The organism is Niastella soli (assembly GCF_017742245.1).
Taxonomy (GTDB): Bacteria; Bacteroidota; Bacteroidia; order Chitinophagales; family Chitinophagaceae; genus Niastella; species Niastella soli.
This window is the reverse complement of record NZ_JAGHKO010000002.1, coordinates 1-57671: the sequence shown is the minus strand read 5'-3', so window position 1 is coordinate 57671 and position 57671 is coordinate 1. Positions and strand designations below refer to the sequence as shown.

Here is a 57671-nt window from a genome sequence, read left to right as displayed (position 1 = left end):
TGAAACTATTTAGGTTCGTTCAAAATAAAACTTCTAATAAATGACTCGCTTTGCCATCACAAGCCTGTTGCTGTTTGCTTTTTGTGTACATGCATTTTCACAATCTTCTTTAAAAAAGGTCAATAAAGGACAATCCATTACTGTTATAGCTTATTATGCTGGTCATGCCGAGCAGGTGGATAGTTTTGCTATAGAAAAGCTGACCCATATCATATTTAGCTTTTGCCATTTAAAAGGCAATCAACTGGTGGTTGACAATGCCCGCGACAGTTTGACCATACAAAAGCTGGTAGCGGCAAAAAGCAGGAATCCCCAGTTAAAGGTCTTGTTGTCACTGGGCGGGTGGGGTGGTTGTGAAACCTGCTCCCAGGTATTTGGTGATGAAAAGGCCCGCAATGAGTTCTCTCAATCGGTAAAGAACCTGCTTGATTATTTTAAAGCTGACGGCATTGACCTGGATTGGGAGTACCCTGCTATTTCAGGTTATCCCGGTCACCGGTTTGTACCTGAGGATAAACCTGGTTTTACCCAATTGGTGATGCAATTACGGAAGGCTATTGGTAAAAAACAGGAGATCAGTTTTGCTGCCGGCGGATTTTCTACTTTCCTCGAACAATCAATTGAATGGAAAAAAGTGATGCAGGTGTGTGACCGGGTAAACTTAATGACCTACGACCTCACCAATGGCTTTAGTACCGTTACCGGCCATCATACACCCTTGTATTCTACTCCGCAGCAAAAGGAATCAACCGATAATGCTGTTCATTATCTTGATTCAATAGGTATTCCCCGCAATAAGTTGGTTATTGGCGCTGCCTTTTATGCCCGGATCTTTGAAAATGTTGACAGTGTAAATTACGGACTGTACCAGTCCTGTAAATTCAAACGTGGTGTGCCATTTAAGGCATTCCCAACACAATTGTCGGCCGACAGCGGGTTTGTGTATCATTGGGACCCGGTTGCCAATGCACCCTGGATGTATAATGCAGCGCAAAAGCTGTTTGTAACATACGATGATAAAAAGTCTATGCAGCTGAAAACGGCTTATGCAAAAGATAAAAAGCTCAATGGGATCATGTTCTGGCAATTGGGGGAGGACACGTTTAGCGGAGGGTTGCTTGATGCTATTTATGCTGAGAAAACAAAGGGCATTAGGCAATAGGCCCTCCTACGCCATGGCTTCGGCGGGCGAGGCAGGCGCCTTCCTGCGCCAAGGCTTCGGTGGGCGAGGCAGACGGCCCTCCTGCGCCAAGGCTTCGGCGGGCGAGGCAGACGGCAAATCCGGCCGTCGCTCTGCTCAGGACTCTTAAACTAAGGTTTGAACTCGGAACGCTGAGCTTGAAACTATGAACTAAGAACTCGTTTTCCTAACTCGATCACTTCGCAATCTCTCATATTCTTATCATCAATAACAAATCTGATCAGGGTCCGAACCTTATGCCAGCCCTGGTTCCCTGCAGCGCCGGGGTTCATATGCAGGCATTGCAGTTTGTCGTCGAACATCACTTTCAGAATATGGGAGTGCCCGCAAATAAACAACTGTGGGGGATTGGCGGTCAGTTCATTTTTTACGGTCGTATTGTATTTGGGCGGATAGCCACCGATGTGGATCATATACACATTAACGCCTTCGCAGGTAAAGCGTAATTTCTCAGGGTATACAGAGCGAATATCCAGGCCATCAATATTGCCGTATACTCCTTTTAAAGGTTTAAACGCGGCCAGTTTATTAGCCAGATCAATATTCCCGAAATCACCGGCATGCCAGATCTCATCGCAGTTGTCAAAGTGTTTGAACACCGCGTCATCCAGATAACCATGTGTATCAGAAATCAATCCTATGCGTTTCATAGTAATTACTGTTGGGTAAGGGGGAAACCGGTGCTTTACAACCGGTAACCTGCTTCTTCTTCGGCCAGTTTTTTTATTGTTTCCAGAGTGTCGGCCCAGTTCTTTTCGGCATGGGCAAATAACATCTGGGAAGCAAAATTAGCTTGTGTCAATTGTAACAAAATGCCTTTTTCGTCGGGCGCCAGGGTAAACGTGATCTCGGAATAGTTTTCCGGACTGTCTTCAGTGGCTGAAAATACGCTCCAGTAGTTATAAGATATTTTTTTCCCTGCTTCAAAATGCAACAGCGTGCCTTTGTCTTTTACCTCTTTATCCTTGTACACAAAAGTAAAGGCGATAGGGCTGCCCACTTTCCAGTCGGTGATCATTTGTACGCCGAGCCATTGTTCAATCCACTGGTTTTCGGTTAAAACGCTCCATATCTTTTCAGGGGTAGCCTCGATCTGTCTTTCTTTGGTAAGGATTAAATTCTTTTTCATCTGAATATATTTAGTATTTCGTCTGAGTATTTTAAAAATCCGGGCCGCAAATTACCGGTTTTTCCCTTTTATGCCTGAAATTTCCAAATTGCGTTTTCCACGAGGTATTTACTAACTTTATGCCAACGATTACTGACATGCCATTCTTTCGCAATTTTACCTATTGGATAGATAAAAGGAGTTGGAAATATGTATTTCTGCTCAAAACACTTGAGCTTTCCCTCTAAAAGCTCTATTTCTCCTGAATATTTCCATTGCTGCTTTGCTGTAACGACCAAATTAACGGAAATCAGCAACTCTAAGCATATTAGTACATTAGGATATTATCAAATTGTTTAAGCATGCCATACTATTATAAATTAGGGAACATTCCGCATAAGCGGCATACCCAATTCCGCAAACCGGACGGTTCGTTATATGCAGAACAGTTGTTCTCCACCGAAGGGTTTTCGAATGATTATTCATTGTTATACCATTGCCATCCGCCAACTGCTATTATTAAAACCGAGCCTTCGTATGATGTATCGCCAAAGGTGGCCGAGGAAAAAATGCTGCGTCACCGCAGCTTTGAGGGCTTTAATATAAAACCGGCCAGCGATTATTTGCAAAGCCGCACGCCTGTGTTGGTAAATAACGATTGTCATATTGTGCTGGCTGCCCCACAGAGCGGCATGCAGGATTATTTTTTTAAGAATGCCGATGCCGATGAAATGATCTTTGTACATGAAGGCGAAGGCGTATTGCGCACTATGTATGGGGAATTGCCTTTTGCTTATGGCGATTATCTGGTTGTTCCGCGTGGCACCATTTATCAGATCCAATTTAAAGACCCGAATAACCGGTTGTTCATTGTGGAATCTTTCAGTCCCATCCGATTCCCCAAAAAATACCTGAGCAAGTATGGACAACTGCTGGAGCATTCACCCTTCTGTGAACGGGATATTCGTCCGCCGCAAAACCTGCCCACATTTGATAAGAAGGGTGATTATTTGATCCGCACAAAGAAGCGGGGCATGATGTATAACCTGCATTATGGTCATCATCCGTTTGATATAATTGGCTGGGATGGGTACTGTTATCCGTTTGCGTTCAGTATTCACGATTTTGAACCCATCACTGGCCGGGTGCATCAGCCGCCGCCGGTGCATCAAACATTTGAAGCCAATAACTTTGTAGTTTGTTCATTTTGTCCGCGTCTGTTCGATTATCACCCCAACTCCATCCCGGCGCCGTATAACCACAGTAATATTGATAGCGATGAAGTGTTGTATTATGTAGATGGTGATTTTATGAGCCGTAAAAATGTAACGCGGGGAATGATCACGCTGCATCCTGCGGGTATTCCGCATGGGCCGCATCCCGGTACGGTGGAAAAAAGCATTGGAGCAAAGGAAACCAAAGAACTGGCAGTAATGGTGGATACCTTTCATCCGTTGCAACTGACCCAGGAAGCACTGGGTATTGAAAATGCCAATTACACGATGAGTTGGGCGGAGTAGGGAAATAAATATTTTAATATAAGAAATTAGATATGTAAAAGGAAAGCCCCGACTGTCGGGGCTTTTTCAATATCGTTTCCCATGAAGTTTATTTTAATTTTTACTTCACAGTCAATGTGAAAAGCCTATAAAATTATTTTTTCAGCAAAAGGCTTATCTCTATCCGATTTAAGGTTTATCTTTGTTTTTAACCAAATGGTTAAACCGCGTGACCAAGGAGAATAAGAACGATAAAAGTACTGAGCAAAAGATCCTGGAAGTAGCCAAACAGGTATTTATGGAAAAGGGCATAGATGGGGCCCGGATGCAGGATATTGCCGATAAGGCAGGCATCAACAAGGCCTTACTGCATTATTATTTCCGCAGCAAGGAGAAGTTGTTCGAAATGATCTTTATGGAAGAGGCCCGGAAATTTATGCCTAAAGTCACCTCTATCATGATATCGGAACTTACCTTATTCGAAAAGGTAGAGAAGTTTGTGGGGGAGTACATCGATATCTTGTTACAGAACCCTTTATTACCCATTTTTATTCTGAATGAAATAAACAGAAATCCCAAAGAAGCTATTAAAAAGATCTTTGGCAATCAACGGCCACCGATAGAAAAGGTAGATGAACACATTGCCAAACTGGTAAAGAAGGGGGAAATAAAACCTATTAAAGGGTATGAATTAATGGTGAATATGGTGTCGTTGTGCATATTTCCTTTCCTGGCCCGGCCTATGGTGCAATGGATCACCAAAACATCAGATGAGGAGTTTTTGAAACTGATGGAATTGCGCAAAAAGACCATAGTAAAGTTTGTAATAGACTCAGTTAAAAAATAAATTTTTTTGTCATGCTATTAACTAAATGGTTAAACCTAATGATTAAGCACTGTTTACGTATTACAGTGTTGTTGTTGGCCATTGAGGTGGAGGCGCAGGATAATAACCGGCTCACGTTGGAACAGGCCTATGATCTGGCCAGGCAGAATTATCCGCTGATCAAACAAAAAGACCTGGTACGCCAGACGGCTACCTTAACAATTGAAAATTTAAATAAGGGGTTTCTTCCTCAGTTTACTGTTTCAGGACAGGCTACTGTTCAATCTGATGTAACCAGAGTAGGGGTGAATATTCCCGGTATAAAATTCGATGTGCCGGGGAAAGACCAGTATAAGGTACAGGCCGAATTGAGCCAGATGTTATTTGATGGCGGCAATATAACGGCGCAGAAAAGTGTGCAAACTGCCAATGAGCTGGTTGAAGACCAGAAAGCAGAGGTGGAGTTGTATAAAGTAAAAGACCGGATCAACCAGTTGTACCTGGGCATTTTGCTGGTTGATGAACAGGTAAAGCAGGTTGATTATGTAAAGAGCGATATTCAACTGGGCGTTAAACGGGTGGAAGCGCAGGTGAAGAATGGAACGGCTTTCCGTTCGAGCCAGCTTACACTGGAAGCAGAGTTATTGAAGAACGATCAGCGGGTAATTGAATTAAAGGCTAACCGAAAAAGCCTGGTTGATGTATTGTCGTTATTTATTAACAGGCAACTGCCCGAAAATGTACAGCTGGAACAACCAGTGATCCCTGCTACCCTGGTGAAAGAATCGGTGGTGCGTCCTGAGTTGAAATTATACAGTTATCAAAACGAGTTGCTCAAAGAACAGAACCAGTTGATCAGTGCAAAGAACCGGCCTCGTACCAGTTTGTTTGTACAGGGTGGGTATGGCCGGCCTGCGTTGAATATGCTGAATAATAATTTTGACTGGTTTTATGTAGCCGGGGTACGGTTTAATTGGGGATTGGGAAATTTTTATACATCCAAAAAGGAACGGGAGTTATTACAGGTTAATCAACGGATGGTAAATATACAGCAGGAATTGTTTATGCTTACCACCAATACCCAGCTTAAGCAACAGGAGGCAGAAGTGAATAAATTATCACAGTTGATACAAAGCGATCAACAGATCATTGGAATAAGAGCACAGGTGAAAGAAGCAGCCAATGCGCAACTGGCAAACGGGGTGATCACCGCCAATGATTTTCTAAAAGAAGTAAATGCAGAAGACCAGGCGAAACAAACGCTCATAACACATCAGTTGCAGTTGCTGATGGCGCAGGTCAATGCCCGTACCATTACAGGTAATCAATAATTACAGTTAGTCAGTTTAATAAATAATAGAACATGAACAAACTTGTTGTAACCCTTATAGCAGTGGCGGTGTTATTCACTGCCTGTAACCGTAAGGCCCCAAAATTTGATGCATCCGGTACATTTGAAGTAGATGAAGTGATCGTTTCAGCCGAACAAACCGGGAAATTATTATCGTTCAATGTATACGAAGGCCAGGCCATTCCCAATCAGCAGGTGGTAGGCATTATAGATGCAGAGAACCTGTCGTTACAAAAAGAACAGGTACAGGCCAGTATTGCGGCCCTGCACGATAAAACGGCGGATGTACGCCCCCAGGTAAAATTGTTACAGGAACAACTGAATGTACAGCAATCGCAGTTGAATAACATGCTGCATGAGCGTACCCGTATAGAGAACCTGCTTAAACAGGATGCGGCTACTGGTAAACAACTGGATGATATGAACTCGCAGATTGAAGTGCTGCAACAACAAATGAATGTAACCCGGCAACAGATCAATGTGCAAATGACCAACACAAACACCCAAAACCGTACCGTGCTAAGTGAAAAGAGGCCGCTTGAAAAAAGAGTAGCGCAATTGAGCGATCAGATCAACAAAGCGCAGGTCGTCAATCCCGTTGGTGGCACCGTGCTTACAAAATATGCCGAAGCGGGGGAAGTGACTTCAGCAGGCAAGGCCCTGTACAAGATAGCCAACCTCGATACGCTTACGTTGCGGGCTTATATTACCGGTACACAATTGCCGCAGATAAAGCTGAACCAAACCGTGAAGGTGATGATCGATAGCGGTGCCAATGCTTACCGCGGTTATCCGGGCACCATTACCTGGGTATCAGACAAAGCCGAGTTTACGCCAAAGACCATACAGACGAAGGAAGAACGGGCTAACCTGGTATATGCCATTAAAGTTCGTGTTAAGAATGATGGATACCTTAAGGTCGGGATGTATGGCGAGGTATTGTTTGGAAAATAGTTGATAAGTTGATAGGGTTGATAAGGGGTGCAACTTTTAAAAGGAGACACATATGGTATCAGTAATTGCAAATAACCTGACAAAACAATACGGTAAAAAGAAGGACATCGTATATGCCCTCAAAGGTGTTTCCTTTGAAGTAGAGAAGGGTGAACTATTCGGTATCATTGGTCCCGATGGGGCTGGCAAAACCTCTTTATTTCGCATTCTCACTACCTTATTGTTACCCGATGGGGGAACTGCTTCTGTTGATGGGTTGGATGTAGTAAAGGATTTTAAAGCCATACGCCAGCGGGTAGGGTATATGCCTGGCCGTTTTTCCCTGTATCAGGACCTGACCATTGAAGAGAACCTCGAGTTCTTTGCTACCATCTTCAACACTACCATACAGGAGAATTATGATCTCATAAAAGACATCTATTCGCAAATAGAACCTTTTAAAGACAGAAGGGCGGGGAAGTTGTCGGGCGGGATGAAACAAAAGCTGGCATTGAGTTGTGCCCTTATCCATAAACCCTCCGTGTTGTTTTTGGATGAACCCACCACGGGGGTGGATGCCGTATCACGAAAAGAGTTCTGGGAAATGTTACGCAGTCTTAAAAAGCAGGGGATCACCATTCTTGTATCAACCCCTTATATGGATGAAGCCAGTTTGTGCGACCGCGTTGCCCTGATACAGAATGGCGGGATATTGTCAGTAGATACGCCGGAAGGCGTGATCTCCTCCTATAAACATCCGCTATTAGCCGTAAATGATGGCAATATGCTGCAATTATTGAACCTGTTGCAACAGTATGAGGGCGTATTGGATGCCTATCCATTCGGGGAATATCACCACGTGGTTGTAAAGGAGGGGTATTCGGAATCGTCAATAACTGCTTATTTACAACAGCAACAGTTAGGGCAAGTGGAGGTACATGCTATTCGGGCTGATATAGAGGATTGTTTTATTGCGCTGATGAAAGGAGAGGGGAGGAGTTGATCAGTTGATAGGGGTGGGGTGATAAAGTTGATAACTCACCACTCACAACTGACAACTGCAGCTTAATTATACAAATTGACACTCATGATTACAGATAACACCGCCATTTACGCAGAATCGCTTACCAAACGCTTTGGGGATTTCACTGCCGTAGATGCCATATCGTTTGACGTTAAGAAAGGCGAGATCTTTGGGTTCCTGGGAGCGAATGGCGCAGGTAAAACAACGGCCATGCGCATGTTGTGTGGGTTGTCTATACCCACTTCTGGCAAGGCATCCGTTGCGGGGTTTGATGTATATAAACAAACAGAACAGATAAAACGAAACATTGGGTACATGAGCCAGAAGTTTTCGCTGTATGAAGACCTTACCGTACGGGAAAACATCCGGTTCTATGCCGGCATTTATGGTAAAAGTGATGCCTTTATAAAAGAGAAAACAGCCTTCCTGCTGCGGGAATTGCATCTGGAGGCGGAAGAAAATAAACTGGTAAGATCATTGCCGCTTGGCTGGAAGCAAAAGCTGGCTTTCTCTGTGGCCATATTTCATGAACCGGAAATAGTTTTTCTTGATGAGCCAACTGGCGGGGTTGATCCGGTTACCCGGCGTGAGTTCTGGAATATGATCTATAAAGCCGCCGAATCGGGTATTACCATTTTTGTGACTACACACTATATGGATGAGGCCGAGTATTGTAACCGGGTTTCTATTATGGTTGATGGTAGAATAGATGCTTTGGATACGCCTGGGCAGCTGAAAAAGACATTTAACGTGTCATCTATGGATGAGGTGTTTTTAAAACTGGCAAGACAGGCTAAAAGAAGCGGCGACTAAATACAGTTAGTAAGTTCATAAGTTATTAGAAAGCCCAATAACCTAAGAACCTAATAACTACAACTTAGAACCAAGAATTTACACTAATGAAACAGTTTACTTCATTTGTAAGAAAGGAGTTTCACCATATTCTTCGCGATAAGCGAACGCTGTTTATTTTATTGGGCATGCCCATTATGCAGATCCTCATCTTTGGATTTGCATTGACCAATGAAGTAAAGAATTCTCAGATCGCCATCTTTGATCAGTCGAACGATCTGTCAACGCAGGCGCTTAGCAGTGAACTGGATGCCAGTCGTTATTTTGATATTGTGCAGTATATCCATTCTTACAACGAAATTGAGGCGGCGTTCAAAAAGGGAGATATTAAAATGGCTGTTGTTTTTCCCGCAAACTTTGCCAACGATCTGGACCATTTCAATACGGCACAGGTGCAACTGATAGCCGATGCCTCGGATCCGAACGTAGCCAATACCCTGACCAACTATGCCACGGCCATCATCCTCGATTACCAGGACAGGATCACCAACAACCGCCGCCTGCCTTACACCATTAACACAGAAATGCGGATGTTGTATAACCCGCAGTTAAAAGGCGCTTATAGTTTTGTGCCGGGTGTAATGGCTATGGTGCTGATGCTGGTTTGTACCTTAATGACCGCCATTACCATAGTGCGGGAAAAGGAATTAGGCACTATGGAAATTATGCTGGTGTCACCCATGCAGCCATTCAAGATAGTGGCGGCCAAAGCCGTTCCCTATTTATTGCTATCTATTGTAAATATTACAAGCATCCTGTTGCTGAGTGTGTTTGTGCTGGATGTGCCCATCAATGGCAGTTTGCTGTTATTGATCTTTGAAAGCATATTGTTCACCTTAACCTGTCTGGCGTTTGGTTTGTTGATCTCTACCCGAACCGATTCGCAACAAACTGCCATGTTCATTGCCCTGACGGGTATGTTCCTGCCAACGATCATGCTCAGTGGGTTTATGTTCCCCATAGAGAATATGCCATTGCCATTACGGATCATTTCGAATGTGGTGCCGGCGAAATGGTTTTATTATATCGTAAAAGAGGTGATGATAAAGGGGCTGGGTATAACATCGGTATGGAAGGAAACGCTGATCCTTTTTGGCATGCTGTTACTTCTGCTGGGGTTGAGTATCAGGAATTTCAAAATAAGACTCGCATAAATTATTTATATGAGAACCTTACGTTTTCTACTTCAAAAGGAATTCCGTCAAATATTCCGCGATCCATCTATCATCCGCATCATCTTTATGATGCCTTCCATACAACTGTTGATCCTGCCCTGGGCAGCCGATTATGAAGTAAAGAATATTCAGCTGAGTGTGGTAGATCATGATCATTCACAATATTCGCGGAACCTAGTAAACAAAGTGACTTCCTCCGGTTATTTCCGTTTGCAGGATTATTCCGGGTCCTATACCAATGCCTTGCAGCAGGTAGAACACGACCAAAGTGATCTGGTGCTGGAAATACCGGTCGATTTTGAAAAGAAACTGATCAAAGAAAATGAGTCTACCCTGTTCATGGCCATCAATGCTATCAATGGAGTAAAAGCCAACCTGGGAGGTGCCTATCTGCGAAGCATTATTCAGGATTATAACCGGGAAGTGCGGTTGAAGTGGATCCAACTTCCCCGATATAGTCCGGAGTTGCAGGTTAATGTAACATCCAGTAACTGGTTCAACCCTTCTATGAACTACAAGTATTTTATGGTGCCGGGCATACTGGTGGTACTGGTGACCATGGTTGGGTCTTTTCTGGCATCCCTCAACATTGTACGGGAAAAGGAGATCGGTACCATTGAACAGATCAATGTAACTCCGGTGAAGAAATACCATTTTATACTGGGTAAACTGATCCCGTTCTGGATCCTGGGGCTGTTGATATTGACCATTGGGTTAACCATAGCGCGGGTCGCTTATGGCATTATGCCGCTGGGTAGTTTATTGGTGATCTATACGTTTGCAGCGGTATATCTGTTAGCTGTGCTGGGACTGGGGCTGCTGTTATCAACATACACCAGCAATCAGCAACAGGCTATGCTGTTGTCTTTCTTTTTGATGATGGTATTCATTTTATTAAGCGGGCTGTACACTTCTATAGATAGTATGCCAGCCTGGGCAAGGGCTACTACCAAAATCAATCCCGTTACTTATTTTATTGATGTAATGCGTATGGTGGTGTTGAAGGGGAGCGGCTTAAAAGACATCAGCACGCATATTTATACCGTGTTGGGTTTTGCGGTTGTGTTAAACACCTGGGCAGTGATCAATTACAAAAAACGGTCATGATGTGGTCAACAAAAAAGGGGATGTAGCATAAGTAATCGGGCCTGAGAATGGCTTCAGCCAAGCCCCAAGGGGGGCTTGGCAGGGACTTTACCCGGACTTAACAGGGACTTTATCCTTGTGAGGTCCTTGTGAGGTCCTTGTGAGGTCCCTGTGAGGTCCCTGTGAGGGCATCAAAATTCTGGGTGTAATTGGGTAAATGAAAAGAGGGTATCCCATAATTTGAGACACCCTCTAAAATATTTTAGTGATAGACTTTTAGTTAATCGTATACGAACCGGTGGGGTGAAAATTTGAAGGAAATGTCGTTAGCCGTTTTGTTATAAGTGATGCCCACGTACAATTCGCTGCTTTGTGTAAAGCTTTCGCTTTTTTCGATGGCGCCATTTACGACCACTTTAATGGTATGCTTACCTTCCGTATTGGCAGTGGAAATACTGGTGGCCAAACCCAGCAGATCGTTGGTGGTTACCTGTGTGTTCAGTAATGGTTGATTATCGATCTCCACCTGCACATTATCCTTGTCGAATGTGTTTTGTAGGTCTACCCCCAGGTCATATACCGTTGGGTTGTTCGCTTTGCGGCAAGCTGCAAACAGCAGCAGGACCAGCGAGGTAAACAAAAATGCTTTTTTCATAATATTTGTATTCATGGCTGACTGCACTACGACAACGGGTAAGTTGCTTTCGTTGCATAAGGGTGTAACTAATATGCAAAGGTACAGCAACTTGTGGCATCCAAAAAATATGTTAATGGTATTAAAAGACAGGGTGTAAAAATTAATGTGAGAAATACAATTTTTAATGCTCGCTGAACTGCCGCTGTTTCGGTTACAAATGAGCGAAAATAAGTTGGAGCCTATGCGCCTCGTTACAAATTGAAAGTATTACGGGGCGATCTTCTTTTATGAACAGATACCAATTAAAATATTGAGGGAGAAGGGGAGAAGTGGCTTAAACAAGAACTTTTCTACCCACCGTCTATTTCCTGCTTCATCCCTTCTTTTGCCACCCTCGGTGAAATTTCGGTGAAAAAGGTTAAAAGTGAATGAATATTCATTTATATTTGCACCCGATGCGCACAAGAGATGCCAATAAAGAAAATAGTATCCGCGAAAAAGCGATAGAAATGATCGTAAAGGAGGGGCTTGACGGTTTCAGCATGCAGAAACTGGCCAAGGCTGCCGGCGTCTCGCCAGCTACCTTATACATTTACTATAAGGACCGGGACGATCTGGTGATCAAGATCGCGACGGAGGTCAGTGTCCGGATGATGGATATCAGTTTGCGCGGGCTTCATCCCAAAATGTCGTTTGCTGAGGGCATGTCTATTCAATGGAAGAACCGGTTGGAATTTTATATAAGCTATCCATTGGATGTACAGTTCATTGAGCAGATCCGGTATACGCCGGTTTATGACAACATCAAAAAGACCATCAGAACAACCTTTGGTGATGTGCTGGGCAAATTCATGCATAATGCAATCAATAAAGGAGAGTGTACACCGCTGCCATTTGAAGTATACTGGTCCATTGCTTTTGCGCCCCTCTATCAGCTGATGAAATTCCATGCCCAGGGTGAAACGCCCGCCAGTGACAACTTCAAGATCACCGATAGTACTGTTGAATTAACCCTTCAATTGGTATTGAAGGCGCTCAAACCCTAGTATTTTTTTGTCCACTTAAGTAAATGAATGTTCATTTTTATGAATAACATTAAACCAGCCATGTACGCAAAAACTGCACTTAATGTATTGGTTTTCAAAACCAACCTGGTGTCGGCAAAAGATATTCACCGCATTTCACCCATAATGGGAGATATACCCGGCATTTTGCGGTGGAATGTGGATGAGCATGACATCGACAATGTTTTGCGTATTGAAACGTCCTGGTTATTACCTGACGACATCATTCGGGTTATAACCAATGCGGGGTATTTATGTGAAGAACTGCCAGATTAATTAATTTTTTCAAACCTGATCAAATGAGGTTAACCAAACGAACCAGCGTACCCAAACCATACTTTTCAGGATGGGAATTGTTTGTGATGGTGTTCCTTGCCTTTTTACAAACTTTTACCCTAGACTTGCTAATGTCGCCCCTTGATGTCATTCAAATGGTAAATGAAGAACTGCCTGATTAATTAATTTTTTCAAACCGAATCAAATGAATTCAACCAAACCAGCTAAAGCACCTAAACCATCCTTTTCGGGATATGAGGTGTTTGTAATAGCCATCCTTGCCTTTTTACAATTTACTGTTATCCTTGATTTTATGGTGATGTCGCCCCTGGGTGCCATCCTGATGCCTCAATTAAAAATAAGCCCGTCCCAGTTTGGCTGGGCTGTATCGGTTTACGCCTTCAGCGCCTGTATTTCCGGAATGTTGGCGGCCGGTTTTGCCGATAAATTCGACCGGAAGAAATTGCTTATCTTCTTTTACGTAGGGTTTTTAATTGGGACCGCCTTATGCGCTATGGCCAACACCTACCATTTCCTGCTGGCTGCCCGTATTGTGACCGGATTGTTTGGCGGGGTGATCGGTTCTGTAGGCATGGCCATCATCACCGATCTGTTCAGCATTGAACGTAGGGGAAGGGTGATGGGTTTTGTGCAAATGGCCTTTGGGGTAAGCCAGGTATTGGGCCTGCCAATTGGATTAGTGTTGGCCAACCATTTCGGCTGGCATGCACCTTTCTGGATGATTGTGGGCGTTGGCCTGTTGCCGGGCATTATCATTGCCCTGTATATGAAACCGGTTACGGCTCACCTTCAATTGCAGCATGACCGTAATCCTTTTGAACATTTGGGAAAGACCATTAATAATAGAAACTACCTTTTAGCCTTTTTGACCACCACCTTGCTGGCTACCGGCGGCTTTATGCTGATGCCTTTCGGCAGCGCCTTCAGTATCCACAACCTGGGCTTGACGCAGGCAGATCTGCCAGTGTTGTATGGCGTTTCGGGTTTATTTTCCTTCGTTTTTGGCCCCCTGACTGGTTTCTTGAGCGATAAACTGGGCAAGTACAAGATTTTTGTGGCGGGTACCGTGTTAACCATGATCGTAGTAGCTATTTATACCAACCTGGGCGTTACGCCGCTGGCAATGGTGATCGCGATCAATGTGACCATGTTTGCCGGTATTATGGCACGGATGGTCTCTTCTACAGCCCTGATAAGCGCTGTACCTCAACCAACTGACCGGGGCGCGTTTATGAGTATCAATTCATCGGTTCAGCAATTATCAGGCGGTTTGGCCGCTGCATTGGCCGGATTGGTGATCGCCGAAGGACCCGGTGGAAAGCTGCTGCATTACGGTACCCTGGGTATTATTGTGATGGTAAGTATGACAGGATGTATGATCATGATGTATTTCATAAACAAGCAGGTAGGGCACAAGTTTGCCAAAACACCTACTGTAGCAGAAAAGGCCGAAGAAATGGCGGAAGCCTTCATCATAGAATAGGTACCGGAATGCCGCCTTCGACCCTTCGACTCCGTTCAGGGCGCTCAGGACCCGGTACGTGGTGCCTGGGGAACCGGCACCCAAACTCAGCTCTTTAAAACCGAAAAAGAAACACTTGAAACTTAATATGGTTATGTGGCCAGCCTTTTGTAAATTAGAAATCAACTAAAAATGCTGTCATATGATCAAAATTTCAGATCTTAAATTCGGGGATATGGTTTTGGCCGAATATGAAGGCCAACAAAGAGAGGGGATGGTAAAGGATGTTGACCGGCCGGAAGGCAAAGCGTTAGTAGAGGCCAGTGAGACCGAGTATTGGTATGGGCCAGTTGAGTTGTTCCCGATTGCCCTGAATGATGAGCAAATGGGAAAACTTGGGTTTACCAAACACGAAAATGGGGATGGAAGCACGAAGTACATGAAAGGCTCTTTCAGGGTGCTGTTACCCCAAAAAGGCGACTTTTCGAGTCTGGAAGTATGGTGGCGGGAAGATCACCGGTACCTGAACCAACCGATCAGTGTTCATGAGCTGCAGAACCATCATTACCAGATGACCAAGGTAGAACTGATGCCAGTGGCTGTTCATTAAGTGGTTTATTGTCAGTTACTTATATACATACAAGGAGTGTTGAACCGGGATGTTGAAGAACCTGTAGTAGTCAATACTCCTTGTATTTTTTTGCCTACATTTGCTGGCAATTAAAGGGAAAACAGCCAATTATTTTTAATTATTTCTTATTTTTTTCTTTTTTAGGGCGATATTCATATCTTTGCGCTCCTTAAAATTATATGGGTAAACAACCGCTGATCAAACAGGATGGAGTTATAATAGAAGCATTATCGAACGCAATGTTTAAGGTAAAACTTGAAAATGGGCACGAGATACTGGCAACTATCTCAGGTAAAATGCGAATGAACTACATCAGGATTTTGCCGGGCGATAAAGTGGGAGTGGAGATGAGCCCTTATGATTTAACGAGGGGTAGGATAATCTTCCGTTATAAATAGTCGTAAAGCACTGTAAATAAATAAATGTTATGAAAGTTCGTGCATCAATTAAAAAGCGTAGCGCCGATTGTAAAATTGTGCGTAGAAAAGGCCGGTTATATGTGATAAACAAAAAGAACCCGCGCTTCAAGCAAAGACAAGGGTAATTGCAATTAATAATTGTGATTTGCTATCAATTTGTGATTTGCTTTCAATTAAACTAAAAAATAATAAAAGAAAGATATGGCTCGTATTGCCGGTGTAGATTTACCCAAGAATAAAAGAGGTGAAATTGGTCTTACCTATATTTTTGGAATCGGTCGTGCAACTTCCCAGTACATCCTGAATAAAGCAGGTATTTCACTGGATAAGAAAGTTCATCAATGGAATGATGACGAACTGAATGCAATCCGTAACATTATTACCAACGAACTGAAAGTAGAAGGTCAGTTACGTTCTGAAGTGCAAATGAGTATTAAGCGTTTGCTTGATATCGCTTGCTACCGCGGTTTACGCCATCGTAAAGGTTTACCCGTTCGTGGCCAACGTACACGTACCAACAGCCGTACCCGTAAAGGAAAACGGAAAACTGTTGCCGGTAAAAAGAAAGCACCTAAGAAATAATAATAGCACCAAGCTACAAGCTTTAAGCTGCAAGCCGTTTTTTATAATGACTTGTGGCTTCAAGCTTATAGCTTGAGGCATTTTATATGCACCAATAAAACAGGTCAGTTACAGATGCAGGTGCAGGCGGAGTATTGATCTGGCTCCTGGTAAATCGGGATTATTTTAAAACTTTAAGATTACCTGTAAACAATTATGGCAAAAGCACAACAGACCAGCGCAAAAGCCGCTGCGAAGAAAAGAATAGTGAAGGTGGACACCTATGGTGATGTTCACATTTCAGCAAGCTTCAACAACATTATCATCAGCATTACTAACAAGAATGGCCAGGTTATTTCCTGGAGCAGTGCCGGTAAAATGGGTTTCAAGGGTTCTAAGAAGAACACTCCATATGCCGCTCAAATGGCCGCTGCTGACGCTGCAAAAACTGCTTTCGATGCAGGTGTGAAGAAAGTTGATGTATATGTAAAAGGACCCGGCGCTGGCCGCGAGAGCTCTATCCGCTCTTTATCTCAGAACGGTATTGAGATCGCGATGATCAAAGACGTTACTCCGCTGCCTCACAATGGTTGCCGTCCTCCCAAGAAAAGAAGAGTATAGTAATATTTTCTGATTTAGTGATTTGGAAGCCCCAAATCACTAAATTTATTTTATATAAAAAGGATATACGATTGATTTTTAAGATTTTTAGGATCGTGTATCGTCACCAAAAAATCTAATTAAATAACAACATGGCACGTTACACTGGTCCCAAAACAAGAATCTGTCGTATTTTCGGCGAGCCTATCTTAGGCAATGGTAAATATCTGTCAAAGAACAGCAATCCTCCCGGTCAACATGGTCCTTCTAAAAAGCGTAAAGCTCCCGGTGAGTATGCATTACAGTTGAAAGAAAAGCAAAAAGCTAAATATACATACGGCGTTTTGGAAAAACAATTCCGCAAAACCTTTGAAGAGGCAGCTCGTTTAAAAGGTGTAACTGGTGAAAACCTGATCAAATTGCTGGAAGCCCGTTTGGATAACGCTGTTTACCGCCTGGGTATGTCTCCTTCACGTCCCGGCGCCCGCCAGCTGGTATCACACAAACACGTAACTGTTAACGGAGCAGTAGTGAATATCCCTTCTTATCAATTGCAACCTGGTGATATCATTGGTGTTAAAGAAAAGGATAAAGGAAACACTGCTATTACCAGCGTTTTCCGCGGTAAAAACGCAAAGTTCAGCTGGCTCGACTGGAACGAAACTGAGATGAGCGGTACTTTCGTAGCTTATCCAGAGCGTGAAAGCGTTCCTGAGAACATTAAGGAGCAGTTGATTGTTGAGTTGTATAGCAAGTAATCGTGAAGCCTGATCCGTATCAGTAAAACGCTTACCTTAATCACTCACATTCTACCAACGTAAAAAATAGAGATTTATAATATGGCAATTTTAAATTTCCAGAAACCTGACAAAATAGTTTTACAAAAAGCAACGGAATTCGAAGCTCAGTTTGAGTTTCGCCCGTTAGAGCCTGGTTACGGTGTAACCATTGGTAATGCTTTGCGCAGAGTATTGTTGAGTTCATTGGAAGGGTTTGCTATCGTAGGTATTCGAATTGAAGGAGTAGACCATGAGTTTGCTACCATCAAGGGTATTACTGAAGATGTGCTGGAGATCATTCTGAACCTGAAACAGGTTCGGTTTAAGAAGAAAGTAGATCATGAAGTGAGCCAGGAGAAAATTACCCTGAGCATTAAAAATAAGTCAGAATTCACAGCCGGTATGATCGGAGAAGCTACACAAAACTTCGAGATCATGAACCCCGATCTGTTGATCTGCATTTTGGATTCATCAGCCAAGCTGGACATTGAACTGACCGTTTCAAAAGGTCGCGGATATGTTCCTGCTGAAGATAACAAGGTGAAAGATGCACCATTTGGTTATATCCCAACTGATGCTATTTTCACTCCTATCAAAAACGTAAAGTACGCTATTGAAAACACCCGTGTTGAACAGCGCACTGACTACGAAAAGCTGATCATGGACGTTTCTACGGATGGTACCATTCACCCTGAAGAAGCGGTGAAACAAGCCAGCCGCATCCTGATCCAGCACCTGATGATCATCACTGACGAGAACATCACTTTCGATAACAAAGAAGATAAGAAAGAGGATGTGGTGGATGAGCAAATGCTGCAATTGCGCAAAATACTCAAAACCCCACTCGAAGACCTCGATCTGTCTGTACGTGCTTTCAACTGTTTGAAAGCTGCTAAGATCAACAGCTTGAGCGAGCTGGTTCAATACGAACAGGAAGACCTGATGAAGTTCAGAAACTTCGGTCAGAAGTCACTGGCAGAAATTGAGCAGGTGCTGGCTGAAAGAGGTTTACACTTCGGTATGGACCTCAGCAAGTTGGGTCTGGATAAAGAAGAGCTCTAGTTATTTCTGATTTTTAGATATAGCGGTTTTGGGATCAACCTCCCAAAATCGCTACATCAGAAATCTTCAAATATTTTTTTAAAGTAGACTGTAATTCCTGACACGGTACAGTCGTAAAACAACAAAGTCATGCGTCACGGCGACAAAATCAACAACCTGGGCAGAACGACCTCCCACCGGAAGGCGTTACTGAAAAACCTGGCTTGTGAGCTTATCAATCACAAGCGTATCACAACCACATTGGCAAAAGCAAAAGCACTGCGCACATTTATCGAGCCGCTGGTAACAAAGGCTAAAGATAATACCACGCATCAGCGTCGTGTAGTGTTCAGCTACCTGCAAAACAAAGAGGCTGTTACTGAACTGTTCGGAACTATCGCCGAGAAAGTTGGTGGCCGTCCTGGTGGTTATACCCGCATCATTAAGCTGGGTATTCGTGTGGGTGATAACGCTGAAACAGCTATGATTGAACTGGTTGACTTCAACGAGATCTACGGAAAAGGAAAAGGCGAAGTTAAAGAAGCTGCGAAGAAAACTCGTCGTAGCGGAAGCCCCCGTAAAAAGGCTGATGACTCTGCTGCCGCTCCTGCCGCTGAAGCAACAGAAGAAAAACCAGCAAAAAAAGCTGCGAAGTAAAAATGACCGCATTTTTCTTATAAAGGAGCCCCGGCGATATTGTCGGGGCTTTTTTTGCCCATACAATAAAGGCCGAATTAAGAAGTATGACGTATGAAGAGTCTGCAATTCCGGGCTCTCCGTGACTTTGCAGAATTTTAAAATTTAGTGAGCCCCTTACTTCTTATCTCTTACGTCTTACTTCAAAATTTTTCCTATTCTGTGAACAAGAAATTGACCTAGTTCGTTAATTATTGTGTTATTTTTGCAAAATTTTTTTATAGTAAGATGTCGAATACGCTACAAAAACCCGCTGTATTGTTGTTGGAAGATGGCACCATTCATTATGGTAAAGCCTTTGGAAAAATAGGCACTACAACCGGTGAAATTTGTTTTAATACCGGGATGACCGGTTACCAGGAAGTATTTACAGATCCCAGTTACTATGGGCAGGTTGTTATTATGAACAATGTGCACGTGGGTAATTACGGAACTAAAGACACTGATGTTGAGTCTGATAGCGTGAAGATCCGCGGGATGATCGGACGCAACCTGGAGGAACAATACAGTCGTAAACAGGCTACTGAATCTCTTGATCAATACCTGATCAAAAATAATATCGTGTGCATTGAAGGGGTTGATACCCGCGCGCTTGTTGCTCACGTTCGCACAAAAGGGGCCATGAACTGCATTATCTCTTCTGAGATCCTCGATGTGGAGCAGTTGAAGCAAGAACTGGCAAAAACCCCTAATATGGACGGCCTGGAGCTGGCCAGCGTAGTGAGCACTACCGAACCATATACCCTGGGCGATCCCAACTCCCCGGTTAAGATCGCGGTGCTCGATTTTGGCACCAAAAGGCACATTCTTACCTGTATGGTGGAGCGTGGGGCCTATGTAAAGGTATTTCCGGCTAAAACGCCTATCAGCGAGCTGAAAGCCTTTGCACCCAATGGTTATTTCATCTCCAATGGTCCTGGCGACCCCGCAGCAATGGATTATGCCATTATCACTGTGAAGGACGTACTGAATGAGAAAAAGCCAACCTTTGGCATCTGCCTCGGTCACCAGTTAATAGCCCTGGCTAATAACATCGATACTTATAAAATGCATCATGGTCACCGTGGACTGAACCACCCGGTTAAGAACCTGCTTACCGGCAAGTGCGAAATAACTACCCAGAATCATGGATTTGGTGTTGATCCTGAGTCAGTTAAGAAAGTTTCAAATATCGAGATCACGCACGTGAACCTGAACGACGACTCTATCGAAGGCATCAGGATGAAAGATCAACCGGCTTTCTCGGTGCAATACCACCCCGAAAGTACGCCTGGGCCGCACGACAGCCGATACCTGTTCGATGATTTTATCCAATTGATCAAAGAGCATATGAACTAATAGTTGTGATTTATTTTCAATGAATTAAAGGGTGGGTTTTCCACCCTTTCTTTTCTCTTTAATATTATGAAAATAGCTATCATCAATGGACCTAACCTGAACCTGTTAGGCAAACGCGAACCCGGTATTTACGGCAGTACCTCTTTCGATGACTATCTGGCAACGCTGAAAAGCAAGTACCCTCAGGTAGACATACATTACTACCAGAGCAATGTAGAAGGGGAACTGATCAATGAATTACAGCGGGTTGGTTTTGATTATGATGGCATTATTATGAACCCCGGTGGTTATACCCACACTTCTGTAGCTATCGGCGACGCCATAGCGAGTATTAAGACCCCGGTGGTAGAAGTACATATCTCCAATGTACATGCGCGTGAGGAATTCCGTAAACTGTCGCACGTGTCGGGCAAATCAGCTGGCAGCATTATTGGCCTGGGATTGAAGGGCTATGAGTTGGCGCTACAGTACTTGCTGAACAAATAAACGGCAGCCGCGGAATATTGATTAAATTTAATAAAGAGCCGGATCTGTGTGCTGGCACTCGTTTTAATCAATATGCGCATGAGGCTAATTAATTCAATACTTACCATCTTACTGTTTGTATCGGCGCTTCCTATTGAGGGGCAAACGGGAAAAGGTTTGCGTCAACAGGATAACAGTTCAGATACTATATCTGCGAGATTTTCCATGTGTAATACAATCCGGGGAGATACGGTATTGTTTAGTGATACTTTAATAAAGAATGGGATACAAAGATATTTTTATCGGAATTTACTCTTTCCGTTTGACAAACCCCGGGAAGTCCTATCGTGCAAGTTGTATTTAATTATTGATAAAGAGGGGCATGTAACCAGGGCATGGTGTGGTGCAGGAGCTAATGTAGAAATAGAAAAGGATGTTACCCGGGTTGCCAGGAAAATGCCTGTTGTACTCCCCAGTTTTATTAACGGAAAACCTGTAAATACGCTGGTAGAAACAAGGATTGTATATATGGAGGAGACAGATCCGGCCCGTTCGAAGTGGGATAATTATGAAACTGATCTTTTAATACTATATGCTTTTATGAGAAAGACCCATTCGTCGCGGTAGCAATAGTGTTAAAAAGAACAAAAATCAGCGCGTGCTGCAAGCGTGGCAAAGCCATGCGTGACAATGAAAAAGCCAGGATTGGCGTTATTATTGCGAGGATAGGATGTTTAATTACCATTATCAAATCTGTTACAATGCGATCGATATTATTTGTGTTCCTGTTATTTTCTGTAAACAGTTTTGCCCAATGGAAAAGTTATAAACTTACTTCATCGGGCGATACGCTGAACCGGATTGATAAAATTGACCGTAAATGGGGACCCTGGAAACTGCATTATGATAATGTACGCGGCGAACCCGGGTATGAAGAGGAAGGCTGGTTCGAAAAGAACCGGAAAGAAGGGGAGTGGCGTTTGTATTCATTAATGGGCGACCTGGTAGGTATAGAGTTCTATAAATGGGGCCTTAAAGACAGTGTTTGCCGCTATTTTACCAAAGATGGCGCCTTGAGACTGGAACAGAGCTGGAAAGCCCTGAACCCCGATAAAGAGTATGATACCCTGGAAATTGAAGACCCTGATAAATTTGATACCTACCGTACTGTTATTATCAAAAACGAAGGCGCAGCCATTAAACATGGGATCTGGAAATATTATGACCCCGAAACCGGCCAGGTAGTCCGTTCTGAAATGTATACACTGGGAAAACTGGACGAAGCAGCCAAAGCCCCCGTAGCCACAGAAAAGAAACAGGTTGCCAAACCGAAAGAAGTAGTGGAGTTTGAAAAGAAGAATTCAGGTAAGAAGAAAGTAAGATATAAAGATGGTAGTGTAGGTGGTTAAATAGCAAATGTGGAAATGGGATACAAATACAAGTTATAAAGAAAATGCCCCCCGACGGTACCGTCGGGGGGCATTTTCTTTATATAGACCTGTTGTTAGTTGCTTATTGTTTTGAGAAGCGTTTGGTCACGGTAGTGTTACCGGCGGTTGCTCTCAGGATGTAAATACCTTTTACCAGTGTGCTTACATCTAAAGTGGTGTTAAGCGCATGACCATCAGAAGCCAGATTATTCCATTTTACCACACGGCCGTTCATATCAATGATCTGTAAACCTACTGTGCCTTCCATGCCATCGGGCAGTTGAACCTGCAGCAGGTCTCTGGTGGGGTTAGGGAAGATACCCAGGCTGGCGACTAACTGGCCATCGAATTTAACAATGAGTATTTTGCTGTATTTAGTAGTGCCATCAGCATCCTGCATGTTCAACCGATAATAGTTGTTTTGAGACATATAAGGCGACTGGTCGGCAAATGTATAGTTCCTGATCAGATTGCTGTTACCCACTGCTGCTACCTGGCCAATGGCTTTATACGTTTTACCATCGGTACTGCGCTCGATCACAAATTGCTTCACATTTTCTTCGCTGCTGGTTTGCCATTGCAATACCACTTTGTTGGTTTGTTTTTGCGCATAGAATGACGACAATACCAATGGCAGTGAAGAAGCATCATTGTTAAATACCGCCAGCACTATATCAGGAGTTGCCTGCGTGAAACCCGCAAAGAATATTTTTTGGTCAGATAAGACTATCGCTCCTGCATCTTCTCCTGAACCAGCTATGTCCATTGTTGCTTTACCATTGGGTATGGGGGTGTTGGTGCCAAATGTAATATCCAGAACGCCGGCGTCAGAATAGCGTAAAAGCATTGGGTCGTAGTTACCAGTATTTCCACCATCAGTAACGCCGCCTACTATTATTTTATCATCAACCTGAATATCTACCGAACTGACATGGTCATTACTGCTGGCTCCGGAATAATTGGTGATCACAATTCCAGTGCCACCGCCAAAAACTGCATTGTCCAGTGCGCCTGTTGGGGTAAAGCGGGCAAGGGCTATGTTCGGCGGGTTGAGTGAGGCAGTAGTACCTGCCACCACTATATTACCATTCCGGTCTATAACAACAGCTGTAGCGTCGTCTTCACTTCCGGAATTGATATCCTGTGTCTTGTAACCGGGAGCACCGAATACAAGCGCTCCTGTTGAGGATACGCGCATGATGGCAAAATTCGGATTGGCGCCACCGTATTCTGAAGTACCGGCTACTATAATGTCGCCGGTTGTTTTATCAATGGTTATAGCCCTGGGTTCATCATCACCATTGATGTTTTGTATACGGTAGCCTGTTGCGTTAAAGGTGGTATTATCAAGCAGGCCTGCAGCCGTATAACGGGCTATTGCAAAGTCCTCACTTACCGATGCATTCATGGAGGCAAAACCTGTTACCACTATTTTATCATCGCTTTGGATGGCCAGTGCATTGATCTCATCATGACCACTAAGACCTGTTATGGTGCTTAGGTCATCGGTAGTTTGGCTTACTACTGCACCGGTTGTGCCATTAAAGCGGCCAACAAAGAAGTCGTGGTTGCTATTGGGATAGCTCCAACCGGCCACTACTACAGTTCCGTCGCTTTGCAAGCCAATGGCATTGCCATGCGTGGTATTATTTAAATACAGATATTTTACAATACCATCGGTTCCAAAACCAGGGTCCAGAGTGCCATCGCTCATAAAGTGGGCAATAAACAAGGTGTCAGCGCCACCATTTTGGATGAAACCTGTTACGTAAATACTTTTATCGCTGGGTTTTATTACCAGTCCTTTTACAATATCCCTTTGACCATCGATATCGGTGATCTTATAACCAGGGGTCCCTAATGCATTGAAAGTGACATCAGGAGTTCCAGGCTGGGCATAAAGGTAAATGCATGCCAATAGCAGTAAGAGTGTAGAGGTAACCTTCTTCATAATATATATTGTGTCTTTAGAAATAAGCTACGGTTGGGACATAGACATTGGAGATGAATTACTTCAAAGGAATTGGGACGGTACAATAACAAAAAAGGAAGGACATCAGGGCCTGCCAGCTACAATAAACTAGTGCTAAGGAATAATGGTACAAAAAACAAGATGATTGGGAGATTGGAGCCTTAAATGGTGGGAATTCACAGGATTAGAACGCTATATTAGAAAGAAAAAACCAGATTTAGAAGAATTACCTGATTTTAATTTCAGTTGTGGCAAAAATAATGTATTAGTTGTCAATATACAATTACCAATTTATCCCCATAAGTGTTTACCATCAGATAATTATATCATTGATATTCTTTATGCTAAACATATAAGTAACTCAATTACATGAACGATTAGGGGATATGTATTCTCAATACTAATTTTATAGTATGAAAAGCACCTTTCTCTTTTTTTGGATCCCTTTTGTGGTAGCGATAGCAAGCATCTTTGTAAAAGCCTGTCATTAACGTATAAGGTATACCGCAAAAAAAATCGCTCCCTGTTTTATAACAGGAAGCGATTCGTATATGCATGTAATACTTAAAATCCTTTCTTCTTCTCTTGCGCTTTTTGCATAGGAGTAATACCGGATGATTGTCCTCGTGTTTGTTGTTTTGCTTTGTAAACAGCAAACTTTGAAGGAGTTGGCATAGTTCCCCAGCTATTGTTCGACTCATCGATATCAGCGGTTTCACGCAGTGGGTCAAGTTTAATAGAAGCCACTTCTTTATTTTTTATGAAAAGCTTGTTTACTTTCTTTTCATTGAGACGCCATACCTGGGCCGGAATGCGATCTATTTGTTTGCTGCCATCTTTAAATGTCCATTCAATGATGATAGGCATTACCAAACCACCTTTATTGCTTAGATCTACTTCGTAAAAGTATTTTCCGCCAATTTTTTCTTTGGTGGCATCATCTGCTGCTTCGGCCATGGCAGGTACAGTTACCTGGTAGGAGGTAGTATCAACTGGTTCCAGACCGCGGTCATAGCGCCAGTAAAAATCGTGCAGGGTAGTGTCCTGGTCGGTCAGGAATTTGATGTTCTTGTCTTCCCGGTTACGTTGTTTTGAGATATCATCAAAAGCAGTAACCATAGGTTTATCTACTTGTTTGGAAACAACTTCATCTCCTGTTTTTACAGTGGCGCCAGGATCGGCCTTGAAGGCTTTTACTGAATCGATGGCCAGATCGCAGGCATCGGTGCCAAAGAACCAGCCCCGCCAGAACCAGTCGAGGTCTTCACCAGAAGCATCTTCCATGGTACGGAAGAAATCGGCGGGTTCGGGGTGTTTAAATGCCCAGCGACGTGCATATTCTTTAAAGGAATAGTCAAACAGCTCGCGGCCCATGATGGTTTCGCGCAGCATGTTTAAACCGGTTGCCGGTTTGGTATACGCATTAGGACCAAAACCAATGATGTTCTCTGAGTTCGACATAATAGGTTCCAGCTGTTCTTTGGGCAACTTCATGTAATCAACAATGGCCCAGGCTGGTCCTTTTCCGCGAATAGGGAATTTATTATCGTATAATTCTTCTGTCAGGTATTCGACAAATGAGTTCAACCCTTCGTCCATCCAGCTCCACTGACGTTCGTCGCTGTTGATGATCATAGGGAAGAAGTTGTGTCCTACTTCATGAATGATAACGCCCAGCATCCCGTATTTGGTAGCTTCACTGTAAGAGCCATCTTTATCGGTACGGCCGTAGTTGAAGCAGATCATCGGGTATTCCATACCATTAGCTGCTTCAATACTTTGTGCAACCGGGTAAGGGTAGGGGATGGTGAACTTTGAATAGGATTTTATAGTATGCGCTACTGCTTTGGTAGAGAACTTACTGTACAGGCCATAGGCTTCTTTGCCATAAAAGCTCATACACATAACTTTTTTGCTTTCTACTACCGCTGGCATCGCGTCCCAAACGAATTTGCGGGAAGAGGTCCAGGCAAAGTCGCGCACATTATCAGCTTTGAAAATCCAGGTCTTCTTTGTTTTGCTTTTTGTGGTCTCTGCTTTTTTAGCTTCATCCAGTGTTACTATTTGAACCGGTTCTTTAGCTGTTTGTGCTTTGGTGTAACGGGCCATTTGAGCGGGCGTTAAAACCTGTGCATAGTTCTGGCATTCGCCGGTTGAACCTACCATATGATCGGCAGGCACGGTCATTTGCACTTTAAAGTTGCCAAAAGTTAAAGCAAATTCGCCACGGCCGGTGAACTGGTGGTTCTGCCAGCCCTGGAAATCACTGTATACGCATAACCTGGGGTACCATTGAGTAATGGTGAACAGGTAATTGCCATCTTCAGGAAAATATTCATAACCACCGCGGCCACCATAGGTAAAGCGGTCGGCGATCTTGTAATTCCAGTTAATGTTGAATGCGAATTTTTGCCCGGGTTTCAATGCGGCAGGCAATTCAACCCGCATCATTGTTTTGTTGATGGTATACTTAAGCGGTGCACCCAGGGCATCGGTAATTTTAACAATGTTACAACCATAGCCATTGTCTGAATTGCCTTCTTCGTAGCGATCTACTACGGCAGCATTCAGTGTTTTGGGCATAGTGTTGTTGTTCTGGTAGTTGGCGTTCTTGACACTGCTGTGCTGGTTCTCATCCAACTGCAACCATAAATAGGTAAGTGTGTTGGGCGAGTTATTAAAATAAGTAACCGTTTCACTGCCGGTCAGTTTCAGGTTGGTTTCGTCGAGTTCGCACTTGATATCGTAATCGCACTTTTGCTGCCAGTACTTGGGACCGGGCGCACCACTGGCGGTACGGTATTCGTTAGGAGTTGGCAGTATGGTACCTAACTGCTCGAATTTGTTTCCGTGATTGGAACCCGGATTGTTCTGTATGTTCTGGGCTTGCGCGCCATTATACAGTGCCGCTACAGCAAATGCCAGAAACAAGAACTGTTTTTTCTGATTCATCATGGTAGTTTTTATGATATGGGAATCTTTTATACGCCCAAAAGAGTGAAATCACCAAAATTAAGGCAGATGCGCCCCGCAACCACACGAATCGTGATAATTTTAATAATTGCACTACTAAATAAGAAAGAAGCAGCACGATGAGCACAATTAGTAACTGTGCAGCTTCTATTCCAATGTTAAAGGCCAGTAAATGCCCTATGAGCCCTTCTTTGCCTTCCAGGCTCAGGAATTGTCCCGCAAAGGCCAGTCCATGTATTAATCCAAAGAACAGGGCAAAAAAATAGATCATCGGTAACCGCTGTTTGGAATCGGTCTTCCGCTGAAATATATTATTTATGCAGGTGGCTGCAATGGTAAGCGGTATCAAAAACTCTATCCAACTGGCATTTACATGAATATAATCCAGCGCACTCAGCGCCAGGGTTAATGAGTGACCGATCGTAAACGCTGTCACCAGCACTACCACTTTTTTCCAGTCCTGCCACAAATAGCGCAGACACAAAGCTGTGACGAACAGGATGTGATCCAGTGCATCGGGGGTAAGAATGTGTTCAGTTCCCAGTTGAAAATAAAATGTAAAATCCTGCATATTGCCGTAAAGGTGTTAAAATAAATAAGAGATTTGTAACCTTAAAATTTTCATGTTTAATGGTAATACTATTATATAAATGGTTGTTCACTGCAATAACTTTTTTAGCAGGCCACCCTTCCGGCAACCCGGCAGATTCACTGGCACGCCATCCGCTTTTTGTTAGTGTTACCGAAATGAACTACAATGCCACGGATAAAAACCTGGAAATAAGCTGTAAAATATTTACTGACGACTTCGAGAAAACGCTGTCGAACATATATCATTCCAAGGTTGATCTTACCGCCCCTGTCAATAAAAGCGAGGCTGATAAAATGGTGAGTGAATACATTAAAGGCCATTTTCAGCTGAAGCTTGATAATAAAGCGGTGACGTTGAGTTTTGTTGGCTTTGAAAAGGAAAATGATGCCGTTTGGAGCTATTTCGAGGTGAGCAAAACGGCCACGGCACCCAAAAAGATCGACGTGGTGAATACCATTCTATATGAGTCATATGATAAACAAATGAATCTGATGCATGCGACTGTAGGCGGCAATCGGAAGAGTACCAGGTTGAACTATCCTGATAAGGAAACGAGTTTTCAGTTCTAGGCTGAAAGGCAATGGGTAATGGGCAATAGGCAATGGGGAAAAGGCAGTCGGTCAAACGGCTCGCTCTTTTTGAGCAGGAGAACCGATCTCGTGCCGCCTAAATGTTTCAACCTTCAAACTTATCAACCCCGTCACCGCTATCAACTTACCTTACCCGCCGAATCCGCCGGCTGGCGGAGTAGGAGGGCCATCCCTGTCAACCTATTAACTTGTCAACTGGTTAACTGATCAACTATTCACTTTCATCTTCCTCATTATCTTCCATATCCTCCAGAATTTCTTCCGAAGCAGTTACCAGCACCTTATCGATCCGCTGTGCATCCATATCAATGATCTCGAATTGAAAGCCTTTCCATTCCATGGTATCGCCGATGTGGGGAATGCGTTCTAGCTGGTGCAGGATAAATCCGGCCAGGGTATCAAACTCCTGTTCCACTTCGCTCATCCATTCGGCTTTATAAAAATGGCTCAGGAAATTATAGAAAGGTATCTGCGCATCAACCAGGAATGATCCGTCTTTGCGTTTTACAATTTCGTAGTAATCATCGTCTTGTTCAGGCATTTCACCCACCAGGGCCGTTAAAATGTCGTTTAATGTGATCATTCCCTGCAGGCTGCCATATTCATCAACAATAAAGCAGGAGGGTACTCGCTGTTGTTTGAACCGCTCCAGCAAACGGTAAGCAGTAATGTTTTCCGGTACAAACAGGGCCGGTTTCATTATAGACTTAAAAGCTGTAAAATCGTTGGTTACGTACAGGTCTTTTAAGGAAACGATGCCTTTAATATTGTCGAGGTCTTTATCGCAAATGGGATAAACCGAGTGCGGCTCATTAATGATCTTGTCGCGAATGGAATCTTCGGTATCGTTCAGGTCGAACCAGATGATGTCGCTACGGTGGGTCATTAAAGAAGTGATATTGCGATCACTGAGGTGAAATACCCGCTCAATGATCTCCTGTTCCACTTCTTCAATAGCGCCCTGCTCGGTACCTTCACTGATGATGGCCTTGATCTCTTCTTCCGTTACCGAATTGTCGGCAGTGGATTTTACGTTCAGGATCTTTAAGAACAGGTTGCTGGTTTTGTTCAACAGCCACACAAAAGGATGGGTGGCTTTGGAGAAATACAATACCGGGAGTGCTACCACGCGGGCAATTTTTTCGGCTTTTAACAAGCCTATCCGTTTGGGGATCAGTTCTCCAAATACTATTGAAAGAAAAGTAACAATAATTACAATGATGGTGGTGGAAATAGGCTGGGCGTAGTGCTTTACCATTTCAATCTTTTCAATGGAAGGTTCCAGGTACTTCCCGAAACGCTCGCCAGAGTATACACCCGTAAGGATGGCAATAAGGGTAATCCCGATCTGGGCAGCCGATAAAAATACTTCCGGATTATTAGCCAGGTCCAATGCTCTGCGGGCGGTTTCATCGCCTTTGTTGGCCATATTCTCCAACCGGGTCTTTCGGGCCGATACCAGGGCTATTTCCGACATTACAAATAATCCATTCAGAAAGATCAATGCCAATAATATAAAAATTTCCATTTACCGGGTGGTTTGGTTAAACTAAGATACTGTAAGCATTCCTATTCGTTTATGAAATAGTTTGCTTAAAACGAGCCCTATTCCGATACCCAGGAGCGCCCCGCAAAATACGTCAAAAGGATAATGAACCCCTACATAAACCTGCGTATATGCAATAATAAAAGCCCAAACGAAGAAAAGATTGGCCCATTTGCCAATAACCGGGCGTAATGTTGCATAAAAGAAGGTAGCCTGGGCAAAATGGTTGGTAGCATGGGATGAGGTAAAACTGGAGCTACGCGGACAATAATTTATAAAAAAGCGTAGTTGAGGCCCCATAATATCATCCTGACAAGGCCTGGTCCGCATTATAAAAGGCTTAATAAGCTGGCTGCTGATGAGGTCGCTGACAGCTGCGCATAATACAACGCCCATTACCCACCACCAACCTTTTATGCCAAAATTGGTTGTTACAAACAGCAACAAGAACAAATACAGGGGAACCCATGTTAATGTTTCCCGCATAAAGGGCAGTACAGTGTCTAAAAACGGAGTGCTCCAATCTTGATTAATATGGGTAATTAACCAGGCATCGAAGGGCTGAATGAGGTGCCAGAATGTTAACAGGCAGCAGGGTGGATCAACAATCATAATTGCAAAAATAAAAAACTATAATTTTAGGCCTTATTTTCTTATTTAATACATATGCTGAATATTCCTAAACTTGTCCGGTGGATCCTTTGGACTGGATTGATTTTCCTTGTTTTATTCACGCTCATGAGGCTGGGGTTGTTTGTTCTTAGTAATCAACAAAGTTATGGCCTGGGCCAATTGGGTGGTAGTTTTTTCCTGGGTCTCCGGTACGATTTAAGAATGATCTCTATATTACTGGTAACCATGCTCATTTTGGGCAGTATTCCTCCGCTGCACCCGTTTAGCAGTAAACGAGGAAAAAAGATCTGGATGACCATTCTCGGTATTGCCACACTGGTAGCGCTTTTTATCTTTTCGGTGGATTTTGCGCATTATGCTTACCTGGAACAACGCCTGAATGCCAGCGTATTAAATTACCTCGAGGACGCCAAAATTTCCATGGGCATGGTATGGCAGTCGTATCCCATAATACGGATGGTGCTGGGGGTACTGCTGGTAGCAGCCCTGTTAATATGGCTGTTCAACCGCACGCATAAGGTAGTAAGCAAACAAACTTTTACCGGCACAAAACGGAGTCGTATCCTTTCATTTATTATATGTTTTTTAATTGGCGGCTTTTTCATTTTCGGCCGGTTCAACCAATACCCGTTGCGTTGGAGCGATGCTTTTGCGCAGGGAAGCGATTATAAAGCCTACCTGGCTTTAAACCCCTTTGAAAGCTTTTTCAGCACGCTGAAATTCAGACATAGCACTTACGATGAAAAGAAAGTAAAGGAAACGGCCCCGGTGATTGGCAGTAATTTGCATTTTACACCCACCGAAAATCCGTTGAACTTTACACGCACAGTGGCGCCCCGCGCAGGTGCGGTTACTTCAAAGCCCAATATCGTACTGGTCATTTGTGAGTCATTCAGTGCTTATAAAAGTTCCATGTTTGGCAATCCGCTGAATACAACACCATTCTTCGACAGCTTATGCCAGCAGGGTATTTTCTTTGACCGCTGTTTTACGCCTACTTATGGAACGGCCCGGGGGGTATGGGCAACCATTACCGGTACCCCCGATGTTGAAATGCCAAAAACCGCCAGTCGCAACCCGGCAGCAGTTGACCAGCATACCATCATCAATAATTTTAATGGCTATGAGAAGTTCTACTTTCTGGGTGGCAGCACCAGCTGGGCAAATATTCGTGGTGTATTAACAAACAATATTGATAGCCTTCATTTATATGAGCAGGAAGATTACAAGGCAAAAAAGATCGATGTTTGGGGCATAAGTGATAAGAACCTGTTCCTGGAAGCCAATAAAGTACTTGCCCAGCAGGAGAAGCCGTTTTTTGCAATTGTCCAAACGGCAGATAACCACCGCCCATATACGATACCGGAAGAAGACCTGACCGAGTTTAAAAAGGTGCAGGCCCCCGCCGATTCCTTAGCCAGATATGGATTTGAATCGTCCGATGAAATGAATGCCTTCCGCTATACTGATTTTGGTTACCGCAAATTCATGGAAGCTGCCCGTAAGGAAAAGTATTTCAACAACACGATCTTTGTTTTTATAGGTGATCATGGCATTCCCGGTAATGCAGATGCATTATTCCCGCATTCGTGGACGGCCCAGCGTCTAACTACCATGCATGTGCCATTGTTGTTTTATGCACCTGGTTTGCTGGCGCCGCAACGGGTACATACCATCAGCTCACAGGTTGATGTGTTGCCTACCATTGCCGGTCTTAGCAATATTACTTATAGGAATGGTACATTGGGTAAAGACCTGCTCGATTCTGCCACAACCGGTTTTGCATTTGTTTTTGACCCGGATAACAGTATGACCGGAGTAGTAAAAGGAAATTACTTATACCGTAAGCAGTTGGTGACTAAAAAAGAAGAACTGGTTTCCATTATCAATAATGATCCGGTCCCTAACGATGCGGCACATGCTGCCATTATACATGAAATGGGGGTACTGACCGATGCGTTGTATGAAACAGCGAAGTTTATGCTGCTCAATAATAAAAAAGCCACCAGGTAATTTAGATATAAAAAATGGTCAGGGGCTTGCCATTAGGTAGCCCCTGTTTTTATTTTGCTAATTGGTCTTCTGCGCAAACATGATCATGCGAGGCGAGTTTTTAATGTCGTAGGGGTTAAGCAGGTAATCGCCATACACTTCTTTTAGTTGAAGACCATAAAAAGCGAACATGTCATTAAAATCGCCGAGGGAGAATTTAGCCACTCTTTCGGTGTACTCAAGCGGCGCTTCCAACCTTTCATCTTCTATTTCTATCTTTTTGTAAAAGTGCGTTTCATCGTACCATTTGGTTAGATAATACCTAACATCATCGATCACCTTTTCATGTTTGTGTACCAGGTGGTCTTCGGCATAATGCACATTCAGATAATCGATCACCACAATGCCTTTTGGTTTTAAGGCGTTGGAGATGGTCCTGATGGCGTTATAGTGTTCGCGTTCCGTTCTGAAATAACCAAAGCTGGTGAAGAAATTAAAGGCGTAGTCGAAATAATTTATCCAGAAGGGTAACCGCATATCGTGCTCATAAAAATGGAGGTGCCCGTTTTCCTGAGCCTGGGCAATGGCAATGCTGGCTGGTGCCAAGTCTATTCCGGTTACATCAAAACCTTTTGCAGCTAATAATTTTGAATGACGGCCACGTCCGCAGGCAACATCGAGCAGCTTTGCGTTTTCGGGTGGGCCCAATGTATTAAGCAATCTGGAAATAAAAGCGAATGCTTCTTTTTCGTCGTGTTCAAAATATAATTTGTGGTAGTAGGGGGAATTGAACCACTCCCTAAACCAGGTGCTGCTGTTGAACATGAAGGCAGAATATTTAAGCAAAAGTAGGGGAGTAAATCAAAAATTTACGAAGCATGTAGCATGGAGTTGGAATAGCGGCTACGTTAATTACATGTAAAATTTAACCCATAATTAATTGAGACGGTGTTTTTTATTCATTGTTTTCCACATGTTGTCCTTCATATTTAAAATGTCTTTAATTTTCGCTTATCTTCACTTTTCTGATTCACAATCCTGTAAAATTCCCTAATCTGGTAGTCCCTGCTAACAGCCAATCACTTATTTTTGTAATTATTACGTTAAACCCTGTTTATTGTGGCATTGATAAAAAGTATATCGGGCATTCGTGGAACGATCGGAGGTAAAACCGGAGAAAATCTCACTCCCCTTGATGTGGTAAAGTTTTCCGCCGCCTTTGGTAGTTGGGTGCTTGAAAAAGGTTCAGGCAATAAGATTGTTATCGGCCGCGACGGTCGTATCAGCGGCGCTATGGTACAGCAACTCGTAGTGAGTACACTAACGGGACTGGGCATAGATATCGTAGATATCGGGCTTTCCACTACACCTACTGTTGAAATGGCGGTAGTATGGGAAAAAGCAGCCGGTGGTATAATTATTACTGCCAGTCATAATCCCAAGGAGTGGAATGCATTAAAGCTTTTGAATGAACATGGTGAATTCATCAGTGCAGCTGATGGGGCATTGGTGTTGGAGAAAGCAGAAAAAGAAGATTTCAATTTCGTTGCTGTTGATAAGCTGGGTTCTTATTCAGAGAATAACACTTATCTGCAAAAGCACATTGATACCATTGTAAATTATCCACTGGTTGATGTAGAAGGCATTCGCCTGAAAAATTATAAAGTGGTAGTGGATGTGGTGAATTCAACCGGCGCGCTGGCTATTCCCCCATTGTTAACAGCATTGGGTATTGAGGAAGTGATTGTGTTGAATGAAGAGATCACCGGTAAGTTTGCACATAATCCCGAGCCATTACCTGAAAATTTAACAGCATTAAGTGCTGCGGTACGTAAACATAAAGCCGACCTGGGTATTGCAGTTGATCCTGATGTTGACCGTCTTTGTTTTGTTTGTGAAGATGGCAGCATGTTTGGCGAGGAATACACCCTGGTGGCTGTAGCTGATTATGTGCTCAGTAAAAAGGTGGGCAATTCGGTAAGCAACATGAGCAGCACCAAAGCGTTGAAAGAGATCACCATTAAACATGGTGGTGAATATTACCCTTCTGCTGTTGGTGAGGTGAATGTGGTGAATAAAATGAAGGAAATGAATGCGGTGATAGGTGGGGAAGGCAATGGCGGTATCATAGTGCCCGACCTGCATTATGGTCGCGATGCGCTCATTGGTATCGGTTTGTTCCTGAGCTCGCTGGCCACCCATAAAAATGGCATCCGCTCCTTCAGAGCGCGCTATCCTGATTATTTTATTTCGAAGAATAAAATTGAGCTGCAGACCAGTATCGATGTAAAAGAGATCTTCGAAAAGATCAAAGTAAAATATAAGAACCAACCCATAAATACGGAAGACGGGCTGAAAATTGAATTCGATAGCGATTGGGTCCACCTCCGTACGTCGAATACAGAACCTATTATTCGAATTTATGCCGAAAGCAGTTTTGAGACTACTGCCAATAACATCGCCCTCCGATTAATGCATGACATCAAGGAATTTATGTAAAGTCGAGTAGATCAGGGGTTTAATAAGCGATATAAATAATTCAAAAAACAGCCTTGTTATTTAAATAATATCAGGCGAAACTGGCGAAATATTAAACAATAATTGTTTAATATGTGTTTTTGGTAGGGTGGGTGTAAATCAGTCTTATTCAAAAATATTTTATTCAATTTTGCTCCGCTCCGGCGGAGCTTTTTTATTTAAATATATTACCACATGTCGAACCAGCCTGCGCGTATTTATTTTGACAATGCTGCAACCACATCACTCGATCCGGTGGTGCTGGAGGCGATGATGCCCTATTTTACCGAAAAGTTTGGTAATCCGTCTTCTATTTATTCTTACGGACGCGAAAGCCGCCTGGCGATTGAGAATGCCCGTAAAACGGTAGCGAAGATCCTGAATGCCCACCCAGCCGAGATATTCTTTACATCGGGTGGCACTGAAAGCTCGAATACAGCCATCAGCGCTGCTATTCGTGACCTGGGTTGCCGTCATATTATAACTTCACCCATTGAGCACCATGCCACTTCCCATACGGTTGAACATATGTTCCATAGCGGGGAAGCTGCCTTAAGCGAAGTAAAGCTGTTGCCTAATGGCCATATTGATATGGAAGACCTGGAGCGCCTGCTGGCCAATAGTGCCGAGAAATGCCTGGTAACGCTTATGCACGCCAATAATGAGATCGGCAATATGCTCGATCTGCATGCTGTAGGCAACCTGTGCAAAATGTATGGCGCCATATTTCATTCCGATACGGTACAAACAGTAGGGCATTTCCCCTTCGACCTGCGCAATACCCCTGTACATTTTATTACCGGCGCCGGCCATAAGTTCCATGGGCCAAAAGGCGTGGGTATGCTTTATATAAATGAAAATGTAAAGATAAAACCATACATCCATGGTGGTTCGCAGGAGCGCAATATGCGGGCCGGAACCGAAAATCTGTATGGCATTGTAGGGTTTGCCAAAGCGCTGGAGCTGGCCACTGAACATTATGAAGAACATAGCAGCTACATAAAGGGGTTGAAAATATATATGATGGAGAAGGTGAAGAACGTGGTGCGCGGGGTTACTTTCAATGGCGACATCCTGGGCCGCAGCCTGTATACCGTACTGAGCGTATCCTTCCCCAAAACCGAAAAGTCGGAGATGATCTTATTCAACCTGGATATGAATAACATTTGCGCCAGTGGTGGCAGCGCCTGTACCAGCGGCGCCGACCAGGGGTCACATGTTATCCGGGCCATCAATAACAACCCCAACCAGGTAACGGTACGGTTCTCCTTCAGTAAGCACAATACCAAAGAAGAGATCGATTTTGTGGTAGAGAAGCTGAAAGAGATGATCTAACGAAGGCTTTTTTTGATTGCTGACAAATAAGAATTGACGGGTCGTTCGCCATGGGGTAAACGGCCCGCTTTTTTATTGCCCGCTGTTTTATATACCCTCCGTGCAAAAAATCTTTTAACTTACCGGTAAAATCCGGTAAGTCATATGCATGTTATTATAGGCGTTGATATAGGGACCTCAGGCACCAAGGCCATAGCTTTTACCAGCGAAGGAAATGTTACCGGTAATGCGTATGTATCGTATAACCCACTGGTGGGAGCCCCCGGCTATCATGAGCTGGACCCCGAAGTGCTGTTCAATGCCGTTACTACCTGTATTGAGCAGGTAGTAAAAGGGGCGCCAGGCAAAATTGCCGGCATCAGTTTCAGCGCCGCCATGCACAGCTTAATTGCTGTTGACGTCAATGGCGAACCGCTTACCAATGTTATCACCTGGGCCGATGCCCGCAGCGCTGAATATGCCGAAGCATTAAAACAATCCCCGGCCGATAAAGACATCTATCGGCATACCGGAACACCCGTACATCCCATGTCGCCGCTTTGCAAGATCATGTGGCTGCGCGATCACCAGTCCCACATCTTTGCCATTACGCATAAATTCATTTCCATAAAGGAGTTTGTTTTTTACCGCTTCTTCAATCAGTATTTGGTCGATCATTCCATTGCATCTGCCACCGGTCTGTTTGATATTTATAAAAAGGATTGGTATGCCCCCGCACTACAGGCAGCTGGGATTACCGGCGACAGGTTATCGCAGCCTGTACCGGCTACTTATACTATAAAAGGGTTGGCGGCAAAATACGCCAAACAATTAGGTATTGATGCCAGCACACCTTTTATCATTGGCGCCAGTGATGGGTGTTTGGCCAACCTGGGCAGCAATGCCACCCAGCCCGGTGATCTGTCTGTTACCATTGGCACCAGTGGTGCCGTGCGCATGATGGCCAGTCAACCGGCATATGATAAACAGGAACGCATTTTCAATTATATACTTACCAATGAGCTGTATGTATCAGGCGGGGCCATCAACAATGGCGTGGTGTTATTGAAATGGTACACCGAACATTTTTTGAAAAAGCCCTTCTCCAGCGCGGGTGATTTAACCTGGTTTGTACAACAGGCCGACCAGGTGCCGGCCGGAGCCGATGGCCTGCTTTTTCTGCCCTATATCCTGGGGGAAAGGGCCCCTGTGTGGGATGCCAATGCCAAAGGCGTTTTTATTGGGGTACATAGCGGACATACCCAAGCGCATTTTATGCGTGCTATTATAGAAGGGATTAATTATGCGTTGTACCAGGTAGCGGTATCGGTACAGGAAACGGTGGGCGCCATTCAACATATTTATGCCAGTGGTGGCTTTATAAATTCTCCATTATGGTTACAGTGGTTAACTGATCTTTTTGGGAAGGAGATCAATCTCATTAACAGTGATGATGCTTCCTCTGTAGGGGCCGCCATACTGGGTTTTCAGGCACTGGGACTTATGCAGGGCTCTGAAATGACCCGAATTTTCCACATTCAGCAACAATACAACCCCAATGAGGTGTTGCATGCTCGCTATCAACAATATTATAAAGTATATGCAGGTCTTTATAATAAGTTAAAAGATGATTTTCAAACGCTGAATGATATACGCCTGGGTGCCCTTTAACATTTTATTTAATCTATTCCGCACAACTGGCATTATTTTTTGAATTACTAATAATGGAAGGTTGCACAACTCTGCCTTTCAATCGCTGTGGTTAAGTTTAAAACAAGGCATCCCGATGAATCGGGGTGAGTGAGTCCTCCCGATACATCGGGAGGGCTTTTTTTTGTTCCGCGATGAAGTAGCCATACAGACCTGATCCACTGGCTGGCGGATGAGGCTTACAGCGGTTTTCAGCCGTTAAACCCAAAACGCGGACTTTTAGGGGGAATCTTTGTAAATTGAAGGAAATCCCTTAAAAAACCAGTATGGACCAACTAACTGCAGTAAAAAAGCGGGTACAGTCAATTGACGTACTACGCGGCATAGTGATGATCATTATGGCGCTCGACCATGTGCGTGACTTTTTTCATGTTGATGCTTTTCAGCATGACCCACTTGATCCCACCACCACTACCCCCATCTTATATTTCACCCGTTGGATCACGCATTTCTGTGCACCTACTTTTGTGTTCCTGGCTGGTACTTCAGCTTACCTGGTGGGCCTCAGAAAAACAAAGACCGATCTAAGCGGGTTTCTATTAAAACGGGGTTTGTGGCTGATATTGATAGAAGCCCTTGTAATAACATTGGCTTTAACTTTTAACCCGTTGTACAATGTCATTATGCTCCAGGTAATTTGGGCCATTGGTATTAGTATGGTGTTCCTGGGACTGGCAGTGCGTTTACCCTATGGAGTTATTTTTGCGCTTGGCGCTTTAATTGTATTTGGCCATAATATCCTTGATTATCCCGAAGCTGCCCGTAATCATAATGTGCCTTTTCTGTGGGACCTGCTGCACGATGGGCGGTTTGATATATATACTTTTGCCCCTAACCATTCATTGGCAATTGCCTATGCATTTGTGCCCTGGATGGGGATCATGTTCATGGGTTATTGTGCCGGTAAATTATTTGCACCTACTGTTGATACATTTAAAAGGCAAAGAACGCTGGTGGCAATAGGGTTGGGATTAATTGTGCTGTTTGTGACATTGCGGTTAATGAATGGGTATGGGAACCCATTGCCCTGGTCGCCTCAAAAAGATGGCGTGAGTTCCCTGCTGTCGTTCATGAATGTGCACAAATATCCGCCTTCCTTAATGTACACCTGTATCACACTGGGGCCTGCCCTCATTGTATTGGCGTTGCTCGAGAATGTGCAGAACCGCTTTATTGATTTTGCCAAAGTGTATGGGCGGGTACCATTCTTTTACTACGTTCTGCATTTTTACCTGATACATATCCTGAGTACCATTGCCTTTTTTGTTTCAGGGTATGGCGCCAAAGATATTGTGGGCCCAACACCATTCCTGTTCAGGCCTATACAGTTTGGTTATAGTCTTTGGGTAGTATATCTCATTTGGGCAGCCATTGTGCTGGCATTATATCCCTTATGCCGTTGGTACAGTAAATACAAAGCTACTCATAGCCAGTGGTGGTTAAGCTACTTTTAAGGAAGCTGAGCAAGTAAAGCACCTTCTGGCGGCGAACGCACTCGCGGAAAACATTTTAAAAGATAAAGCCTAAAGCAAATACAAATTGTATTTGTTTTAGGCTTTCGACTTTAAGCTTTCAACTGTGAGCTATTGAACAACTATCTTTTGATTTAGCTGTACTCCGGTAACATCTTTCACCTGAACCACATAAGTACCTTTCACCATGCCTGGCAAGGTAAAACTGGTAGTTTGATTGCCTGGCAATACGGGCATATGTTGTTGCATAACAGCGCGGCCCATAATATCCGTAATGGTGATGGACACATTTTCAAGTTGTTTGCCGGTTTGCAACCACAACGAGGTGTTAGGCTGAATAAGGGTAGGGAATATTCTTGCCTCACCGGTAGTATTATTCTTAATAGTAATGATCTCGGAGTAGGTATTCACGCCATCCTGATCAACCATTCGCAACCGGTAGTACCTGGTGCCGGAAAATGAGGCCGGGTCAGTGAAGGAGAACCGGATGCCGGTGGCATTGGTTATTCCCACAGCAGCTTTTACCTGACCCACATTAAAGAACTGGCGGCCATCATTGCTTCTTTCTACAATAAAATGATCGGTATTGCTGGTTAGGGAAGTGGCCCAGTTTAACAGCGTTTGGTCATCCTGCACTTTACCACTGAATTGAACCAATTTAACCGGCAACGCAACAAAGTTCATATCAAAACTTACCCGATTGCCGCCGTTATTTTCATAATATTCCAGCACCATATTGTAGGAACCATTCAACGTAGCGGAATAACTACCTGTCATATATGCGTGGTCATTCCAATTATTGATCACCCAGGTATTGCCGCCATCCAAACTAAAGCGGTAACCATCGTCACCGCCCACCAGGAAGTTGCAATTGCTGTAAGGAATAGTTTTTCGCAGCCGGTAACGGACGCTGAAAGTTTGTGTTTGTATAGGACAGTTGCTGGTGTTGTAGGTTACATCATCGCCTCCAAAGTTTCGATCGAAGAACGGATTGCCGGCTCTTCCTTCAAATACGATGCCTTTCAAGGCAGTGAAATCCATATTTTCATATACATATCCTCGCCAGACATCACCGGTACCATATACGGATTCGTCGAATATGCCATTACAAGCCTGAAAGGAGATGCGTTGACCGCCACCAGCGTCAAAGTATTCTAATACCAGGCTTACCGGGCCGTTTAAATGAACGCTTACACTACTGGACGTGTAAGCATGGCCGCCCCAGTCGCCAAGGACCCAGGTGGACCCTCCGTCTAAGCTCAGGCGATAGCCATCATCACCACCTACGGTGAAAGTATAGTCATCATCAGCAAAGACTTTATACAGTTTATACCGGATCGCAAAAGAGTTTGTTTGGATGCTACAGCCAACGGTAGGGTAAGTTGTTTCGTCAACGTTGCCGAAGCTTTGGTCGAAGTTCATCTGACCAGGCGTCCCTTCGTTAATATAACCCATATAATTAGTGAAATCGTCATTGTCATAGACGTATCCTATCCAGGTGTCGTTGGAGCCATAGGTCATTTCATCACCTGGGGCCGAGGGGCATTGTGCAGACAGCCTGCCAAAAAAGAACAGGCTGATAAGTAATAATTTACCAGATTTCACGGGCGGGGTACAATTAAATTAAAAACTTACTACGGGTTATTCCATAGAAAAACGAGTTAGCAAGCGGGTTATTGCAAGGTGCAAGATGATGTTAATGTTATGACCTTAGCATTAATTTCGATGAGGCAACCCTTTCCGGCGACCAGCGAATGTTATTTCACCAGGTTTTTTATTTCGTTTAGTTTTAAAAGCGCCTCAACGGGCGTTAACCGGTTGATATCGATGTCGGAAAGCATTTTACGAATACCCTCAAAAGTTTCGCTGTGAGCATCAAAAATAGATAGCTGTACTTTTTGAGCGGCAATTTCTTTTACCTGGTCCTGCAGCTTGTTTTGAACGTTGCCGGCAGGTTGGTCTTCATGCTTTTTTTCCAGCACTTTTAGGATCTCATTGGCCCGGTCAATAAGGGCAGGGGGCATGCCCGCCATTTTCGCGACGTGAATACCAAAGCTATGGGTGCTGCCACCGGGGGCCAGTTTACGCAGGAAGATGACCTTGTTGTTTACCTCTTTATTGGTAATGTGATAATTCTTTATGCGGGGCAATTTGTTTTCCAGCTCATTGAGTTCATGATAATGGGTGGCAAACAGGGTTTTGGGCGTATGCGGACTTTGATGCAGGTATTCTGCAATGCTCCAGGCAATGGAAATACCGTCGTAGGTGCTGGTACCCCGGCCTATTTCATCGAGCAGGATCAAACTGCGGGAAGAAATGTTGTTGATGATACTGGCCGTTTCATTCATTTCCACCATGAAGGTACTTTCGCCGCCGCTTAAATTGTCGGAAGCGCCTACCCGGGTAAATATTTTATCGGTTAATGGAACGCGTGCCGATGTAGCGGGCACAAAACTGCCCATATGCGCCATCAAAGTTATCAGGGCGGTTTGGCGCAGGATGGCGCTTTTACCACTCATGTTTGGTCCGGTGAGAATGATCACCTGTTGCGAGGCTGGTTCCAGGAATACATCATTGGAAATATATGGTTCGCCAACAGGTAAATTGCGTTCTATAACAGGATGGCGGCTTTCTTTCAGATCAAGCACACCATCTTCATGTAATTCAGGTTTCTTGTAATTAAAATGCAGGGCATTATGCGCAAAACACAACAGACAGTCGAGTATGGCCATTACATTTCCATTCACCTGCATAGGTGCAATGTAGTCTTGTAACTCCAGTAACAGCTTTTCATAAATGTCCAGCTCAATGGCCAGGATCTTTTCTTCGGCCCCGGTTATCTTTTCCTCATATTCCTTTAACTCAGCGGTGATGTATCTTTCCGCATTGGCCAGGGTTTGCTTGCGCATCCATTCGGCCGGCACTTTGCTTTTGTGCGAGTTGGTCACTTCCAGGTAATAACCAAATACATTGTTGAACCCGATCTTCAAAGAAGATATGCCTGTTTTCTCCGATTCTTTTTGTTGTAACTGAACCAGGTATTCCTTACCGTTGGTGGCAATATTGCGCAGCTCATCCAATTCGGCGTGAATGCCGGGTTGAATGGCGCCGCCCTTGGCAACCAGGGCGGGTGGGTTGTCTATGATCTCTTTGGTGATCTTTTCTTCAATATAACGGCATCCGTTCAAAGAATCGGCCAGCCGTTTCAGGTATTCGCTTTCCGTATTGCTGCATATTTGTTTTATCTCTTCAATATGCCGCAAGCCGCGCGCTATTTGCAATACTTCGCGTGGATTGATCTTTTTCAGTGGGATCTTGCTCACCAACCGTTCTATATCGCCGCATTGTTTTATATGCTGGATCAGTTTATTGCGCAGGTCAACCTCTTTGATAAAGAACTCAACCAGGTCGAGCCGTTCGTTTATGCGATTGATGTCTTTTAAGGGTAACAATATCCAGCGTTTCAACAAACGGGCGCCCATAGGCGATACCGTATTGTCGAGCACCTTATGCAGGTTGTTCCCATCGCCATGGCCAGTGCTGATCAGTTCCAGGTTTCGGATGGTAAAGCGGTCCATCCACAGGTAATCGTCGCGGTCGATACGCTGGATGCTGGTGATATGTTGCAGGTTGGGGTGTTCGGTATCCTTCAGGTAATGAAGTACCGCACCGGCAGCCACAATGCCCAGCGGCAGTTCTTCTACCCCAAAACCTTTTAAAGAATGTGTATTAAAGTGTTTCAGCAGGCTTTCGGTAGCATAGGGACCGTCGAAGATCCAGCTTTCCATGGTATAGGTATAAAAGCGGGACCCAAATACTTCTTTGAAATGCTTTTGAAAACTGCGTTGAAAAATTACTTCAGCTGGTTTCAGCGTTTGTAATAGTTTGTCGATGTATTCTGAATTGCCTTCGGCCACAAAGAACTCCCCAGTTGAAATATCCAGGAAAGCAATACCGGCCTGGTCTTCGGTAAAATGAATACCGGCCAGAAAGTTGTTGCTGTTATGCTCCAGCATTTTATCGTTGGTGGCCACGCCGGGTGTCACCAGTTCAGTTACGCCGCGTTTCACAATGCCTTTTGCGGCTTTAGGATCTTCCAACTGATCGCAAATGGCCACACGATAACCAGCCCGCACCAGTTTATGCAGGTACGTGTCGAGGGCGTGGTGGGGAAACCCAGCCAGCTCGCTGCTGAAGGCCGCGCCATTATTTCTTTTGGTGAGGGTAATACCCAGCACCTGTGAGGCAATAACGGCGTCCTCGCCAAAAGTTTCATAAAAATCACCAACTCTAAATAACAATACAGCATCGGGGTATCGTTGTTTAATAGCCCGGTGTTGTTGCATCAAAGGAGTTTCTGTAGTAGCTTTTGACATGGTGGGCAAATATATAGGGTTTGGGAACGCATAAAAAAAGTACGGAATCTTATGTGGAGAAATTGGGGGCAAGTTGGTGAGTGAGTGGTGAGCTGTGAGTGGTGAGTGGGCTCGCTAATTTTCGAGGAGCTTGTCTGGTCGGCACCTCATTTCGCCGTTTGCCGATTGCCGTCTCCCGTTTGCCGATTGCCGTCTGCCGTTTGCCGTCTGCCGTCTGCCGTCTTCCGTTTGCCGTCTGCCGTTTGCCGTCTGCCGACTACTGCCGACTAGTCGTGAACCCTTTCACGTTTCACGTTTGACGTTTCACGACTTCCAACTACCTTTGCCGGCATGCGTAAGCTAAGTATGGACGAATTGAACCGCAAATCGGTTCATGAATTTAAAGAGGCCGAAAAAATGCCAGTAGTAGTGGTGTTGGATAATATCCGCAGCATGCACAATGTGGGCAGTGTATTCCGTACGGCCGATGCTTTTTTATTACGCGGTATCTATTTGTGCGGCTATACCCCTCAGCCACCGCACCGCGATATACATAAAACGGCCCTGGGCGCTACTGAAACCGTGGAATGGAAATATGCCGAAACAACTGTAGAGGCCGTACAACGGCTAAAAGAAGATGGTTACCAGGTATTTGCCATTGAACAGGTACAGGACAGCATCCCCCTGCACCAATTCGATATGAACCAACACAGTCCTGTGGCTGTTGTATTCGGCAATGAAGTAAGCGGGGTTGAGCAGGAAGTGATCAAATTGTGCGATGGCTGCATCGAAATTCCGCAGCTTGGTATGAAGCATTCCCTGAACATTTCTGTGGCCGCCGGTATTGTGTTGTGGGAACTGGTTAGGAGTAAGATAGGCAATGGGCAATAGGCAGAAGGCAGAAGGCAATAGGCCGTAGGCAATAGGCAATAGGCAGTAGGCAGTAGGCAGAAGGCAGAAGGCAGAAGGCAGAAGGCAGAAGGCAGAAGGCAGAAGGCAGAAGGCAGAAGGCAGAAGGCAATAGGCAGAAGGCAGAAGGCAATAGGCAGTAGGCAGTAGGCAGTAGGCAATAGGCAATAGGCAGTAGGCAGTAGGCAGTAGGCAGTAGGCAGTAGGCAGTAGGCAGTAGGCAGTAGGCAGTAGGCAGTAGGCAGTAGGCAGTAGGCAGTAGGCAGTAGGCAGTAGGCAGTAGGCAGTAGGCAGAGAATTTTTGGAGATGCAAGATAGGTATTAGTCTCAACATTCGTGAGTCATGTTTGCCGTTTGCCGTTTCACGTTTGCCGATTCATCCCGGCTAAGCCGGGACCTGTTTCAATCAATATTCACTATTGAAAATTCAATATTCAACATTAATACATGAGCACCGTTAAGAAATACCTGAGCCTGATAAAATTTTCGCATACCATTTTCGCCATGCCCTTTGCGCTGATCGGCTTTATGCTGGGCGTGTATGCCTTCTTCACCAACGGCATTGCCGATGCCCAACAATCGTTTGGAAAGGGTGGGGAAATAATACATACTGTTATCAGGTTCACCCCCAATTATACCCGGTTAGGCGTTTTATTAGGACTGGTTATCCTGTGTATGATCTTTGCGCGCAGCGCGGCTATGGCCTTCAACCGTTACCTCGACCGCGAGTTTGATGCACAAAACCCCCGCACCGCCATTCGCGAAATACCTGCCGGTATTTTAAAAGCAAACAATGTATTGTTGTTCACTTTTGTTTGTGCCGTGGCGTTTATGATCACTACCTGGTTCATCAACCGCATTTGTTTCCTGTTATCGCCGGTGGCTTTATTTGTGGTGTTGTTCTATAGCTATACCAAACGCTTTACCCCGCTTTGCCACCTCGTGTTGGGATTGGGTTTGTCATTGGCGCCTATTGGTGCTTACCTGGCGGTGACCGGTGCCTTTTCTTTGTTACCCATCCTGTTCTCCTTTACGGTGATCTTTTGGGTAAGCGGGTTCGATATCATTTATGCACTACAGGACGAAGAGTTCGATAAATCAAAACAATTACATTCTATCCCCGCCTGGTTGGGTAAAAAGAAGGGATTGCGGGTATCAGAACTGTTGCACGTTTTAAGCGCGGCTTGTGTTATCACTGCCGGTCTGTATGGACATTTTCACTGGTCATACTGGATAGGGGTGGCTGTTTTTGTGGGAATGCTGCTGTACCAGCATTCTATTGTAAAACCAACCGATCTGCGTCGCGTGAACCTGGCTTTTATGACTGCCAATGGTATCGCCAGTGTGGTGTTTGCCGTATTTGTGATCATTGACCTCGTTATTGCCTATAAAACATTGACAAATTAATGGCCCGCATACTTTCAATAGATTACGGCGGAAAACGCACCGGCCTGGCAGTTACCGATCCCTTGCAGATCATTGCCACGGGTTTAACAACGGTTGAAACACCTAAGCTGTTCCAGTTCCTGAAAGCCTATTTCGCCAAAGAACCCGTGGAACTGATCCTTATGGGCGAACCCAAAAACTGGGACGATTCCGATACGCACGCCACGCCGCTGGTTAAAAAAGCCGTGGAGCGGCTGAAAAAAGAATTCCCAACCATTCCCATTAAAATGTGGGATGAACGCTATACCTCTAAAATGGCCTCCCAGGCCATGATAGATATGGGGTTAAAGAAAAAACAACGTCAGAACAAAGCCCTGGTGGATGAGATCGCCGCTACTATCATGTTACAGGAGTATTTACGTAGTATTAGTTGATAATCAATGAGAAGTTGCAGGTGAACCGGCAATCGGCAATCCGCAATCGGCAATCAAAAGCCGGAAAACCGGTTACCGGAAACAGGATCGCTCAGGACTGGAAACCGGTAACATAACCTTATTTATCAGGATTTTGTGCATTACTGCCGACTGCCGATTGCCGATTCACGATTCTTCAAGTAACTTTGCCGACTGAATAATAAAACAACCGTTAAAGAATGATATTACCGATCGTAGCATATGGTGCTGATATTTTGAGGAGTAAGGGTAAAGAAATCACCCCCGACTATCCAAACCTGGCAAAATTGATTGAAGATATGTGGGAAACCATGTATGCCAGCAGTGGAGTAGGGTTGGCTGCCCCGCAGATCAATAAGGACATTCGCTTATTTATTATAGACAGTGCTCAGATCTTTGAGAACCAGGAAGAAGATGAAAAAGGGAAATACCCTGATGAACCAGGCGTAAAGCAGGTATTCATCAATGCCCAGATAAAAGCGCTCGATGGCGAAGAATGGGCCTATAATGAAGGATGTTTAAGCATTCCCCGGATAAGGGAAGATGTAATGCGCAATGAAAGCGTAACCCTTACCTATGTAGATGAGAATTTTGTGGCTCAGGAAAAAACATTCAATGGCCTTACCGCCCGTATTATTCTGCACGAATACGACCATATTGAAGGAAAATTATTTATCGATTACCTGAAGCCTTTTAAACGAAAACTGTTGCGTGGCAAACTGGATGATATTTCAAAAGGCAAGGTTCGGGCCGACTATAAAATGATTTTTCCTAAATAGTGTCCCCATGTTACGAGCCTGTTGGCGCGTTATTATTTGCCTGGTCATTTCCTGTCAGCTCAATGCCCAGGATACCCTGGTAAAAATTCAAAACAAAGCGGTTACCTTAAAAGAGGTGGTTGTTCGCAACAATCTGAACGTGGCTGCTTTTATTGAACGCATCAAGAACGATACTACTTTTTACAAAGCCTTTCGCAACCTGAAAGTGCTGGGGTACACTTCGTTGAATGATATTGCGATGTTCGATAAAAAAGAACAGGTAATAGCATCCCTTCACAGCCGTACGCACCAGGTGGTGAACCATGGTTGCCGGTTTACCCAGGTGTTGGAAGAACAAACCACGGGCGACATATACGACAAACATCATCAGTTCAACTATTATACAGCCGGCATGTATGCCGGTTTGTTTTTTGCGGTAGATACTGTTTGCGGGGAAACCAATATTGTAAAAGACGCAGCTTTTAGCACACAGGGCAAAAGCGGGCTGGCCAGACATAAGGAACAACTAAAAATGCTGTTCTTCAACCCCGGTAAGAAGATCCCTGGCATTCCCTTCATTGGTAATAAAGTAGCCTTGTTCGAGGATGACGTGGCCGCTCGTTATGATTTCACCATCGATATGGATGCCTTTAAAGGCGAAATGTGTTATGTGTTTACCTGCAAGCCGCGGGCTGATCTATCGGGAGGAGAAAAAGATAAAATTGTAGTGAACAACATGACCACCTGGTTCAATATAAATACCTGGGAAATTGTAGCCCGTAATTACGACCTCAGTTATGATGCCGGCGTGTATGATTTCGACGTTCGGATGGAAGTTGAAATGACAAAATTCGGCGACTACCTCGTTCCCAAAGTGCTACGCTATGATGGTAACTGGGATGTGGTGATGAAGAAAAGAGAGAAATCAGTTTTTACAGCGACTTTATTTGATTTTGGTAAATAAAGCAAAAGCCCATCCTGGTAACCAGCATGGGCTTTCGTTTTTGTATTTACTGATCAACTGGTAAACTCATTAACTGATCAACCTCCATCAACCTGTTAACGGATTAACTGGTCAACCGATCAACTAATATTCTTCGTCTTCGCATATCCTCTCCACTTCTCAAACAACTTCTGCATATCCTCAGGCATTTCACTATTGAATACCACTTCCTTGCGGGAACGGGGATGAATAAAACCAATAGTTTTTGCATGTAAGGCATGCCGTGGGCAAAGCGCGAAACAATTGTCGACAAATTGTTTGTACTTGGTGAAAACGGTCCCTTTTACGATCCGGTCGCCCCCATATAATTCATCATTGAATAAGGGATGGCCAATGTGTTTCATATGTACGCGGATCTGGTGGGTGCGGCCTGTTTCCAGTTCACATTGAACAATGGTCACATAACCCAGGCGTTCCAGTACTTTGTAATGGGTAACAGCATCCTTACCCACCTCGCCATCGGGGTAAGCATCGAATATTTTGCGGAAACGCTGGTGGCGGCCAATGTGCGCCCGAATGGTGCCTTCATCTTCAGCCACATCGCCCCACACCAGAGCTATATATTGGCGATGAATGGTGTGATCGAAGAATTCTTTCGCCAGACAGGTAACTGCTTTTTCAGTTTTAGCCAGCACCATTAAACCGCTGGTATTTTTATCAATCCGGTGGACCAGTCCAAAACGGGGCAGGTTATCGGCCGAAATATTGCTGTTCTGCTGTTGTAAATACCAGGCTACACCGTTGATAAGCGTACCACGGGGGTTGCCGCTTGCTGGGTGTACTACCAGCCCAACAGGTTTATTAATGATGAGGATGTCATCATCTTCAAACACGATATTTAAAGGCATTTGTTCCGGGATGATCTCTTCCCCGTGCATCTCCTTATCGGAGTATACAATAATTTCTTCGCCCGGCTTTATTTTGTGATTGGCCTGAACGGTTTTACCGTTTACCGTAACCCGGCCATTTTCAATGCTTTGCTGCACTTTGTTACGGGACGCGTTCTCAATACGGGCCACCAGGAATTTATCGAGCCGCATGGGTTCCTGGCCTTTATCAACCACTAAACTGAATCGTTCGTATAGTTCTTCCGCGCCTTCTACACCTTCTACATTCTCATCCTGTTCGTTGAAAACATTGCTATCCTTTATAGTCATGGGGTCTCACTGTTTCGGCAAAGGTAACAAACTAGGGGGAGTTGTATAAAGTAGTACATTTGTTTCTATATGGAAACCAGTAATAAACAGACCGTTCTTTTCCGGGACCTGGGAAATATGGAGTACCGGCACGCCTGGGACCTGCAGGAGCAGCTGTTAAAAGAGAATGTGGAGGTAAAGTCGGCAATCCGCAACCGGCAGTCGGCGATAGGTACCCTCGCGAACGGAGATGAGATTGAAAATGAGGGAGTTGTACTTGATACCAATCACTATTTGTTATTTGTAGAACACCCACCCGTATATACGCTGGGCAAAAGCGGCGATATAGGAAATGTGCTGATCAGTGAGGAAGAAAGGGCCGCCAGGGGGATCAGCTTTTATTATAGTAACCGGGGCGGCGATATTACCTTTCATGGTAAAGAACAACTGGTTGGCTATCCCATTCTTGATCTTGATAAATTCTATACCGATCTCGGCAGGTACCTGCGCAGCCTGGAAGAGGTGATCATTTTAACGATGGCCGAATATGGGCTGAAAGGCGAACGTTCGCCCGGCGAAACCGGCGTATGGCTGGATGCGGCCATTCCCGGCAAGGAACGGAAGATCTGCGCCATGGGCATTCGTTGCAGCCGCTGGATCACCATGCATGGGTTTGCCTTCAATATAAATACCGATCTCTCGTATTTCAATTATATCATTCCCTGTGGTATTCAGAATAAACAGGTTACTTCATTGGAGAAAGAGCTGGGACGAAAATTGGACCTGAACGAAGTGAAGGAGAAAGTAAAAAGGAATTTTGAGAAGGTGTTTGATGTAGAGTTGGTATAGTGAGTGGTGAGTTGTCAGTGGTGAGTGATGTCCTTTACTCAGCCTCACTACAAAATTCAAACATCACGATAGGCTAAAAATATGAGTGCCCTTATAGAAGAAAATTTTCTATAAGGGCACTATCTTTTATAAATGTTTTAAGGCTGAAACCAATCAGGAGGCCCAAATGTCGAGCTCCTACTCACCACTCACAACTGACAACTCACGTGCCTTTATTCCTTCGGTATAAAAAATCTATGTTTCTCCTTTAGCTTTCCATCCTCATACAATTCAAACTTATACCACCCCGATCGAAGGAAGTTCACCTTATCGATCAGTAGGGGCGATTCTTTTATTTCATCGATATCGAACTGGGGAATGCCCTGCATATCAAAGAATTTGATATTGTATTTATGCAAGCTTGCGGTAGGCAGGTTAATGGTTACGTTACCATCTTTTTCAGTATAAACGAATTTGGAAGGTTTGTATACTTCTTTGGGAACAAATGGTTTTAACACAATGGTATCTAATCCTACAAAAGCCATGGTGTCCTTTGTTTTGGTGACCATGGAGTCACGGAACTTCTTCAGGTCTTTTGCGTTGATGGTAGCAACCAGCGTATCGCGTTTTTTTACAAAGTAGAATTTTTCCGGTTCCGGCGGTTTCACCACCACCGGGGGCGGTGTGGTGGTAGTAGTGGTGGTAGTGGGTTGCAGTTTTTCTTTTATTTCCTCCGCCTGTTTTTCCGAAACACCTTCCGAAATGACCACCCGGCGGGCGTTCTCGGGCTGTTGTTTTTCAGCTACCTTAACGGTATCGAAAAAAGGCCTTTTTGATTGAGTGAACAGGAACTGACCATTGTTCTTAACCACGAATATGCGGTAAAACTGGTTCATATCCGGCGCTTTACTATCTACAAAACCGTTCTGTGGGACAGTAGGGTCGGCCATTGACATAATGGTAACAAAACCCTTAAGACTGTCTTTTGAACGTTGAATACTTATTTGAGTAACAATAGGATAGTTGTTCACCCAGCTGATGATAGCTTTTTTATTTCCCTTGGTTACAACAGAAAACTTAGGTAACGTATCCTGCGCCCAGCTATTGGTATATAAGGTACAAGTTAGTATTAGTAGTAAAGCTGCCAGTTTGCGCATGCGCCAATAATATTGAATTATACGGTGGTAAAGGATTTGGCGTCGCAAATATACTGGTTTTGCGACGGCGATATTTTATATTACAACTTACAGATATGTTAATGTTCCGGCTGGTAACGACCGGTTTCCCTGTAATCCGCCACTATGCACCAACAGCATTCGACTGCCAGGTTGAAAATAATTGTTTTGCACCAGATGCATAACGCCGAATAGCAATTTGCCAGTATATACAAAATCGGTTGGCAGCTCATGTTGCTGATAAATGTTATTCATAAAACGGACAAGTTCATCCGTTTTTCGGGCATAACCGCCAAAATGATAATCGTAAAAAATGGTGTATTGCTTTGGGTTGGCTGCATAGGGTTTTACAAAACTGTTCAAACTGTTGTTTTCGTCATCCGGTATTTTTAGACTGCAAATACCAATTACCTGTTGATGAGGCAAAGCGGCGTGCACTAAACCTGCAAGCATAGTGCCGGTGCCGGTGGCGCAGCATATATGTGAATAACTTTCTATTTGTGTGAGTGCTGCTATGTCAGCCGCGCCCAGTACACCCAGGAGGCTTTGTCCGCCTTGCGGAACAATGTAGTAATCGGGGTATTTTTCCTGAAGTACCGGAATTATGGCAGCTTCATTACTGTATTCGGCGCGGGAAATAAACTGTAATTGCATGGCATATTCCTGCACTTCCTGTAAGGTGGCCGAAAGGGTGAACGGTCGTTCGCCACGAATAATACCTATGCTGGCCAGGTTGTTCTGGGCACAGGCAAGGGCGGTTGCTACCAGGTGGTTCGACCAGGCCCCGCCAAAAGTGAGGATGCCTTTTTTGTTTTGTTGCAGCGCTTCCTGGAGATGATATTTCAATTTGAACCATTTGTTCCCCGAAATGACCGGATGTATCAGATCGAGTCGCAATATATCCATGGCAGCATTTTTTCTATGTAGCAAATCGTCGTTAACTGGCTGTACTACTGCTTTTTTTATGTCAACAGGTTGTGCTATTACTTTATTTACCGACATAGTTTTCATCACATATTTTTATATTTTCGTGCTCAATTTTTAAAAATACAATAATGGAACCAACTCTTTTGATTTTAGCCGCAGGCATGGCTTCCCGCTACGGTAGTATGAAACAGATCCAATCATTCGGACCCGGTGGTGAAACGATCATGGATTACTCTATTTATGATGCTATACGCGCTGGATTTAAAAAAGTGGTGTTTATTATCCGCAAGGAATTTGCTGACGATTTTAAAGCCATAGTAGAACCCCCATTAAAAGGGAAAATAGCTATCGATTATGTATACCAGGACCTGAAATCATTTACAGATGGTTACCAGGTGCCTGCCGACCGCACCAAACCCTGGGGAACTGCACATGCGGTACTGTGCGCTAAAGATGCCATCAATGAACCATTTGCGGTGATCAATGCCGATGATTTTTATGGTCGCGATGCATTTGAAAAGGCGTATAAATTTCTTACCAAAGATGTAAATGACAACACCTATTCTATAATCGGCTATGAGTTGCTGAAAACATTAAGCGACAATGGTACCGTTAACCGCGGAGTTTGCCGGGCCAATGCCAATGGCGACCTGGTAGCCATTGCCGAACGTATAAACATTGCAAAGAAAGATGGTAAAATTCTCGTTGACGATGACCAGGAACCCAAAGAACTGCCCATGGATTCTCAGGTGTCAATGAACTTCTGGTGTTTTTCACCTTCCATCTTCCCTTACTCTGAAAAACTGTTCAATGAGTTTCTGAATGAAAAAGGAAACCTGACCAACCTAAAATCAGAGTTCTTTATTCCCATTGTGGGCGATAAATTCATCAACGTTAACAAGGGTACAATAAAAGTGATCCCTACATCTGCCCAATGGTTTGGCGTAACTTATAAAGAAGATGCCCCTGAAGTAAAAGCCAATTTGGAGCAATTAGTGGCTGCAGGTGAATATCCGGCATCATTGTGGAAGTAAGTATGTAAGTGGATGGGTTGACCAGTTAACATCAACAGGTTAACCCATCGACTACTAAATAGAAGTCCCACCATAAAAGAAAAAGCCTCCCGATATTTCGAGAGGCTTTTCCTTTATATATTTCAGCTTTCAGGCTGTATTTGCATGCAGCTTGAGGCTTATAGCTCTTAGTAACATTTCACCATAAATACGCCTTCTTCAATGCGCTTGATCTGTTGTACGCGGTCGAGGTTTTTGATAGAAGAGTTCATGGTTAAACGGATATTCTGGAAGGCGGTATCCTTTTTAACTTCTTCCAGGCTGCGGAAGATGTTCTTAAAGGAAACGGCAAAAACAACGCCTACCGCCTGTGTTTGACGGGCAGTGATAACACCCACCACTTCACCATTCTTATTGAATACAGGGCCACCAGAGTTACCCGGGTTAGCAGATACACCCAGCTGGAATGATAAGGTGTCGCCATTATAACCGGTTTTGGCACTCATGTAACCTTCGTTGTACACAATTTCTTCGCGGGGGAAACCCAGAATGAATAAAGGTTCGCCCAGATCTGTACCGCTTTTGCGGATCCCATAGGGCAGGGGACCTATACTTCTGAAATCGTCGTCCTGGATCTTCAGAATAGCTACATCAGTTTCTTTATTGGTATATATAATACGTGTCCTGAATTCCTGTCCTTTGCTGTTTTGGACTACCACACTGGTTGCACCATTCACCACGTGTTCATCGGTTACAATGTATCCCTTGCCATCTATCAGAAAGCCGGTGCCACCAAAACGTACGGGGGTATTTTCAGGCGCTTTGGTAATGCGCTCCTGTACCTTGGTAATGACTTCGTTGGCTTTTTTCGTTATTTCCGATTTGTAATCGTTTCTTAACCTTTGAAGATCATTGGCGGTTTTCTTTTGGGTGTAATAAGAGGCCATGCTGGCGATAAGAAGGGTAGTGATACCAGCGATTGAGGCGGCCACAGCCATAACCCTTTTGTATTTGCGAAACAATTGAATAACAGTAGCTTTGGGAGCTTCCTCGGTTATTGCGCCCGTCTCGAGCAATTGATTATGAACGTCGTTCAGGGTAGATTTAAAAGACTTCCATTCGCTAAACTGGTCAATCTGTTGTAAAAACATAGTGTGTTCCACTACTTTTTCATCCACTTCCGGATTACTTTTTCGCAGTTGCTCAAAGGAAGCCATTTCTTCCGGTGACATTTCGCCCCGAAGAAACCGTTCAATAGCATCTAATAATTGTACATCTTGCATCACACGTCGTTGTTTTTAAATTCGGCAAAGAATAATTTCCGAAGCCTCATCAGACATTTGTATTTCTGATTTTTGGCGTTATCAGCGTTTGTATATCCAAAATGGCCGGCAATATCTGTCATGCTTCTCTTCTGCAAATAAAAAGCCTCTATTAAGCTTTTGCAGGGTTCGCCCAGATGCAGCAATGCTTTTTCCATCATCAGGAATTCTGTATTACGCTGACCGTGGCTGTCTATTTCTTCTTCCACCGGTACCGTGTCCTCAAGTCCTATCACATTGGGAAGATACTTCTGTTGTTGTTGCAGTTTTTTCAGCCATAACCGCCGGCTAACCGAATAAACATAGGTTTTAAGCTGGGCGGTTAATTCGAAAGAGCCGGTTTTGGCCTTCTCATACAACACAATTACAGTTTCCTGGAATATATCCCGTGCATCGTCGGCAGTTCCATTGTTGTTGATTATCAACGCTTGAACCATATTATAATAAAGCTTATATATGGTCTCAACGGAATTCCGGTCGTTCAGTGCCAATCCTTTTAACAGTGCTTTTTCGTCGGTTGAATCTATTTTCACGCTTTGTAACCATTAATTAATACTCAATTTAAGGAGAAGTAACCCAACCAGTTCGTAAAATTCAGGCCCATTCTCGTAAAATTGGGGTTGAAAATCAACCCGGCCGGAAAGATTGAACTTTTTTCAGAAAAAAATAAAAAATTCCTGGGTTACGGGGTTACCTTTCTTCGTTTACTGTATTAAACTACATAAATCATTTGTTAACAAACAAAAAACGGTACAATGAAAAAACTGTTGTTAGTATTAGCTATTGGTTCTTTATTCGCTGTAGCATGTAATGATGGCGGAAGCGCAGACACTGAGTCTAAAACAGATACTGCTGCTGCAGCTACAACTGTAGATACTACAGCTGCTCAAGCTCCTGCTGATACTACTGCTCCTGCACCTGCAGTTGACACTACTAAAAAAGTAGACACTTTAAAGAAGAAATAAGTTTTTTTTCATATGGCAAGCAATCGTTAGAGGCCGTCCTGATCCCAGGATGGCCCTTTTCAGCAAGCCATAAGAAATTGACCCTCCCGATAATATCGGGAGGGTTTTTTTATGCCCGGCCGGGAAGGGCAGGTGACTGGCAAACTGTAAAGTTCCCCGCTGTTTTTACCCTCACAAGTGTAAAGTATCTAAAGCTCCGGCCGGCTATTGGTATAGTTGCTTCCCGATTTATTCTCCTTCGGTCTATTTTAGGACGAAACAAGAAGCTGCTTGAATGGGGCCAACCTGTAGGGGAGTTGCCTGATAGTTGTCTAATAGTGGTCAGGAAGTTGTCTGGGAATGGTCATACGGACTAGAGTCCTTAGAGCATATCCAGAGCACCCGTAGAGAATACCCAGGCAAGTAAACTACTATTCTGCTGCAATTTCGCTACCAGTAAGCTATCATTCCGGTTATAGGACTTATTTTTTGGGGATAATCTTCGATATGTCCGATGTGTTATAATACAATTTGTTCGGGACTTGTCCGGGTCCCTCTAAGGGAAACAAGGTGTTTTTGTCGGGATATGCCGAAGAAAAGCAAAACAAGACCTAAGGCAGCCTAAGCGCAAACCCGAAGGTGAGTGGACATTGGGGATTGTGAGTGGGGAGTGATTTGCGAATTTTCAGAACTCATAAAAATTAGCGAGGCCTTTCAACCTTCAAGATTCACCTTGCTCTTTATCTGGTCTACTGGTAAACTGGTCAACCTGCCTCCACCTGATGGTACCTTGATAGCACCTCAATTCCTTCTTGTTGGGTCCTCATTGCTACCTCGGCGCCCGAGGGCCCAAAGAGAAGGTTTCGGGGAGGAAAAGCGAAGGAATAGAAAAACCATCCCCGGTTTTGAACATCTGTCCCTCCATTTTCCCCGGACCGTCACACAAAAAATAAAATTCCGAGGAGAGAAATTACCAAGCGTCCCGCCGGTTTCCGGTAAGTCATCACAACAGTTTTCGAAGCCCGTCACAGGATGGGTCCAATCGGGAAACTGCTCAGCAGTCCATAGGTAAGGCACCCTTCGATAGTTTACTGCGAGCAACTATCGGCAAATGGGGTAGTAGAGGTCCTATTCCTGCAATATTTTCAAAAAGGATGAAGAAATATTTTGTCAAATGAAAAATACGGCTACCTTTGCACCCCCAAACGAAAACGGGGCAGTGAAAAAGCAGCAGAGATTTAGAAAGATAGCAAGTAAGAATCACTGAAAATCAGCTCTTAGAAAGGAAAAAAGAAAAAGAAAAAAGTGAGAAAAGATTTGGTGAAATGAGAGAAACGCTTACCTTTGCACCCCCAACGAAAACGGGACAGTGAAAAAGGAAAGAAGAGAAAAAGAGGACAAGATGAATCACTGAAAATCAGCTCTTAGAAAGGAAAAAAGAAAAAGAAAAAAGTGAGAAAAGATTTGGTGAAATGACAGAAACACTTACCTTTGCAACCCCAATCGAAAAGAAGGGAAGCGAGGAAAGAAAGAGAGGAAGAAAGGAAGAGAATAAGAGCAAGTTAATGAAGTTAGAAATAAGATGAGTGAGAAGGGAAAGAGGTAAAGAAACCATGATATTATAAAGATCTTTGAAAGTTTGGAAGCAACAGCACTTGAATAATTTCAAGTAAATTA

At 44.1% G+C, this 57671-nt stretch carries 56 protein-coding genes (1 of these 56 running past the window's edge); 40 read left to right on the top strand and 16 right to left on the bottom strand.

Features of this window, described 5'->3' with window-relative positions:
- Nucleotides 1-13, top strand: partial view of a hypothetical protein gene (locus J7I42_RS12785; RefSeq protein ID WP_209139212.1) — the end only. The gene continues 422 nt to the left of window position 1, outside the view; 13 of the gene's 435 nt are visible here — the last part of the coding sequence; its start codon lies beyond the left edge, outside the window; it ends in the stop codon at nucleotides 11-13.
- Nucleotides 14-40: 27 nt separating this feature from the next.
- The gene (locus J7I42_RS12780) at nucleotides 41-1162 is read left to right on the top strand and encodes a glycoside hydrolase family 18 protein (RefSeq protein WP_209139211.1); all 1122 of its coding nucleotides are present in this window, start codon (nucleotides 41-43) and stop codon (nucleotides 1160-1162) included.
- A 182-nt stretch (nucleotides 1163-1344) separates the two neighbouring features.
- Here J7I42_RS12780 and J7I42_RS12775 read toward each other — a convergent pair whose 3' ends face one another.
- Both J7I42_RS12775 and J7I42_RS12770 read right to left on the bottom strand, forming a co-directional pair.
- The gene (locus J7I42_RS12775; RefSeq protein ID WP_209139210.1) at nucleotides 1345-1851 is read right to left on the bottom strand and encodes a metallophosphoesterase family protein; all 507 of its coding nucleotides are present in this window, start codon (nucleotides 1849-1851) and stop codon (nucleotides 1345-1347) included.
- Nucleotides 1852-1886: 35 nt separating this feature from the next.
- A complete protein-coding gene (locus J7I42_RS12770; RefSeq protein WP_209139209.1) occupies nucleotides 1887-2330 on the bottom strand; it encodes an SRPBCC family protein in 444 nt (147 codons plus the stop codon).
- A 341-nt stretch (nucleotides 2331-2671) separates the two neighbouring features.
- On the opposite strand from J7I42_RS12770, the gene J7I42_RS12765 reads away from it, so the two are divergent.
- From J7I42_RS12765 to J7I42_RS12730, 8 genes are all read left to right on the top strand, one after another.
- Complete coding sequence (locus tag J7I42_RS12765) at nucleotides 2672-3829, top strand: homogentisate 1,2-dioxygenase (protein ID WP_209139208.1); 1158 nt, start codon at nucleotides 2672-2674, stop codon at nucleotides 3827-3829.
- Between the two features lie 208 nt (nucleotides 3830-4037).
- Nucleotides 4038-4655, top strand: a complete 618-nt coding sequence (locus tag J7I42_RS12760) for a TetR/AcrR family transcriptional regulator (RefSeq protein ID WP_209139207.1) — start codon at nucleotides 4038-4040, stop codon at nucleotides 4653-4655.
- Nucleotides 4656-4693: 38 nt separating this feature from the next.
- On the top strand, nucleotides 4694-5965 hold the full coding sequence (locus tag J7I42_RS12755) for a TolC family protein (protein WP_209139206.1): 1272 nt from the start codon (nucleotides 4694-4696) through the stop codon (nucleotides 5963-5965).
- A 32-nt stretch (nucleotides 5966-5997) separates the two neighbouring features.
- A complete protein-coding gene (locus J7I42_RS12750) occupies nucleotides 5998-6939 on the top strand; it encodes an HlyD family secretion protein (RefSeq protein ID WP_209139205.1) in 942 nt (313 codons plus the stop codon).
- 52 nt (nucleotides 6940-6991) lie between these two features.
- Nucleotides 6992-7921, top strand: a complete 930-nt coding sequence (locus tag J7I42_RS12745) for an ABC transporter ATP-binding protein (protein ID WP_209139204.1) — start codon at nucleotides 6992-6994, stop codon at nucleotides 7919-7921.
- Between the two features lie 84 nt (nucleotides 7922-8005).
- Nucleotides 8006-8755 carry an ABC transporter ATP-binding protein gene (locus tag J7I42_RS12740; protein ID WP_209139203.1) on the top strand — a complete coding sequence of 250 codons (750 nt, stop codon included), beginning with the start codon at nucleotides 8006-8008 and terminating at the stop codon, nucleotides 8753-8755.
- A gap of 86 nt (nucleotides 8756-8841) precedes the next feature.
- On the top strand, nucleotides 8842-9948 hold the full coding sequence (locus J7I42_RS12735) for an ABC transporter permease (protein ID WP_209139202.1): 1107 nt from the start codon (nucleotides 8842-8844) through the stop codon (nucleotides 9946-9948).
- A gap of 9 nt (nucleotides 9949-9957) precedes the next feature.
- The gene (locus J7I42_RS12730; RefSeq protein ID WP_209139201.1) at nucleotides 9958-11076 is read left to right on the top strand and encodes an ABC transporter permease; all 1119 of its coding nucleotides are present in this window, start codon (nucleotides 9958-9960) and stop codon (nucleotides 11074-11076) included.
- A gap of 259 nt (nucleotides 11077-11335) precedes the next feature.
- On the opposite strand, the gene J7I42_RS12725 is transcribed toward J7I42_RS12730, so the two are convergent.
- The gene (locus J7I42_RS12725; protein WP_209139200.1) at nucleotides 11336-11710 is read right to left on the bottom strand and encodes a hypothetical protein; all 375 of its coding nucleotides are present in this window, start codon (nucleotides 11708-11710) and stop codon (nucleotides 11336-11338) included.
- A gap of 437 nt (nucleotides 11711-12147) precedes the next feature.
- Between J7I42_RS12725 and J7I42_RS12720 the strand changes: the two genes are divergently transcribed.
- The 16 genes from J7I42_RS12720 (at nucleotide 12148) to J7I42_RS12645 (ending at nucleotide 22454) form a co-directional block, all read left to right on the top strand.
- Complete coding sequence (locus J7I42_RS12720) at nucleotides 12148-12738, top strand: TetR/AcrR family transcriptional regulator (RefSeq protein ID WP_209139199.1); 591 nt, start codon at nucleotides 12148-12150, stop codon at nucleotides 12736-12738.
- Between the two features lie 39 nt (nucleotides 12739-12777).
- On the top strand, nucleotides 12778-13032 hold the full coding sequence (locus J7I42_RS12715; RefSeq protein WP_209139198.1) for a hypothetical protein: 255 nt from the start codon (nucleotides 12778-12780) through the stop codon (nucleotides 13030-13032).
- 23 nt (nucleotides 13033-13055) lie between these two features.
- Nucleotides 13056-13214 carry a hypothetical protein gene (locus tag J7I42_RS12710; RefSeq protein ID WP_209139197.1) on the top strand — a complete coding sequence of 53 codons (159 nt, stop codon included), beginning with the start codon at nucleotides 13056-13058 and terminating at the stop codon, nucleotides 13212-13214.
- A 23-nt stretch (nucleotides 13215-13237) separates the two neighbouring features.
- Entirely contained in the window at nucleotides 13238-14536 is a 1299-nt protein-coding gene (locus J7I42_RS12705; RefSeq protein ID WP_209139196.1) for an MFS transporter, read from the top strand.
- A gap of 181 nt (nucleotides 14537-14717) precedes the next feature.
- Nucleotides 14718-15125 carry a hypothetical protein gene (locus J7I42_RS12700; protein WP_209139195.1) on the top strand — a complete coding sequence of 136 codons (408 nt, stop codon included), beginning with the start codon at nucleotides 14718-14720 and terminating at the stop codon, nucleotides 15123-15125.
- 200 nt (nucleotides 15126-15325) lie between these two features.
- A complete protein-coding gene (infA, locus tag J7I42_RS12695; protein ID WP_014220632.1) occupies nucleotides 15326-15544 on the top strand; it encodes a translation initiation factor IF-1 in 219 nt (72 codons plus the stop codon).
- 29 nt (nucleotides 15545-15573) lie between these two features.
- A complete protein-coding gene (ykgO, locus tag J7I42_RS12690; RefSeq protein WP_010519235.1) occupies nucleotides 15574-15690 on the top strand; it encodes a type B 50S ribosomal protein L36 in 117 nt (38 codons plus the stop codon).
- Between the two features lie 76 nt (nucleotides 15691-15766).
- Complete coding sequence (gene rpsM / locus J7I42_RS12685) at nucleotides 15767-16147, top strand: 30S ribosomal protein S13 (RefSeq protein WP_209139194.1); 381 nt, start codon at nucleotides 15767-15769, stop codon at nucleotides 16145-16147.
- Between the two features lie 195 nt (nucleotides 16148-16342).
- The gene (gene rpsK, locus J7I42_RS12680) at nucleotides 16343-16747 is read left to right on the top strand and encodes a 30S ribosomal protein S11 (protein WP_209139193.1); all 405 of its coding nucleotides are present in this window, start codon (nucleotides 16343-16345) and stop codon (nucleotides 16745-16747) included.
- 131 nt (nucleotides 16748-16878) lie between these two features.
- Nucleotides 16879-17484: a 30S ribosomal protein S4 gene (gene rpsD, locus J7I42_RS12675; RefSeq protein WP_209139192.1), complete on the top strand. Its 606-nt coding sequence runs from the start codon at nucleotides 16879-16881 to the stop codon at nucleotides 17482-17484.
- 81 nt (nucleotides 17485-17565) lie between these two features.
- On the top strand, nucleotides 17566-18567 hold the full coding sequence (locus J7I42_RS12670; RefSeq protein WP_014220627.1) for a DNA-directed RNA polymerase subunit alpha: 1002 nt from the start codon (nucleotides 17566-17568) through the stop codon (nucleotides 18565-18567).
- 129 nt (nucleotides 18568-18696) lie between these two features.
- Nucleotides 18697-19203: a 50S ribosomal protein L17 gene (gene rplQ / locus J7I42_RS12665; protein ID WP_209139191.1), complete on the top strand. Its 507-nt coding sequence runs from the start codon at nucleotides 18697-18699 to the stop codon at nucleotides 19201-19203.
- Between the two features lie 267 nt (nucleotides 19204-19470).
- Nucleotides 19471-20580: a glutamine-hydrolyzing carbamoyl-phosphate synthase small subunit gene (carA, locus tag J7I42_RS12660; protein WP_209139190.1), complete on the top strand. Its 1110-nt coding sequence runs from the start codon at nucleotides 19471-19473 to the stop codon at nucleotides 20578-20580.
- A gap of 66 nt (nucleotides 20581-20646) precedes the next feature.
- Complete coding sequence (gene aroQ, locus J7I42_RS12655; RefSeq protein WP_236065483.1) at nucleotides 20647-21066, top strand: type II 3-dehydroquinate dehydratase; 420 nt, start codon at nucleotides 20647-20649, stop codon at nucleotides 21064-21066.
- Between the two features lie 78 nt (nucleotides 21067-21144).
- Nucleotides 21145-21672, top strand: a complete 528-nt coding sequence (locus J7I42_RS12650) for a hypothetical protein (RefSeq protein WP_209139189.1) — start codon at nucleotides 21145-21147, stop codon at nucleotides 21670-21672.
- A gap of 134 nt (nucleotides 21673-21806) precedes the next feature.
- Entirely contained in the window at nucleotides 21807-22454 is a 648-nt protein-coding gene (locus J7I42_RS12645; protein WP_209139188.1) for a toxin-antitoxin system YwqK family antitoxin, read from the top strand.
- 103 nt (nucleotides 22455-22557) lie between these two features.
- On the opposite strand, the gene J7I42_RS12640 is transcribed toward J7I42_RS12645, so the two are convergent.
- The 3 genes from J7I42_RS12640 to J7I42_RS12630 all read right to left on the bottom strand — a co-directional run bounded on the left by J7I42_RS12640 (nucleotide 22558) and on the right by J7I42_RS12630 (nucleotide 27991).
- Nucleotides 22558-24426, bottom strand: a complete 1869-nt coding sequence (locus tag J7I42_RS12640) for a T9SS type A sorting domain-containing protein (protein WP_209139187.1) — start codon at nucleotides 24424-24426, stop codon at nucleotides 22558-22560.
- A 585-nt stretch (nucleotides 24427-25011) separates the two neighbouring features.
- Complete coding sequence (locus tag J7I42_RS12635) at nucleotides 25012-27402, bottom strand: M1 family metallopeptidase (protein ID WP_209139186.1); 2391 nt, start codon at nucleotides 27400-27402, stop codon at nucleotides 25012-25014.
- Complete coding sequence (locus J7I42_RS12630; RefSeq protein ID WP_209139185.1) at nucleotides 27344-27991, bottom strand: HupE/UreJ family protein; 648 nt, start codon at nucleotides 27989-27991, stop codon at nucleotides 27344-27346. Before J7I42_RS12630 ends, J7I42_RS12635 begins: the two co-directional genes overlap by 59 nt.
- Before the next feature lie 59 nt (nucleotides 27992-28050).
- On the opposite strand from J7I42_RS12630, the gene J7I42_RS12625 reads away from it, so the two are divergent.
- Nucleotides 28051-28581, top strand: coding sequence for a DUF6702 family protein (locus J7I42_RS12625; protein WP_209139184.1), 531 nt, complete (start codon nucleotides 28051-28053; stop codon nucleotides 28579-28581).
- Nucleotides 28582-28813: 232 nt separating this feature from the next.
- On the opposite strand, the gene J7I42_RS12620 is transcribed toward J7I42_RS12625, so the two are convergent.
- Nucleotides 28814-30130, bottom strand: a complete 1317-nt coding sequence (locus J7I42_RS12620; RefSeq protein ID WP_209139183.1) for a hemolysin family protein — start codon at nucleotides 30128-30130, stop codon at nucleotides 28814-28816.
- A gap of 21 nt (nucleotides 30131-30151) precedes the next feature.
- Nucleotides 30152-30760: a phosphatase PAP2 family protein gene (locus J7I42_RS12615; RefSeq protein ID WP_209139182.1), complete on the bottom strand. Its 609-nt coding sequence runs from the start codon at nucleotides 30758-30760 to the stop codon at nucleotides 30152-30154.
- Nucleotides 30761-30886: 126 nt separating this feature from the next.
- Here J7I42_RS12615 and J7I42_RS12610 point away from each other — a divergent pair, with 126 nt between their 5' ends.
- Nucleotides 30887-32794, top strand: a complete 1908-nt coding sequence (locus tag J7I42_RS12610) for an LTA synthase family protein (RefSeq protein ID WP_209139181.1) — start codon at nucleotides 30887-30889, stop codon at nucleotides 32792-32794.
- Between the two features lie 57 nt (nucleotides 32795-32851).
- Here the strand turns inward: J7I42_RS12610 and J7I42_RS12605 are convergent, their stop codons facing one another.
- Complete coding sequence (locus J7I42_RS12605; protein WP_209139180.1) at nucleotides 32852-33598, bottom strand: class I SAM-dependent methyltransferase; 747 nt, start codon at nucleotides 33596-33598, stop codon at nucleotides 32852-32854.
- Between the two features lie 294 nt (nucleotides 33599-33892).
- Between J7I42_RS12605 and glmM the strand changes: the two genes are divergently transcribed.
- The 4 genes from glmM (at nucleotide 33893) to J7I42_RS12585 (ending at nucleotide 39768) form a co-directional block, all read left to right on the top strand.
- Nucleotides 33893-35272 carry a phosphoglucosamine mutase gene (gene glmM, locus J7I42_RS12600; protein ID WP_209139179.1) on the top strand — a complete coding sequence of 460 codons (1380 nt, stop codon included), beginning with the start codon at nucleotides 33893-33895 and terminating at the stop codon, nucleotides 35270-35272.
- Between the two features lie 213 nt (nucleotides 35273-35485).
- On the top strand, nucleotides 35486-36625 hold the full coding sequence (locus J7I42_RS12595) for a cysteine desulfurase family protein (protein ID WP_209139178.1): 1140 nt from the start codon (nucleotides 35486-35488) through the stop codon (nucleotides 36623-36625).
- Between the two features lie 144 nt (nucleotides 36626-36769).
- Entirely contained in the window at nucleotides 36770-38275 is a 1506-nt protein-coding gene (locus J7I42_RS12590) for a gluconokinase (RefSeq protein ID WP_209139177.1), read from the top strand.
- A gap of 305 nt (nucleotides 38276-38580) precedes the next feature.
- Nucleotides 38581-39768, top strand: coding sequence for a DUF1624 domain-containing protein (locus tag J7I42_RS12585; protein WP_209139176.1), 1188 nt, complete (start codon nucleotides 38581-38583; stop codon nucleotides 39766-39768).
- Nucleotides 39769-39897: 129 nt separating this feature from the next.
- On the opposite strand, the gene J7I42_RS35570 is transcribed toward J7I42_RS12585, so the two are convergent.
- Both J7I42_RS35570 and mutS read right to left on the bottom strand, forming a co-directional pair.
- On the bottom strand, nucleotides 39898-41391 hold the full coding sequence (locus tag J7I42_RS35570) for a T9SS type A sorting domain-containing protein (RefSeq protein ID WP_209139175.1): 1494 nt from the start codon (nucleotides 41389-41391) through the stop codon (nucleotides 39898-39900).
- Between the two features lie 152 nt (nucleotides 41392-41543).
- On the bottom strand, nucleotides 41544-44162 hold the full coding sequence (gene mutS / locus J7I42_RS12575; RefSeq protein ID WP_209139174.1) for a DNA mismatch repair protein MutS: 2619 nt from the start codon (nucleotides 44160-44162) through the stop codon (nucleotides 41544-41546).
- A gap of 330 nt (nucleotides 44163-44492) precedes the next feature.
- On the opposite strand from mutS, the gene J7I42_RS12570 reads away from it, so the two are divergent.
- The 5 genes from J7I42_RS12570 to J7I42_RS12550 all read left to right on the top strand — a co-directional run bounded on the left by J7I42_RS12570 (nucleotide 44493) and on the right by J7I42_RS12550 (nucleotide 48610).
- On the top strand, nucleotides 44493-45032 hold the full coding sequence (locus J7I42_RS12570) for an RNA methyltransferase (protein WP_209139173.1): 540 nt from the start codon (nucleotides 44493-44495) through the stop codon (nucleotides 45030-45032).
- A 465-nt stretch (nucleotides 45033-45497) separates the two neighbouring features.
- Entirely contained in the window at nucleotides 45498-46457 is a 960-nt protein-coding gene (locus tag J7I42_RS12565; RefSeq protein ID WP_209139172.1) for a UbiA-like polyprenyltransferase, read from the top strand.
- Nucleotides 46457-46870: a Holliday junction resolvase RuvX gene (gene ruvX, locus J7I42_RS12560; protein WP_209139171.1), complete on the top strand. Its 414-nt coding sequence runs from the start codon at nucleotides 46457-46459 to the stop codon at nucleotides 46868-46870. Before J7I42_RS12565 ends, ruvX begins: the two co-directional genes overlap by 1 nt.
- A 218-nt stretch (nucleotides 46871-47088) precedes the next feature.
- Nucleotides 47089-47667 carry a peptide deformylase gene (def, locus tag J7I42_RS12555; protein ID WP_209139170.1) on the top strand — a complete coding sequence of 193 codons (579 nt, stop codon included), beginning with the start codon at nucleotides 47089-47091 and terminating at the stop codon, nucleotides 47665-47667.
- A 7-nt stretch (nucleotides 47668-47674) separates the two neighbouring features.
- Nucleotides 47675-48610 (top strand): hypothetical protein, encoded by a 936-nt coding sequence (locus tag J7I42_RS12550; RefSeq protein WP_209139169.1) that lies wholly within the window; start codon nucleotides 47675-47677, stop codon nucleotides 48608-48610.
- A gap of 119 nt (nucleotides 48611-48729) precedes the next feature.
- Here J7I42_RS12550 and J7I42_RS12545 read toward each other — a convergent pair whose 3' ends face one another.
- Nucleotides 48730-49806 carry an RluA family pseudouridine synthase gene (locus J7I42_RS12545; protein ID WP_209139168.1) on the bottom strand — a complete coding sequence of 359 codons (1077 nt, stop codon included), beginning with the start codon at nucleotides 49804-49806 and terminating at the stop codon, nucleotides 48730-48732.
- 69 nt (nucleotides 49807-49875) lie between these two features.
- Between J7I42_RS12545 and lipB the strand changes: the two genes are divergently transcribed.
- The gene (lipB, locus tag J7I42_RS12540) at nucleotides 49876-50634 is read left to right on the top strand and encodes a lipoyl(octanoyl) transferase LipB (RefSeq protein WP_209139167.1); all 759 of its coding nucleotides are present in this window, start codon (nucleotides 49876-49878) and stop codon (nucleotides 50632-50634) included.
- 212 nt (nucleotides 50635-50846) lie between these two features.
- Here lipB and J7I42_RS12535 read toward each other — a convergent pair whose 3' ends face one another.
- Both J7I42_RS12535 and J7I42_RS12530 read right to left on the bottom strand, forming a co-directional pair.
- Nucleotides 50847-51770 (bottom strand): hypothetical protein, encoded by a 924-nt coding sequence (locus tag J7I42_RS12535; protein WP_209139166.1) that lies wholly within the window; start codon nucleotides 51768-51770, stop codon nucleotides 50847-50849.
- Between the two features lie 87 nt (nucleotides 51771-51857).
- Nucleotides 51858-52799, bottom strand: coding sequence for a 1-aminocyclopropane-1-carboxylate deaminase/D-cysteine desulfhydrase (locus J7I42_RS12530; protein WP_209139165.1), 942 nt, complete (start codon nucleotides 52797-52799; stop codon nucleotides 51858-51860).
- 44 nt (nucleotides 52800-52843) lie between these two features.
- Between J7I42_RS12530 and J7I42_RS12525 the strand changes: the two genes are divergently transcribed.
- On the top strand, nucleotides 52844-53749 hold the full coding sequence (locus J7I42_RS12525; protein WP_209139164.1) for a nucleotidyltransferase family protein: 906 nt from the start codon (nucleotides 52844-52846) through the stop codon (nucleotides 53747-53749).
- A gap of 167 nt (nucleotides 53750-53916) precedes the next feature.
- Here the strand turns inward: J7I42_RS12525 and J7I42_RS12520 are convergent, their stop codons facing one another.
- Nucleotides 53917-55011, bottom strand: coding sequence for a S1C family serine protease (locus tag J7I42_RS12520; RefSeq protein WP_236065491.1), 1095 nt, complete (start codon nucleotides 55009-55011; stop codon nucleotides 53917-53919).
- The gene (locus J7I42_RS12515; RefSeq protein WP_209139162.1) at nucleotides 55011-55583 is read right to left on the bottom strand and encodes an RNA polymerase sigma factor; all 573 of its coding nucleotides are present in this window, start codon (nucleotides 55581-55583) and stop codon (nucleotides 55011-55013) included. The genes J7I42_RS12520 and J7I42_RS12515 overlap by 1 nt, the downstream gene beginning before the upstream one ends.
- Nucleotides 55584-55805: 222 nt before the next feature.
- On the opposite strand from J7I42_RS12515, the gene J7I42_RS12510 reads away from it, so the two are divergent.
- A complete protein-coding gene (locus J7I42_RS12510; RefSeq protein WP_209139161.1) occupies nucleotides 55806-56015 on the top strand; it encodes a hypothetical protein in 210 nt (69 codons plus the stop codon).
- The last annotated feature ends 1656 nt before the right edge of the window (nucleotides 56016-57671 follow it).

Excerpts from the sequence above, each read along its gene's own strand:
- J7I42_RS12780 (WP_209139211.1), top strand. The coding sequence starts at position 41 with ATGACTCGCTTTGCCATCACAAGCCTGTTGCTGTTTGCTTTTTGTGTA.
- J7I42_RS12775 (WP_209139210.1), bottom strand. The coding sequence starts at position 1,851 with ATGAAACGCATAGGATTGATTTCTGATACACATGGTTATCTGGATGAC.
- J7I42_RS12770 (WP_209139209.1), bottom strand. The coding sequence starts at position 2,330 with ATGAAAAAGAATTTAATCCTTACCAAAGAAAGACAGATCGAGGCTACC.
- J7I42_RS12765 (WP_209139208.1), top strand. The coding sequence starts at position 2,672 with ATGCCATACTATTATAAATTAGGGAACATTCCGCATAAGCGGCATACC.
- J7I42_RS12755 (WP_209139206.1), top strand. The coding sequence starts at position 4,694 with ATGATTAAGCACTGTTTACGTATTACAGTGTTGTTGTTGGCCATTGAG.
- J7I42_RS12750 (WP_209139205.1), top strand. The coding sequence starts at position 5,998 with ATGAACAAACTTGTTGTAACCCTTATAGCAGTGGCGGTGTTATTCACT.
- J7I42_RS12745 (WP_209139204.1), top strand. The coding sequence starts at position 6,992 with ATGGTATCAGTAATTGCAAATAACCTGACAAAACAATACGGTAAAAAG.
- J7I42_RS12740 (WP_209139203.1), top strand. The coding sequence starts at position 8,006 with ATGATTACAGATAACACCGCCATTTACGCAGAATCGCTTACCAAACGC.
- J7I42_RS12735 (WP_209139202.1), top strand. The coding sequence starts at position 8,842 with ATGAAACAGTTTACTTCATTTGTAAGAAAGGAGTTTCACCATATTCTT.
- J7I42_RS12730 (WP_209139201.1), top strand. The coding sequence starts at position 9,958 with ATGAGAACCTTACGTTTTCTACTTCAAAAGGAATTCCGTCAAATATTC.
- J7I42_RS12725 (WP_209139200.1), bottom strand. The coding sequence starts at position 11,710 with ATGAAAAAAGCATTTTTGTTTACCTCGCTGGTCCTGCTGCTGTTTGCA.
- J7I42_RS12720 (WP_209139199.1), top strand. The coding sequence starts at position 12,148 with ATGCGCACAAGAGATGCCAATAAAGAAAATAGTATCCGCGAAAAAGCG.
- J7I42_RS12715 (WP_209139198.1), top strand. The coding sequence starts at position 12,778 with ATGAATAACATTAAACCAGCCATGTACGCAAAAACTGCACTTAATGTA.
- J7I42_RS12710 (WP_209139197.1), top strand. The coding sequence starts at position 13,056 with ATGAGGTTAACCAAACGAACCAGCGTACCCAAACCATACTTTTCAGGA.
- J7I42_RS12705 (WP_209139196.1), top strand. The coding sequence starts at position 13,238 with ATGAATTCAACCAAACCAGCTAAAGCACCTAAACCATCCTTTTCGGGA.
- J7I42_RS12700 (WP_209139195.1), top strand. The coding sequence starts at position 14,718 with ATGATCAAAATTTCAGATCTTAAATTCGGGGATATGGTTTTGGCCGAA.
- infA (WP_014220632.1), top strand. The coding sequence starts at position 15,326 with ATGGGTAAACAACCGCTGATCAAACAGGATGGAGTTATAATAGAAGCA.
- ykgO (WP_010519235.1), top strand. The coding sequence starts at position 15,574 with ATGAAAGTTCGTGCATCAATTAAAAAGCGTAGCGCCGATTGTAAAATT.
- rpsM (WP_209139194.1), top strand. The coding sequence starts at position 15,767 with ATGGCTCGTATTGCCGGTGTAGATTTACCCAAGAATAAAAGAGGTGAA.
- rpsK (WP_209139193.1), top strand. The coding sequence starts at position 16,343 with ATGGCAAAAGCACAACAGACCAGCGCAAAAGCCGCTGCGAAGAAAAGA.
- rpsD (WP_209139192.1), top strand. The coding sequence starts at position 16,879 with ATGGCACGTTACACTGGTCCCAAAACAAGAATCTGTCGTATTTTCGGC.
- J7I42_RS12670 (WP_014220627.1), top strand. The coding sequence starts at position 17,566 with ATGGCAATTTTAAATTTCCAGAAACCTGACAAAATAGTTTTACAAAAA.
- rplQ (WP_209139191.1), top strand. The coding sequence starts at position 18,697 with ATGCGTCACGGCGACAAAATCAACAACCTGGGCAGAACGACCTCCCAC.
- carA (WP_209139190.1), top strand. The coding sequence starts at position 19,471 with ATGTCGAATACGCTACAAAAACCCGCTGTATTGTTGTTGGAAGATGGC.
- aroQ (WP_236065483.1), top strand. The coding sequence starts at position 20,647 with ATGAAAATAGCTATCATCAATGGACCTAACCTGAACCTGTTAGGCAAA.
- J7I42_RS12650 (WP_209139189.1), top strand. The coding sequence starts at position 21,145 with ATGAGGCTAATTAATTCAATACTTACCATCTTACTGTTTGTATCGGCG.
- J7I42_RS12645 (WP_209139188.1), top strand. The coding sequence starts at position 21,807 with ATGCGATCGATATTATTTGTGTTCCTGTTATTTTCTGTAAACAGTTTT.
- J7I42_RS12640 (WP_209139187.1), bottom strand. The coding sequence starts at position 24,426 with ATGAAGAAGGTTACCTCTACACTCTTACTGCTATTGGCATGCATTTAC.
- J7I42_RS12635 (WP_209139186.1), bottom strand. The coding sequence starts at position 27,402 with ATGATGAATCAGAAAAAACAGTTCTTGTTTCTGGCATTTGCTGTAGCG.
- J7I42_RS12630 (WP_209139185.1), bottom strand. The coding sequence starts at position 27,991 with ATGCAGGATTTTACATTTTATTTTCAACTGGGAACTGAACACATTCTT.
- J7I42_RS12625 (WP_209139184.1), top strand. The coding sequence starts at position 28,051 with ATGGTAATACTATTATATAAATGGTTGTTCACTGCAATAACTTTTTTA.
- J7I42_RS12620 (WP_209139183.1), bottom strand. The coding sequence starts at position 30,130 with ATGGAAATTTTTATATTATTGGCATTGATCTTTCTGAATGGATTATTT.
- J7I42_RS12615 (WP_209139182.1), bottom strand. The coding sequence starts at position 30,760 with ATGATTGTTGATCCACCCTGCTGCCTGTTAACATTCTGGCACCTCATT.
- J7I42_RS12610 (WP_209139181.1), top strand. The coding sequence starts at position 30,887 with ATGAGGCTGGGGTTGTTTGTTCTTAGTAATCAACAAAGTTATGGCCTG.
- J7I42_RS12605 (WP_209139180.1), bottom strand. The coding sequence starts at position 33,598 with ATGTTCAACAGCAGCACCTGGTTTAGGGAGTGGTTCAATTCCCCCTAC.
- J7I42_RS12595 (WP_209139178.1), top strand. The coding sequence starts at position 35,486 with ATGTCGAACCAGCCTGCGCGTATTTATTTTGACAATGCTGCAACCACA.
- J7I42_RS12590 (WP_209139177.1), top strand. The coding sequence starts at position 36,770 with ATGCATGTTATTATAGGCGTTGATATAGGGACCTCAGGCACCAAGGCC.
- J7I42_RS12585 (WP_209139176.1), top strand. The coding sequence starts at position 38,581 with ATGGACCAACTAACTGCAGTAAAAAAGCGGGTACAGTCAATTGACGTA.
- mutS (WP_209139174.1), bottom strand. The coding sequence starts at position 44,162 with ATGTCAAAAGCTACTACAGAAACTCCTTTGATGCAACAACACCGGGCT.
- J7I42_RS12570 (WP_209139173.1), top strand. The coding sequence starts at position 44,493 with ATGCGTAAGCTAAGTATGGACGAATTGAACCGCAAATCGGTTCATGAA.
- J7I42_RS12565 (WP_209139172.1), top strand. The coding sequence starts at position 45,498 with ATGAGCACCGTTAAGAAATACCTGAGCCTGATAAAATTTTCGCATACC.
- ruvX (WP_209139171.1), top strand. The coding sequence starts at position 46,457 with ATGGCCCGCATACTTTCAATAGATTACGGCGGAAAACGCACCGGCCTG.
- def (WP_209139170.1), top strand. The coding sequence starts at position 47,089 with ATGATATTACCGATCGTAGCATATGGTGCTGATATTTTGAGGAGTAAG.
- J7I42_RS12550 (WP_209139169.1), top strand. The coding sequence starts at position 47,675 with ATGTTACGAGCCTGTTGGCGCGTTATTATTTGCCTGGTCATTTCCTGT.
- J7I42_RS12545 (WP_209139168.1), bottom strand. The coding sequence starts at position 49,806 with ATGACTATAAAGGATAGCAATGTTTTCAACGAACAGGATGAGAATGTA.
- lipB (WP_209139167.1), top strand. The coding sequence starts at position 49,876 with ATGGAAACCAGTAATAAACAGACCGTTCTTTTCCGGGACCTGGGAAAT.
- J7I42_RS12535 (WP_209139166.1), bottom strand. The coding sequence starts at position 51,770 with ATGCGCAAACTGGCAGCTTTACTACTAATACTAACTTGTACCTTATAT.
- J7I42_RS12530 (WP_209139165.1), bottom strand. The coding sequence starts at position 52,799 with ATGAAAACTATGTCGGTAAATAAAGTAATAGCACAACCTGTTGACATA.
- J7I42_RS12525 (WP_209139164.1), top strand. The coding sequence starts at position 52,844 with ATGGAACCAACTCTTTTGATTTTAGCCGCAGGCATGGCTTCCCGCTAC.
- J7I42_RS12520 (WP_236065491.1), bottom strand. The coding sequence starts at position 55,011 with ATGCAAGATGTACAATTATTAGATGCTATTGAACGGTTTCTTCGGGGC.
- J7I42_RS12510 (WP_209139161.1), top strand. The coding sequence starts at position 55,806 with ATGAAAAAACTGTTGTTAGTATTAGCTATTGGTTCTTTATTCGCTGTA.